We start from the raw sequence: 57,671 nt of genomic DNA, 5'->3' as shown, positions 1-57,671 counted from the left end.
TGATATAAGACCTAAAGATATTAGAATGTTGATATGACTTTGTTTTTACAATAAATTATAGACTATTTTATTTTTCAATTTATCTAAGCAACATAATAAGAAAAAAGTTAAAAATAGATGCAGATTTTTTTGTTATAGTGGATTTAATGAATAAAAAGGAGATTTTTTAGCTTATGAATCAACAACAGACACCACTTTACACCGCACTTATTCAACACAATTCGAAGCAGCCGATTAGTTTTCATGTACCTGGACATAAAAATGGTATGCTGATTCCTTCTTTTGCACAATCAACCTATGAAAAGCTGTTAAAAATGGATACAACCGAAATTACAGGACTTGATGATTTACATGATGCAGAGGGATGTATTGAAGAAGCACAGTCATTACTGCGTGACTTGTACAAAACAGAAGCAAGCTATTTTTTAATAAATGGTTCAACAGTGGGAAACTTAGCGATGATTTTAGCGACATGTCAGCAAGGCGATACCGTTCTTGTTCAGCGTAATTGCCATCAATCGATTTTGAATGGATTAGAACTTGCAGGAGCAGAACCTATCTTTTTAACTCCAGCTTTTTATGAAGATGGACAAATTCCTACCTTATTAACAAAGAAAGTTGTTGAGCGAGCGATTCAACTTTCCCCAGAAGCGAAAGCCATCATTCTGACGTATCCAAATTATTATGGATTTTCGGATGCGATTGAAGATGTAATTCATGTTGCAAAAGAAGCAGGGCTTTTCGTTTTAGTCGATGAGGCGCATGGAGCTCACTTTCAATTAGAAGGTTTTCCAAAAAGTTCACTATCATTCGGCGCAGATATCGTTGTTCATTCAGCGCACAAAACGTTACCTGCGATGACGATGGGGTCATACCTTCACATCGGAACAGAACGTATTAACAAACAATCAGTTGAACACTACCTTCGTATGCTTCAATCAAGTAGCCCCTCTTATCCAATTATGGCTTCACTTGATTTAGCTCGTTATTATTTAGCCAACTTACAAGATGTACAGGCTATTCTAGAAAATATCCAAGGATTCCGTCAGTCTCTACAAAAGATTGAAGGTATTCGTGTTTTAGAAGCGCCTTCACTCGATCCGTTAAAAGTAACGATTCAATCAACAACAGGATTAAGCGGTTATGCACTACAATCTCTTTTTGAACAACAAGGTATTTTTTCTGAACTAGCTGATCCTTTTAATGTATTATTCGTACTTCCATTAGCAGTAACGGATTATACTGATACGTTGCAACGAATGAAAAACTGTTCATTTGAAAAAGGTGAGCCACTTCAAAAAGAAAAAAACATATATATAGAAGAAACTCAAAAATTAGCACAATCTTTTCATGAATTAAAGGGTGAAACAGACTATGTAACATTTCAACATGCTGCCGGAAAAATAAGTGCTGAACTCGTTACTCCATATCCCCCTGGTATTCCACTCATTATGAAAGGTGAATGCATTACACAACAGCACATTGAAACTATTCAGCGTTACCAACAGCTAGGAAGTCGCTTTCATGGCGGTAGTAAATTAGCATCTCAACAACTACTTGTATATCAATAAAAAAGAGGAGCCGCATTTGATTGCGTCTCCTCTTTCTCATCATTAGTTTAAGTTACCAGGTACAGTTTTCATGATACGACCTGATTTTACGTTTTTCACAGGTTTTGTTGCTGGACGTAATACGCGCATTCGTCTCACCTCCTCTCAAATCCATTCGAACAATTATTGCTCTACTGTTTGTAAGCTGTTCTTCCAAACAAGATTCAATACTTTTTTAATGTTCTTTTTCTCTGAAGGACATGGACGTTCGCCTGATACGACACGGTACCATGGGCAGTGATTCCCTTGACATGCCGGACGGAAGAAGCAAGATTGACATACTGTATCTGTTTCTTCACCTGATAGTAACCAAGAAGCAATTTTATCGTAGTCTAAATCCATCGTACCGTCTGCTTGAATTTTACCTACTTTATTTACTTCTTCATCTAAAACCGTTGTACATTTATACAATTGACCATCTGAACCGATAACCATCGCATTCGGTTTTGCTGCATAACATACTGCTGCTGTCGGATTCAATGCACCTTCAACCATGTTACTCATCGCAAGACCTTTATCCATCGCTGTTTCTGTGAACTCCCAGATTTTCTTATTCGCTGTAATATGCGTACAAGTTGGAATTTCTTCATCGTTCGGACCACCCCAACGACCAACAGGACGGAAGAATACGCCAAAGCGTGAATCATTCGCAAAGTGCTCTTTTAAGAAATCAATTAGGTGTTCTGTTTCACGTAAGTTATCTTCATCAAAGTTAATACGGATTGTCATATTGAAGTCGCCTTCTACATCACGTAATGATTGTAAGTTTTCAACGATTTTTTCAAATGTTCCTTGTCCACCAATCATATGACGGCGCGCATCATGTACTGCTTGAACACCATCAATTGTCACCATGTATTGTGATACATTCCATGATAGTAACTTTTCAAATGTTTCACGATTTAAAAAGTAACCGTTCGTTACCACGTCTGCTGAATAATCAATATTATGTTGCTCTGCTTGTGCCATGAATTCTTTCGATAACTCTTCGATAATTCCTAACTCTAATAGCGGCTCTCCACCGAACCAACTAATGTGTAAGTTATCTAGTGTACCCGCGCGCTCTTTTACTAAAGCTTTCACACCTGCTTTTGTTTCGTCTGTCATCTTACCTTTTGCAAATGACTCATAGCAATAACGGCAACGGAAGTTACATTGCTCTGTTGTCATTAAGATTAAGTGCAGCATATCTGTACGGTGCATCGTTTGGTGTAATAAATCAGCACGTTTTAACTCATCTACTGTATCTTTTACGATAAAACCATTGTCGAATAAAGCTTGCTTTACTTCTGTATCAAGCGCTGGTGATCCTTGACGCTTTAGTGCTGTTAATACTTCTTCACGTTCTTTTTCGTCAAAATTAACGATGGCGCCTGTGTAACTGTTGTAGACAATTACGCCGCCGTCTTCTGTTTTTGTTAATGCATTAAATTTCGATGGAATGTATTTTACTTGTTCCATGTCTGTTCCCCCTCAAAAATCAATCTTTGTACATCCGATAGATGTCATCTTCTCAAACCTTTTGAAACAGAAAAAAAGGATTGTCCTTTCTATAAACGCGCAGTATTCGCCTTACTGCGTGTTTATACGAAAGACAGTCCTTTAAGTAGAAATAATCGTCATGCTTTTGAATACGGACTTCTGCCCACAAGCAGACAGACCTGTCCTACCTATTTTGTTCACGACAAAATAGAAGGTAGCAACAGTTGTCTGCTCAATTCTCCCTCATGCGATTATTTCGATCCTGTTGTTGGTGGCTTAGAAGTAACATCTTCTTGTACACGTAATGCGCATTCGACTTCGCCAGAAATACGTGTCATAACAAATGCAATGGTTGTACCGATTGTTTTCGTGTTCGCATTATTTCGCATACAGCTTCCCTCACAACTTTTTTTATCAATCATTCGTCCGTTTAGCTAGCCCATACATGTATGCGCTAGTGATTGAGTTTATTTTACAAGGGATTTCCGCTTTATGTCAATGTTCTATTTTATGTCCATTTCGGAACAAGTCGAATATAAATTAATTCAAAGACTAATTCACAAACCGTTTGCGTCAGAATAATCGTCATTGCTAAACTTTGCATCGCAGGTGGCAAAGCAAATGTTAATGGTAAGACAGCTAATGAATTACGTGTAAAACCACTAAAAATTAATGCCCGCTCGGCTGGCTTTTTCAAACGATATAACCGCGCAATCATGACAGATAAGATTGGCATAATGAGAATGAAGGCAATATAAATTGGAATCACTGCGAAAATTTCTTCCTTCATATTTGCCATGCGCTGTACTTGAGGCGCGACAATCACAAAAATTGTCAAAGCCATCGTTGGCACAGGTAACCATGCAGAAGCTTGCTGAATCTTACGGATGGGTGAATCGAATCGCATACAATATTGGATGGTTACTGCCACAAATAGTGGTAGTACGAAAATCCATAAGAATGATGTGAGGAATGGTTTCCACTGCATGAGCGCAAGAGCTTCACTTCCAACAAAAAACCATAATTCAAACGGCAAAATGATGAGCTGAAGAATAAGTAAAAAAGGTGTCGCAAATAACATCTGTTTAGCATCGCCCTGACCAAGTGCCGTAAATACGATGACATAGTCTACGCATGGCGCAAGCAATACGAGATAAACAGCTAGTCGTAAAGCAGGTTCAGTCGGTAAAAACGTAACGAGCCCGTACACCACAAGCGGTACAACGATAAAATTCACCGCAAAAAGTGCAAAGAAAAAACGTAAATTCACGCGGAAATCATACTTTGTAAAGAATGGAATTTGCGAAAACATACTGTACAGTAAGATAGCTAAAACAAATGGAATCCACTGCTCTAATAAGCTACTACTCGTTTGAAAAAAGTAACCATAGATGAATGCAAATCCTAATACAATAAAATAAAAAGTAGCTTGTCTCTCTTCTAATCTTTCACGCATCGAATTCTCTCCTTTCTTCATGTTATAGTGAACACATACTTATTCATTGTGACGGAGGGATGCAAAGTGCGCAACCGACAATTTGAACTACTGCTTCATCTATTAAAAGTGAAAAAAACAACACATGCTGCGCTAGCCCATCAATTTGAAGTTAGCGTGAAAACGATTCAACGCGATATTGATCAACTAGCAAGATTAGGTGTTCCGATTATTTGCCAACGTGGTAGTAATGGTGGCATTTTTATCGAAGAAAGTTATAAATTGAATACGAGCTTTTTCACACCGAATGACTTACAAACAATCACATTCGCACTCTCTTTATATGACGCGATTTCAGTAAAAAAGCAAAAAGAACAAGTGCTTCAAAAACTAGCACTCATTTCACCCGATTTGATTCAACTATTCGAACAAGATGCACAGGATTATTTCGTCGTCGACTTAATGCCTCAACCAATTGATTTGACTACATCTGTTCATACAGCCATTCAATATTGCTTTGATGAAGAACAATTACTTGAAATTCAATATAATCAAGAACTCTATACAATTGCACCGATTAGTTATGTGTTAAAAGCAGATGGATTATACATCTATACTTTTACGGATGGTTACTATCTATTCAAAACCGAAAACATTCAAACAGCACGTATCCTAACCGAAACGTTTGAACGCGACTTCATTCCTTACGAAAAAAATGCACACATTCTTTTTAAATAAGACATTTTATGTCCTATTTTGCATGATAAGCTGAGTTTTCAGGAGGCTTATTAATCATGCAAACAACAATTTACGAACAATATACCGTACCACAACTGATTCGACTGTTTTCAATTCCAGCGATTCTATCTTTACTCGTTGAACTACTAACATCAATTGTCGATACTGCTTTCGCAGGACATCTACCAAACCAAGCCGATCAAGCACTCGCGGCGATGGGGTTACTGACACCCCTGTTCACCGTATTCGTCGCCATTCAAACGCTATTCGCTGTTTCTACTGCTGTTTTAATCTCCACTAACTTAGCAAAACGTGATTGGCAACGTCCACTTCAACTAGGGGTACACGCTACCATTCTACTCGGTGTCATAACATCACTCATTACTTTTTTATGTATGACACCAATTTTTAATCAGCTTCAACTGACGGGTGAAGTTGCTTCACTCGCTAAAGATTATTTACTCATCTTACTATTCAGTCATGTATTTAGTTCGATTGGCTACACATTAACGAGTGTCATTCGTGCTTTCGAACATCCAAAAGTCGAGATGACTATCATTAGTTTAGCCGTAGTAATCAATATTATGAGTAACGCTTATTTTACCTTTGGACTAAACCTTGGAATCAAAGGAATTGCACTCGGTACATTACTCAGTGAAGTCGTATGTTCTTTGCTTGCATTCATTTATTTAAAACGAAAAAAACAGTGGTATCGTTATACAAACTATACATGGAAAGAACGCTTCCATACGACATACGCTCTTTTAAAAATTGGGATTGCGCAAACGATCATTCAAGCACTCGGCGGCATGACAGCTTGGCTTGTGAATAAACAACTTCAAACATTTGGCACAACACAGACCATTGGTGCTTGGAATATCGCCAACAAAGTATATATCTTTTGTTTGATGCCTATTGTCGGTATTACGCAAGCCATTCAAACGATTTTGGCTTATTTCCATGGTCAACGTAACCTACAGAAAAAACGTTTAGTAATTCGTACTACATTACAATGGACAACGATTTATAGTGTGCTGTTAATTGTAATTTTTTTCTTATTCGGTCAAAACGTACTTCAATTATTAACGAATGACGAACAACTACTTCGAGAGGGACAATCGATTTTAAATATTATTTTCATCACGCTTCCTTTAACAGGATTCGCTTATACCGTCATGACACAACTACAAGTGACGGAACAAGAATTACAAGCCGTTGGGATTGGATTGACGCGTCAAATTTTTGCGATGTTACCGCTGATTTATCTATTACCTTTATTCGTTCATACATTTGCGCTACCTTTTTCGCAAACAGAAGCCATCTTTTTAGCGATTCCTTTCGCAGACTTCCTAACTGCGCTTGTTGCTTATGTCTTCATTCGAAAACAAGGCTTATTTTCTTTTTCCAAACAGATGATTTACAATAAAGAAAAGTAGCTCGGTTTCGGGGGTGGGACGATGTTTTATTTAGATGAGTCAGGCACAATTTCAAAGAACAAGCCACACGCTAGTAATATGCGTGATGTGTATTTCATCATTTGTTTCGTGCATACTCACGACCCCGAACAATTAAAAAAAGTGTATCGTCGCACGATGAAAAAATTACGTCGTACATTTGCTGATTATTTTGCAACGCATGTACGCAATCCACGCGAACCAAAAGGCTCTGAACTCACACCGATTATGAAGCATTATTTTATTTCGGAACTCATTCAAAAAACGGATATTACTGTATCCTATGTTGTGATTGATAATCGTCATATAAAAGATGTCTTCCGAGAAAATGATGCACGCACATTCAATTTTTTCGTGAAATATTTACTTCAATTAAAAGAGTTAGACGCACGCGATCAAGAACACTTACATCTAAATATTGATAACCGAAATGTATCACTCATGAATATGCATCAATTAGAGGAATATCTTGCGACGGAACTTGTTTTAACAGAGAAAGTAAGACATGTGCAAGTCGAGTATTTAGACTCACGTGATAGCTACGGAGTTCGTACAGCCGACCTGTTTGCGAACTTACTCTATCAACGACTACGCTATCGTCGTAATCAGTTTCCAGACTACCACTTACAAGATCGCATACGAAAAAAATCACCCATTCATCCCGATTCACTCGAATGGGTATTCCAACAATTTAAAGCGAGCGGACGACTTCAGAATTATTTTTACATCCCTACGCAAAAAAATTGACGCTTACTTTTCGTGGTGCTACTATAGATTTAGGCGTACAAGTAAATCCTGAATCTACGCAATTGTGTCGAAAGACGACTGTAAGCTGTCTCTGTTTGGCAGCCGTACTCAGGTCAGTATGCCTTGAATTGAATACACGCGACATTTTGTCGTCACATAGAAGAACCCCTGATTTTAAAAAAATCAGGGGTTTTGTTTTATACAAAAAGATAATCTTTATTCTGTTATTTCTTCGAATTCACCCGCATACATCATAATCGTACCGAGTAAATCGTTAAACACTGTCGCATGAACGGTATACAAACCACGTTCATCATCATAACCATCTTCAACAATCGCTTGTCCTTTGAAAAAAGAAGGAAGTGGCACGAGTCCAAATAAGTGTTGGGCATTCGTGCGTGTAATGAGTTTGCCCTCTTTTGAAACATTCAATAATAAATTTGAACGCATCATCGCAGGTTTTCCGAGTAAATCGTAAGCTGTATTCGTATTCAAATCAATACGTGTTGTCGAGTTGAACGCACGTGTTTTCTTTGAAAAATAAAAATTACGCGACCAATTCATATCGACGATACCATTCCCTTGATCTACCGTTTCGTACATCATATCAAATGGCACATTCGATCCCTGCTCTGGAAATAAAAAATCCATCAACGGCGCTGCATAATAAAAAGGCAACAGTAACGGACTCCCATGCTTCACCGTCGACATCACCCCTTTTGCGCGGAATGTTTCACCAGGAGCTGTATGGTAGCGGTGTTGTAACATCGGATGCAAACGTTCAAAATCCTCACCGAGTAATTGCTTATAGACAGACATAGATTAGCCTCCTTTCTATAGTGATTCCCGATTTACTTGAAAACATACTATAAGAGCATGGACCCAACTAAATATCAGGAATGAGATGAATCGCTAAAATATGACGCTGTACAATATGAAGCTTTACACTGTTATTATAATATGAATGGAAGGGGAAATATAGTTTGGTGGGTTGGGGAGGGGATACTTCTTATTTTATAGCATAAAAAGCCTGGATTGAAAAATCTACTACAAAATATAGGGCAATGCTTTACGAGGTATATGGATTTGCATATGGAGATGCTTATGCAAACCAATATATACAATAAGAGTTATCCCTAGACAGAAAGAAACTCACTAAAATTGATAGAAAAACGATTAGACAGTCCATTAATGAACTTCTTGGTGAAAAAGAAATATAAGAAATGAGATTATTCAATGTCTACCGTTATTAGCAAAGAAGAATTAATTGCTGTAGGCTATCCTAAATCCACTGAACAAGGGATTATTCGGGAAGATAAAGCACTAATGATCCAAAAAGGTTATGCTTTCTTCAACAATAAACGATTAGGATGTGTGCCTAAAGAAGCTGTTGAACAGATCACTGGAATTAAATTTTACATATTACTAGGGGACTTTAAATGAGTCCCTTTTCTATACAGAGACATAGGAATGATAAGATGGCAAAATTAACTGATATCTATAAAAATAAAAAATTGAAAAATGATTTTACTCTGTTTCATTGGGCTTTGATGCAATCACTGGAAAACGCATTAGAAAAGTTCTTAGAGAGTCTAATACACAAAAAGAAACGTATGAAGCGAAAACTGCTGAATTAAAAGCAACACAAGACATGGGACAAATTATGAATAGTGGTCTAGATTATACTTCTTATATGGAACAACTTTTTCTCCCCGACTATAAGTAAGGTGTACAAATCACAGCTTATGAAACCCGCTTACCAGTATTCAAGAAAATGATCAATCAATTTGGTAAGAAGAAGATAAACAATATTTCAAATATTGATATTCAAGTTTGGAAAAATAGTTTAACCGAGAACTTTTCACAGAATTACGCTCGGATAGTTTGTGGACTATTTTTACAAACATTAGAAAAAACTATCAACCTAGGAATGATTAAAATGAAGCGAGCGAAACAAGTTGGTGCAATTCCAATAGAAAAAGTGAAAGTTGAATTTTGGACAAAAGAAGAATTCCAAAAAGTATTATCAACTTTCAATATTGATGATTATTATTGTCTGGCTATATTTTATGACAGATCTACGAGTAAATGAAGCAACTACATTACGTTGGAAACAAGATATTGATTTAAAAAATCGCACTTTGACAGTTAGTCATTCGCTATGTTTAAAAAACAGTAATAATTAGACATCAGGGCCAACTAAAACAAAAGCTGATATGCGTACAATCACACTAGATACCGATACACTTGAAATTTTGAAAGTATAGAAAGCTAGACAAGAAGAGTTTGGAGATATTAATTTCGTATTTTCATACGATGGTAGACCTACTTAGAAATCGACTGTTTCGAGAATAATAAAAAGGCATGCTAAACTAGCTGATGTGGAACCTATTCAAGCAAAAGGTTTAATACACTCAAACGCTTCATTTTTAATTAATGAGTATAATGCCCATCCGTTAATTATTAAAGATTGCTTAGGGCATGAAGATATTAAAACGACTCTTAGTACCTATTCACATCTATATCCGAATGTTAACTTTGAAATTGCTAATAGTATGAGTGGAGCTATTCAATATAAAACTTCTAAAATTAAAAAGACAAAATTTAATGGAAATCAATCGTTTAGATATTAGAAATAAAAAACAGCAACCTATATTAAAATAGTTGCTGTTTTTATGTAGTTTAATTGACTATTTATTAAAATTCTCAATTGCTTTATTAATATTTAAAGGAGGTCTTCCAATATCGTCTTGAGAAGTTACATCAATTATAACATTATTGATACGGTTTAAAAATTTAAGAAAATATTCCCTATCTTCTTCAATCTCCTTTTCATCAATATTCGATAATGAAACTTTATCTAATTGATAATTAAATCTAGCTACTATAGTTAAATTACGAGTATCATTCCCATTCTCTTCTTCGCCATTTATATTTAGTTCTAGAAAAAAAGCTCTTGTATAATGATCTTCATTCGCGACCCCGAACTTAGCAGTAATAGTAACAGAAATTTCTTCACTATCTGGGTACTCTTCCAAAACATTATAGACAATTTTATTAATACTTAAATTCATTTTTCCCCTCTATTCTAATGTCCAATCTTTTATTTTGAAATCCACTTTATCCAAGACACTTCTAAAGTCACTAGTATTTTCCAATTTAATATGAATATGATCTTTTTTAAGTATGTTTGTATCATTAATTGCAAATGAATCATAAAATCTTGCATCAGCTTCAATCAAGCTCAATGTCTTTTTTATATTGATTTTATTAGGTAATGAACAATCAAAACGAACTCCTAATTTAGGAATTTTATTTTCAACTTGATCAACACTATATACATACTTTTTAGGGAAAATTTTATTTCCTATTTTCCCCATTCTATACATAACCTCACTTGAAAGCGCATCTTTAATATCCATTTGCCCTTCTAACAACATTTTTATCTTTGAAACAGAAGTACTAACAATCAACAATTCAATTACATCAGCTCTAGCTCCATTGTTCAAAAATGCAGTTCTATTTTGTAAAGTATACGCTAAGTAATATTTATCTAATTCATTTAATACAAACATTAAGGGTTCACTTATATCAAGCAAAGTATGACAATTATAACTATTTAAAATATCCAAATTACTCATATTACCAAAAATATTCTCAACCTTTTTATCTATATTCACTCTACAATACCCCCTTATTAAAAGGATATAAACAAAAACCACCAAACATACCGCTTAAATCTATACCCCTTAATTTCCAAAAGTTAAAATGATAATATAATGGATCATCATTATGCTCATCTTCGTTTCTCTCAATAAGACCCAGCTCTAAATTAATATTACCAACAAAATAATAATCCATACTTTCAATATACTTAACATTTAATTTATATTTAACTTCATTCACTTTTTGTTCTATTTCATCAAAATCTATACATTCTTCATGTTCATCATTTCTAAAAAATTTAAAAAATGATATAGAATAATCCATTCTAGAGTCATAGTTTACAATAAATTCTTTTTGTTCAGTTTTAAATTCTAGGCCTAAAATATCTATAAACCTTTGAGGTACAATCTTCTTAAGTCTATAATCTATTTTTCTCCGTTGATTTCCACATGTTATGTTTTTGATTTTGGTTTCAATATGCGAAGGAAGAAAGTAAAGAGGCATCATTTCTTCTAAATTTTCCTTCACAAAGTCTTCAGAAAACACTTCTATTTCCTCAATCTTATCTATAACATCATCAAAATCTTCAAATTTTAAAAGATCATCTGATATTTGTGGGACAGAAAATTTTATTAAGTCTACTTTAGGATTTAGAAAACGTACTAAATTATTTAACTCTAAATATCTAATTTCACCATAAGTCTTGTCAGCAATATCAATTTCTATTTTTTCGAAGTCTGTTTTTAAATATACTAAATTTTCTTCTTTATGAGGCTCGCATCTTTCTGTATAGAATTGTTGTAATCTCTCCACCATTTCTTCTCCCTAGGTATTTAGTTATTCAAGTGAATCGCCTATTTTAATGTACTTATTAATCATATGATACCATACAAACCCTTAATGACTAATATAATCTAATTGTTATTTTAAAAATAAGAAAAACATAATAATCTCTTGGGTATCAATTCTGGTATCACTAAACAAAAAGCTTGGAAGAAACCTTATAAATATGGCTTTCCAAGCTTTTTCCAGTTGTTATTTATTTACTCCCACTCAATAGTTGCTGGTGGCTTAGATGTAATGTCATACACGCAGCGGTTGATGTGGTCTACTTCGTTTATGATACGTACTGAGATTTTTTCTAATACGTCCCAAGGGATACGTGCCCAGTCAGATGTCATACCGTCGATTGATGTTACAGCGCGGATACCGATTGTGTAATCGTATGTGCGTTGGTCGCCCATTACACCGACAGAGCGGATGTCAGGTAATACAGTGAAGTATTGCCAGATGTCGCGGTCAAGGCCAGCTTTTGCGATTTCTTCACGTAGGATGAAGTCAGATTCGCGAACGATTTCTAATTTTTCTTCTGTTACTTCGCCAAGTACACGGATTCCAAGACCAGGGCCTGGGAATGGTTGACGCCATACTACTTTTTCATCAAGACCTAATTCAAGACCTAATTGACGTACTTCGTCTTTGAATAGTGTGTTTAATGGCTCGATTAATTCGAATTGCATGTCTTCTGGAAGACCACCAACGTTATGGTGTGATTTAATTGTTTGAGCTGTAGCTGTACCAGATTCAATAATGTCTGTGTATAGTGTTCCTTGTGCTAGGAAGTCCATACCTTCTAATTTTGAAGCTTCTTCGTCAAATACGTAAACGAATTCGTTACCGATGATTTTACGTTTTTTCTCTGGGTCAGAAACGCCTTTTAATTTGTTCATGAAGCGTTCGCGTGCATCAATTTTGATCACGTTCATGTCGAAGTCTTCAGTGAAAGTTTTCATTACTTGTTCAACTTCACCTTTACGGTTTAAGTTGTGGTCTACGAACATACAAGTTAATTGGTCGCCGATTGCTTTGTGGATTAATACCGCTACAACTGATGAGTCAACGCCACCTGAAAGTGCGCAAAGTACTTTTTTGTCGCCAACTTGTTCACGAATTTTCTCGATTTCTACTTCGATGAAGTTCGCCATTGACCAGTCGCCTTTTGATTGGCAAATGTCTAATGCGAAGTGACGTAGTAAGTCGTTTCCATAAACAGAGTGACGTACTTCTGGGTGGAACTGTACTGCATAGAATTTGCGGCTTTCGTCTGCCATTGCAGAGATTGGGCAAGATTCGCTTGTTGCGATTGTAGTGAAACCTTCTGGTGTTTCTGTTACAAGGTCACCGTGACTCATCCATACAACTTGTTCTGTTGGAAGGTCTGCAAATAATGCATTCTCTTGTAAAATTTTAATTTCAGCTTTACCGTATTCACTGTTACCTGCTTTTTCAACTTTACCGCCTAGTGTATGTGCCATTAATTGCATACCATAGCAAATACCTAAGATTGGTAAACCTAATTCGAAAATAGCTGGGTCAATGCTGAATGCACCTTCACCATAAACTGAGTTCGGGCCGCCTGAGAAAATAATCCCTGTAGCGTGCATGCCTTTGATGTCTTCAGCTGTAATTGTGTGTGGGTGTAATTCACTGTATACACCGAATTCACGAATACGACGTGTAATTAATTGATTATATTGGCTACCGAAATCAAGAACAACAATCTTCTCTTGATTCATTAAATTTGTACTTGCTGACAAAAGTTCCACCTCTTCATTAATAGTTAAATTGATTACGTACTCATACGGTAGGACGGATGTAGTTCATCTCAATTGATTCGAAAAGAACGCGTATGAAAATATCACTATTTTCCACGCGTCCTCACTTCACATAAAAGATGATTTACTAAGCCTCTATATATACCGTTCATCCACCTTCATAGTCAAGTTATTTACGGCAACTCGGTAGAGACATTCGAACCATATTATCGAACATATATGAGGGTAATTCAATTATTATACTTTGCACTTAGTTTAACTGTAGTAAGGCTTAAAATCAACCTCTTGTTTCATTAATTAAATTTTTCCAACATTCTTTAAATTCATCCCATCTAGCCGAATCAGCATTCGGATCATATAAGCGTCGTTCCATTAAATTTGTCAATTTCGACATATCTTCTGTACGGAGCTGTTGATCCACTCGTTTTGCAAATGTTGCTAGTGTTTCACCGTCTTCTCTCACAAGTAGATTATGACGTGCTAGTCGGCGAAGTAGTACACGATAAGCTTGTTCAATTGGTGGTTTTTTCTGATTGTAATACCAGATGAACAAGTTCACATACCAGCGATGACGTGTAAAGAATAAGACAATCGCTAGTACTATGACACCAATACTGAATGCGATTGGCAACCAATTATTCGTATTCGTTGTTGCTTTTTGTTCTTTTGGTTGTTGTTCTTTTTTCGTTTCTTGCTCTTTCTTTGGTTGTTCCTTCTTTTGCTCTTCTTGCTTTTTCTGTTCTTCCTGCTTCTTTTCTTCTTCTTTTTTCTTAGGTGCTTCGTTTTGTGTCGTTTCTTCTTCGACTTGTTCATCGAATCCTTCAAAACCGATTGTCGGTTCAAATGGCATCCAACCAACTTCTGGAATGTAGACTTCTACCCATGAGTGTGCGTTATTGTTCGTTACACTATATTGGCTCATACCATCCTTTAATACTTCCGTTGAAGCGGTTTTATCGCCTGGTGAGAATCCTTTCACCCAGCGAGTTGGTACACCAATCGAGCGCATCATCATGACCATCGAAGTCGAGAAATTATCACAATACCCTACTTTTGTGGCGAATAAGAAGCGATCAACATAATCTTCATCACCTGTTGGATAACCGACATTTATATTTGAATAGCGATACCCCGATGTTTTAAAGTAATCGACCACTGCGTTTGCTTTATCATATACACTTTTTTCGTCTTTCGTAATATCTGTTGCTAAGTCACGTACTCGTTTTGGCAAGGTTGCAGGAACTTGTAGATTTTCTTTTTTCTCTTTCGGTGTAATACCTGTGTCTTTTGCAATCATTTGCATGCGTGATGCATCTAATTCTTTTTGTTTATAGATTGGTTTCGTATAAACATATTCATAGCTTAATAAATCAACGACTTTACGGTCTTTACCTTTCGTTGCACGAATCTTACCTGAATCTAACTCGATATAAAATTGATTGTTCTTTTCATTACTGCGTAAGATTTCTTTAATTCCATACGGTTGTACAAGGAAACTATATTTCTTATCCATCTTCACTCGCATATCTAATTCATTCTTTTTCTTACCACCTGGAATTGATGTTTTAATCGCTTCACCATAGTCAAATGTAGAGACGAGAATTTCGTCCTGTGCATTCTTCCAACCTCGTCCTGTATAGTAAGACTTCGATTCTACACGCATGTACTGCGGTTCTTTTGCAGTGTATTGAAAGACTGGTGTACTATCGCGTTCAAAGTCTCCCCCTAGTTGGTCGTCATTTTCAACATAACCAATTTTACCAACTGTATTAATATTAGCATTCGTCCACTTTACTAAATTTTCAATTGGCTCTGGTAAGTTTGTTGCTGCTTTTTGTTTTGGCATTGCATAAGCAAATGCCGCACTCACACCAATCAATAAAAATAACGGAACCAGTAGTTTTAAATAGTTCCCAATCGTTTGCTTCATTTTATTTTCACTCATCAGTCGCTCTGTGAATAATAAGCCCGTCAATAAGAAACCTAAAATCATCGTGCGTATAATACTTGCATCCGCATTATATTTTGTAAATGTATCAATGAGTGCTAAAAAAAGTACAGTTAAAATGAAGAAAAATAGAATAGAACGTCGAATCGTCAACCAATGGTGAATTAAATAAATGGTCATCCATAATAAAATTAAGAAGAGCATCGTTTTAAATCCATCTGACATATCTGTCCAGTTACCTGTAACAAGTGCACGCATACTTTCTGTTATACTCTGGATAAATGGTCCGTCTTGTGGCTTTTGTATGTATAACATAAACCAAATAATATAGGCGACTTTAATTCCAACAGAGATACCTGTATGTACGTGCGCAATATTTGTTACTAAGCAAATAACGATAAATAACATTAATAAACCGTAATGACCTGTATTCGTCAATTCCATAACGGGTAGTAACCATTCTCGTAACATAAAGAAAATAAGTACATATAAAAAGAGCAGCTTACTCCACTTCAACAAATCTTTATTCTCCATATCTACCCTCCTGACCCACTAAAGAAAAGCGTCCGCGTTCTACATAGACAACTTGAATACCTGCTTTTTCAGCATGATACTCAACAACTGGATCAGCTTTCCATGTTGTTTTATCATTTGGTTTTACGACATAGATGATTGGTTTACTACCGCGCGTGGCATTCATCTTTAATAAATCAATCCAATCCACATCTAACTGTGATGTAACGAGCATGAGTGCGTTTGAACTACGAACTAATTCATCATGTCCATAGATTTTCTTCGGCTCATAAATTGATGGTTCAATTGTCGCCAAATAATACATCAATTGCTCCAAATCATTCTCTGAACGAAACTCAGCTAATGAGAAGCGGTGTTCTCCTGCTCCTAAAAAACAAACAGGCTCCTTTTGGCGATGTGCCGCTTGCATAAGTGAAGCAACAAACGAAATCTGCCCTTCAAAATTCGCACCTTTTGATGTATCTAACACAACACATACATCATCTGATTGTTGATATTCAAATTCTTTCGTATAGAGCATGCCAGTTTTGGCAAAGCTCGACCAGTGAAGCCATGTCATACGATCTCCTGGGGCATAATCTCGAATACTTGCAACCATTGTCGACTGCTGCGGTTGTTTTTGTGATGTATAACCTAGCATTCCCTGTTCTTGTGAGAATCGTCTAGTGAAGGACATGTTCTCGACTTTCGGATAGACAATCAACGTCTTTTTCGCTTCAATGTATTTCGTCTTTTGAATCCACCCTAATACATCGGCTACTTGTACTTGAATACCTTCTAATTCATGGCGACCACGCGCTAGTTTTGGAACGGTATAGCTCCAACTTACTTGTCGCTTAAAGCCCATCGGTAATAACTTGTGTAAATCACGTGTCTGTAGTTCAGCAAAGGCGCCTTTTGGTTCCATTTCTTGTACAACAATGAACAAGATGGGAAGCCATGATTGTCTTTTTAATGTGACTTGAACTTTTAGTGCGTCACCTTCTACAAAACGCTTATTTAAAACCTTTCGTTCGACTGTCATATGACCAATTGGCGTTAAAAAGACAAGGAAGGAATACAGTGCAAATGGAATGACCATAAAGAACACAAACCATAACACGAATCCTCCTTGAATCGTTGCAAATAATAAACTGCCTAGCACAAGTAATAGGACGAGTAACATACGTGTGACAGACGATGTAATTCGTCTTAACCTCGATTTCATCGTGCTTCCGTCTTTCCAACAGGTACAGGAACACTTGCTAACACGCGTGCTACAATATCCTCTGCTGTTAAGTTTTCATAACGAATCTCTGGTTTTAAAAGAAGACGATGGGAGAATACGAATGGTGCTAAATATTGTACATCGTCTGGTGTCACATAGTTTCTTCCTTTTAAAAGCGCATAAGCTTGTGAAGCTTTCATTAAAGCAATCGAAGCACGAGGGCTTGCTCCTAAATAGATGGCTGTATGTTCACGTGTCGCTTGTGCAATCGATACAATATACTCTTTTAATAAGTCTGATACAGCTACTTCATCCACTTGTTTTTGAAGACCAATCAATTCTTCAATCGTAATCACTGCTTGTAGATTTTTAAGTGGACTTTCTCCCTCTGCTCGTCTTAACACTTCAATCTCATCTACTTTTGTTGGATAACCCATTTTCATTTTTAATAGGAAACGATCGAGTTGTGCTTCTGGTAATGGATACGTCCCTTCATACTCCACAGGATTCTGTGTCGCCATGACAAAGAACGGTTGACCAATATCGACTGTTTCACCATCAATTGTGACAGAAGCTTCTTCCATCGCTTCTAATAAAGCAGATTGTGTTTTAGGTGATGTTCGGTTAATTTCATCGGCAAGTACGATATTCCCCATGATTGGACCAGGACGGAAGTGGAATTCCATCTCTTTCGGATTATAAATTGAAACACCGACAACATCAGAAGGAAGTAAATCGGGTGTAAATTGAATACGCTTAAATTCCGCACTAAGTGACTTCGCTAAAGCACGAACCATGACTGTCTTACCTACCCCTGGCACGTCCTCTAGTAATACATGCCCTTTGGCTAGTAAAGAAACGAGGCTTAATTCGGCAATATGTTTTTTACCAATCATCACTTTCTCGATGTTTTCAATGACTGCTTGTAATTTATGTTGTGCTTCCATCCATATTCCTCCTAATATTACTGATTACTTCTATTTTGAAGTTATTTTCATTTTTCGTCAATCTAAGCGCAAGAAAACGAATTAAAATATACTTTTGATGTCTTTATTCTATAAAAAAGAGAAGATGCGCTCCAAATGTCACATCTTCCCTCTTTCCACCTAGAACATTCATCCTGTGTGAAACAAACTTAGTATTTTTTGTTTTGCGCACGAATAAGACCGATTTTACGCATGAAAAGTTCCTCCAAGTGTTCAGCTTCACCTTGAGCTAATACCTCTTCTAAAGGGCCATTCATTAACACTTCACCATCATGTAGTAGAAGTACATCGTCTGCCAATTCTTCTGCGAATGATAGTAAGTGTGTAGAGAATAAAACCGTCTTACCTAAATCTTTTTGTTCTTGTAAGATTTGTTTTAACTCTGCAATCCATAATAGATCGAGTCCGTTCGTTGGTTCATCTAAGATGAGTAATTTTTCATCACCTAGTAAACTTTGTGCTAAGTTCAGGCGTTGACGCATCCCTTTAGAGAACTGACGCACATGCTGTTTTCTAAATTCCCATAGACCAACGCGCTTTAATACTTGTTCTACATCAGACTTTGGTAATTTTTTCAGATGCGCAAGTAGTTGTAGAATTTCATACGCTGTTAATGTTTGCGGGAAATTTACGTCATCTGGCATGTACTTAATCGATACGCCATCTTCCCATTGTAATTCGCCTGACTCTAAATCTTCTTGACCGATTAATAAGCGAATTAGCGTACTTTTACCCGCACCGTTACCACCTGCTAAAGCAATAATTCTTCCGCTATTTAACTCAAAGTTAATGCCATGTAAACCATTATTAGAGGAATAGACTTTTTTGACATCAATACCTTTTACAATCATTCTGCTTTCCCCTTTCTAGATAGAATCCACTGTGCAAACAGTAGGGGACCTAAAATCCAAGCAACACAAACAACCATATAGATTAGATAACCAAAAACAGAATTATAGAATTCTGTAAAGTCAAAGAAAGCAGGTCCTAAAGCAGTTGTTTGTCCAGAGAATAGGAAATAACCGAAGCGAATCCATTCTGCAGGGTTTAAATGCATCATAATAATCGTTAATGTTAACGTTAATTTACCTGATACGAATGTACCGATTGCCATTAATAAATATGAAATTAATAGCAGTGCAGCTGCCCAGACAACGAGTGAGAGAGACAGTGCGTGTAGTCGGTTTTTTGCAATGACACCGCACAGTACAGCAATTGCTGCAAAAATTAAGACGAGTAGGATTGAGAGTGTAACGAATACTAAAGGTAATTGCACAGAACCTGCAATACCACTCATAATTAATACGACTGCAAACGATAGGATTAAGATTAAGAAGAACGATAAAACAATGGAGATGTATTTACCGAAAATGTAGCTTCCAAGTGACAGAGGATATGTTTTTAGGAGTGAGTACCATCCTGACTCCACATCGCTCGCCACACTCATACTACCGATTGTTAAGATGAATAGTGGTAGTAAGAAAAGTAATAGATTTAAAAAGCTTGCTGTTTGTCTCGTAAAACCATCAACAGGTAATGCGAGTTGTTGAATCAATGCAATTGCTGCAAAGACTAGAATGAACAGAACACCGACAAGTTGCATCCAGCGACTGCGGAGCATCTGCTTCCATTCTAGTTTAATAAAAAGTTGGTTCATGATGGATTACGCTCCCCAATTAAAGCTTTTTAGTTCGTCAAAGCTCATTACTTTTCCAGAGCCATTCTTTTCAACATATTTTTTTGCTGCTGCTTCATCTTTGAATGCAATGACACCATAACTCATTGGTGTTGGTACTTTTTTATCGTAAACGAATGTTGATTTTTCAACGTCTAACCATTCGTCACTGTCATTATCTTTAATGAATGCTTCACCAATATCATCTTTGTTCATTGTTTTATAGTAATCCATTAAACAACCGAGATCATCGAACATTTCATAATCGCCATTTTTCAAAGCGATTTGTCCAGCGTATTTTTCATTCGCTAAACTCATGTTACAGATTTTGCAAATGTCTGTTTGTTTATTAATTTCTTTTGCTTCATATTCTTTATTACCACAAGCAGTTAATAAGAGACTTGTCGCTAAAAGTGCGCCTAACCATTTTTTCTTCATATTTTAACACTCCTTCTCCAGCCATAAAGACTACCAATAAATAAAATACCACCTAAAATAATGAGCCAAATTTTCATTGGGCGATCTGTTTCAAATTCTGTAATGGATTTCATACGTGGTTTTTCATCCACTAATTGACTTGTTTCTGTCTTATTTGTTTGTTGGTCCATCTGATTCAGTAGTACAACACTTGGTGATTCAATGTAGTATTGGTAAGCAGGTTCACGTACCATCCACTGTCCAAAACTTTGAAGTGCTACATATTTTGAGTCGCCAATACCATCATCTTCTATGTCAAAACCAGAATAATCATCATAGTAGTTTCCGACAATATTACTCGCTGTACCATCTGAACGAATGTTCACGATATTCCCCAGGAAATCATTATGCTCTACTTCGTTCTCTTTATAAGACCCTGTGAATTCAACTGCTGTTTGATTCGTTAAAAATGTATTATCAAGAATCGTTGATTTTTTCATATTTTGACTTGAAATCGCTGTTCGATTCCCGATTAATTCATTATTTTTCGTCACGATATTCTCTGCATTATAAAGTGTAAAACCTGAACTATTCCAATCACTTTGATATTGGATTTTGTTCTTTTCTAATAATGCATTTTTTGCAATCATGAGCATAATTCCTGTCACATTATTTTCAAGTGTATTTCCTGTTGCATAAATATCTTTTCCGTACATATAGTGAAGACCATAGCGACTAAATGTAGCAATATTATTAATGATTCGTGATCCTGTTACACGTTCTAAATAATAAGCATCTAGCACTTCTGTAATGTCACTATCGGAGATATTAATGCGCTTACTATCATATGCCGCAATCCCTGTCCCCTTATCTGCATACTGTCCATCAATACCACGCATCTTAAAGTTTTTTACGTGGACATCCGATGAGTTTCGAATGTTTACACCGCTGAACATATAGACCATCTTCAGGTTCTCAATATGTATTTGTGAAGATTTCTTCACATCTATGGCAGACTGAGAACGTGAAAAGTTCAAATTTTTAAGGGTGACATCTTTTGTGTTTTCGATTGTTAATACTGTCTTATCATAGCCAGCTTTCAGCAGTGTTTTTTCACCACCGACAATCGTAATCGGCTTACGAATCGTTGCCTGTTCTCGGTACACACGATCAAATAGTTTTAACGTGCCTCCGCTTGGCGTTTTGTCGATTTGTTTTTGTAGTGATTCAGCATGGGCTTGTGCTGAAAAGCCAATTAGGCTAATGAAAAAAACGAGTAAAAAACGCCATTTCATATTGGTGCCTCCATTAACTACAAAGGGGAATTGCCCAAAAGGACAACTCCACTTCATGTATTATTTACTTAATGACCGCTGTTATCTGAATGTTCTTCGCTGTCTTTATGGTCTTCTTTACTATCACCGTGGTGACCGCCACCATTTGCTGCTTTGTACTTTTCGTGTGCTACATCATCAATGTCACTTACTTTTACGATTTTTGCACCTTTATGTTTGTCTGTGAAAGCTTTTGCACTTGCATCGTCTTTGAAGTAAGCAAAACCATAATGCATTGGTGTTTTAATGTCGCCTTTGACAACAACTGCATCATCAAGTTTCATCCAACTCTTATCATCGTAGTTTCTCACATATTTATCAAGCGTTACGTCGTGCTTTCTTTCATAGTTTAACATACAACCTGCATCATCAAAGAATAAATTCTTCCCGTCTTTGTCGACAGCTTGAGCTGTAAATGCGCCCATTTCATCCGACTTTTGATAAACAGTCATATTACAAAATGCACACACTTCATCTTTCGCTGGCTCTTTTAATGTGATGCCATCCACTACAGTTGTACCATTTGAATCTTTTGTTTGATTTTCAGTTTGTGTTGTTGAAGCAGTTGTCTTTGGTGATTCCTCTTTCTTCGCTTCATCTTCTGTATTTCCGCAAGCCGTTAATAATGACATAGCAATTAATGCACTAATTCCTAAACGATATTTCATATATTTTCCACTCCTTTTTTTCATTCACTTTATACTCTAACGGTCAATTGTGAAATAAGATGAAAGTTCATGTGACTTTTTTTCGTCAAAAATGAAATCTATTAGAAAAAAATCATCGAAACTTTTCACATAAAAAAAAGAACCGTACTTAATTTTGTACGGTCTCTTTCATTCTACACGAACATACTATTTCCAAAAATCATCGTACACGGTAATTGGTAGATGACGTTTATGTTGTGAGCGTAAATAATGCTTTTCAAGTGTTTCTTGTGCTGCTTTTGGAATTTCCTTACCTTCCAAGTAATCATCAATTTCATCATATGTGATGCCAAGCGCTACCTCATCTGGCAGAGAAGGACGATTTTCCTCAAGATCGGCAGTTGGTGTTTTTTCATATAGATGTTTTGGACATCCGAGTTCCGCTAACATCGCGCGACCTTGACGCTTATTCAAACGCCATAAAGGTGTTAAATCTGCACCACCGTCACCGTACTTTGTATAGAAACCTGTTACTGCCTCTGCCGCATGGTCTGTGCCAATGACAACTGCTTGTTTCGCAGCCGCAATCGCAAACTGGACTTTCATGCGTTCACGTGCTTTTTCATTTCCTTTGATAAAGTCAGATAATGTAATACCTGCGTCTGCTAAAGCTTGAACACCTGCATCTACTGCTGGTTTTACATTCACTGTATAAACCTGTGTTGGATTCATAAAAGCAAGCGCATCATTACAATCTGATTCATCTGCTTGTACACCGTAAGGAAGGCGTACTGCATAAAACGTATAGCGCTGTTCACCTGCTTCATCATTCAATTCATCCACAGCCATTTGTGTTAGTTTGCCTGCCAATGTTGAATCTTGTCCACCTGAAATACCTAATACGAAGCCTTTTACGAACGCGTGCTTGTATGCATATTCCTTTAAAAAATCAATTGTACGACGAATTTCTTCATGTACATTAATCGTTGGTTGTACATGTAATTCTTTTATAATCTGTTGTTGAAGTGTCATTTTTCAAAGCCCCCAATTCGATCATTTACCACCTTAATCATTTCTTGTACTTCTGCGATATTACGCATTTTGTTATCCCAACATTTTTGGCTTAAATCAACAGGATATTCTTCTGGATTCAGTGAACGCTTATATTCATCCCATAGTAATTGTAAGTTGTCTTTTGCATATTGCTTCATCTCATGCACTGTTGGGCTTGTGTAGATGACTTCCCCTTGTTCAATCACTTTTGTGTGTAAGTTCTTCGCTTCAAAGTTTGTGACAAATTTTGAGATGAATGTGTGAACAGGATGGAACATCTTAATTTTCTCTTCTGATTGTGGGTCTTCATCATACATCGTAATGTAATCACCCTCAGCCTTACCATTTTCACGATCGATAATGCGATATAGCTTTTTGCGTCCTGGTGTCGTTACTTTTTCTGCGTTTGCAGAAATCTTAATTGTATCGACCATCTCACCATGTTCGTCCTCAATTGATACAATTTTATAGACTGCGCCTAATGCTGGTTGGTCATAGGCTGTAATAATCTTTGTACCGATTCCCCACATATCCACTTTTGCATCTTGTGCTTTTAAGTTCAACATCGTGTATTCATCTAAATCATTTGAAACAACGATTTTTGCGTCTTTGAATCCTGCTTCGTCTAACATTTTTCGAGCAGCTTTTGATAGAAAAGCAATATCACCGCTATCTAAACGAATACCAATAAAGTTAATTTTGTCACCTAATTCTTTTGCAACTTGAATCGCTGAAGGAACACCGGATTTTAACGTATCGAATGTATCAACTAAGAATACGCAGTCTCGGTGACGACGTGCGTATGCATGGAACGCTTCATAATCACTACGATAAGATTGAACAAGTGAATGTGCATGTGTTCCAGCGACAGGGAGGTCAAATAGTTTTCCTGCGCGCACATTACTTGTTGATTCAAATCCACCAATAATGGCAGCACGTGTACCCCAAATCGCTGCATCCATCTCTTGCGCGCGACGTGTACCGAACTCCATTACAATCTCATTTTCTGCTACATGTTTAATACGACTTGCTTTTGTTGCGATTAATGTTTGGTAGTTCACAATATTTAAGAGAGCTGTTTCGATTAATTGCGCTTCTACAAGAGGCGCTTCAATGCGTACAATTGGTTCATTGCCAAAGACAATCTCACCTTCTACCATTGAATAAACATCACCTGTAAAACGTAGATCTTTCAAATACTCAATAAAATCTTCTTGATAACCTACTTCATCACGTAAATAGGCAATATCAGATTCACTGAATTTAAAATCTCGTAAATACTCAAGCATACGTTCCAAACCGGCAAATATAGCGTATCCATTGCCAAATGGAAGTTTTCTAAAATAAAGTTCAAACACTGATTTTCGATTATGAATCCCATCCGCCCAATAAGATTCTGCCATATTAATTTGATATAAGTCTGTGTGTAACGCTAAGCTGTCGTCAGGGTAAGTTGCTTTCATCTTTATACTCCTTCTTCCACTGTTTCATTTAGTCATTTAATACTTCATTTAGCGAATTACTCCGTATACTACCCGAATGGCTCCATTTCAAGTCATTTCTCATATATTTCAACGCTAAAATAAATATGTATGTCTATTATCATAGCAAAAAATAAGAGGTAAGTCGTCTATCTTGTCATAACTTTGACACATACACATTTTGTAAGTGCTATTATACCATGTAAAAAGTAAACCACTTACAAAAATCATTTGAAGTATTCGACTATAGCGATTAAACTAAATAGGCACCATATTTTCCTATTCCTTACATATGCTTTTTTGACGTTGTGTTTGGAATTTAAAAGAGGAGAGGAAGAAGTTCACATGAAGACCTATACGGTTCAAATTGCTGGATTTACACGTCATTTACCCATCGTTCAAATCGAAGAAAACTTATCAATTGCAAGTTTTGATTTACTTGGGGATGTAGAACTTGTTGAAGTAGCTGCACAAAAACTGGCTGAAAAATTACCACATGTTGATGTACTTATCACAGCAGAAGCAAAAGGTATACCACTTGTTTATGAACTATCGAAGAAGTTACAGTTACCACGCTATGTTGTCGCACGCAAACAAATAAAAAGTTATATGAACCAACCCATGATTCATGAAGTAAACTCAATTACAACGTCGACACCTCAGATTTTAGCAATTGGCTATGAGGATGCTGCTTTTTTAAATTATAAACGTGTTGCCATTGTTGATGATGTTATTAGCTCAGGTTCTTCTCTTGAAGCATTAGAAGCTCTTGTACAAAAAGCTGGCGGTGAAATTGTTGCAAAAGCTTGTATCTTAGTAGAAGGCGACTCCATTGGTCGTTGCGATGTGATTCATTTAGACAAGCTACCACTTTTCACTAATCACATACCAAATCCATCACATACATAACAAAAGGAGGACAGAATGATTTTATAATCATCTGTCCTCCTTCATCATTATATTTGAATTTTTTCATGTTGTAGCAAACGCTCTTTCAGTGGTAAACCGCTACGAAATCCTGTTAGTTTACCATTCTTTCCAATAACACGATGACATGGAATGACGATGAGTAAAGGATTTTTTCCAATTGCAGATGCTACAGCACGTGTCGCAGTTGGCTTACCAATCGCTTCTGCTATTTGTGCATAATAACGGGTCTCACCATACGGAATGTTTAAGAGCTCTTGCCAAACTTTTTTTTGAAAATCTGTTCCCTGTAAATCCATTGTTATCTGATCCAATTTGAATACTTGCTCTTTTGCATATGCTTCAAAATGGTTTATGAATGGCGCTAACTTCAAGTCATCTCGAATCAGATGATCTGCGTATTCATTCAATTCATCCCAATCATTCGTTACAAAAGACAGCCCTTCTTCTGTACAAGCAACATAAAATTTCGTTTCTAGCGCTTGCCATTCCGTATAGTACATAACATCACACTCAACTTTCTAACGTTTTTTTATATTGTTTAGGTGTTGTACCAACCAAATTTTTAAATAATGTTATAAAATAAGACGTGTTATGTAATCCCACTTGATGTCCAATTTCTTCAACTGATAAATACGTGTGTTTTAATAACTCCACTGCACGCTGAATGCGTACTTTTTGTAAGTATTCTGTTGGTGTATAACCCTTTACACTTTTATATACACGTTGTAAATGATAGGGGCTACTATGAAATTCATCTGCTAAGACACGTAATGTAATATGTTCTTGATAATATTGATCCATATAAGCATTCATCTGATTCGTCCAGTCTTGATTACTTAGTTTTAAGCCACCTGGTTTACAACGTTTACATGGATAATAACCTGATTCCATTGCTAAGTCACTATTTTTATAGATGCGTACATGTTCTACATCTGGCTTACAAGATGGACATGACGGCTTACAAAAAATCTTTGTTGTCGTAATTGCGTAAACAAATTCACGGTCTACACTTGAAGTTCTCATTTGAATTGCTTGCCATTCAAATTCTGTTGGCGTACGTCCTAACATATAATCATCACCTAATTTCTTTTTTCTTTCTAATTAAACATCTATTTTATCGAACTGATTTTAAAGGAGTGGTTTTTTTGAATTCAATTTATCAACCTGCTATACATTTTCAAGATGTTCATCTAACAATTGACGGACAAACGATTTTAAATGGCATTACAGGATCTATTCCAGATGGGAAAATCACCACATTCGTTGGTCCTTCTGGTGCTGGTAAAACAACTTTACTCAAGATGTGTAATCGTCTCATCTCCCCAACAAGCGGAGAGATTCAAATCTATAATAAAAATGCACAGGATTATAACCCTGTTGATTTACGCAGAGAAGTCGGAATTGCCCTTCAATCTGCTCCTATGATTAAAGGAACAGTCTATGATAACTTGAACCTTCCACGTACACTTCAAAACCAACAATTATCACGAGAAGATGCCATCTCTATCTTACAGGACGTCGGACTAGACGAAACGTTTCTTAAAAAGGATGCATTGGACTTATCTGGCGGGCAAAAACAACGTGTATCCATTGCACGTACACTCGTCAATCGCAATAAAATTTTATTATTAGACGAGATTACTTCTGCACTCGATCGTATTTCTGTACGTGAAGTTGAGGAGCTTATTCAAAAGATTAATAAAAAATACCATGTAACAATTATTTGGATTACACATAATTTAGAGCAAGCGATTCATTTAGGTGATTATGTATGGGTATTGATGGATGGCCAATTGATAGAAGCAGGCGAGAGTTCCATTCTAAAGTCACCGAAGAATGAGCGAGTTAAACAATTTATTGAGGGGGTAGATGCATGAGTTATACAGCACTTGCGATTACTTTATTATTCGTTTTAATTCCTTTAATTCTTTCAAAAACGCTACACTTACAATTAGAAAAAGACACAATCATCGCAACGATTCGTTCGATTGTTCAACTACTCATTGTCGGGTATATTCTAAAATTTGTTTTTACAAGTGATGGTTATCTTTATACAGGACTGATGATTGGTTTAATGGTTTTAGCCGCTACATTAAATGCGCGAAAAAAAGGTTCACATATTGATGGGATCACGTGGAAACTTGTCGTCACATTTTTAACAGTTGAAGTGATTACAATGTCTATTTTAATTGGTCTAAACGTAGTACCAGCTACACCTCAATATATGATTCCCCTAAGTGGTATGGCAATTGGAAATGCGATGGTTCTCTCTATTCTATTTTTAAATCGCTTCTCTTCTGAAATTGAAGCCTATGAAGACCAGATTGAATTAATCTTGTCATTAGGTGGTACACCAAAACAAGCGATTCATAGACAGTTGATCTCTTCGATTAAAGCGAGTATGATTCCAACGATTGAAAGCCAAAAAACAATCGGATTGGTTCAACTCCCTGGTATGATGAGTGGTCAAATTATTGCAGGAGCTGATCCTATTCAAGCGGTACAATTCCAGTTACTCGTTCTTTTCATGCTACTATCTACAGCTGCATTATCGAGTGTTATTTTAGGATTTTTATCGTATCCAACACTGTTCAATAAACAAATGCAAATGATTCATGAAAAATTTTCTGGTGAATGAAAAAATCGTCTTCCCATTCCATGTGAGAAGACGACTTTTTTGTCATAATATTAATTTTGTACCTAGTAACAAGTTACAGATTTTGAGACTCAATTGCAACTCGTTTGTCATAAAACAGTGTAAATTCTGTAACAAAATAGTCCAAAAAGGTTTAAAATCATTAGTTTTCAGCTACAAGTCTATCTTATAATGGATAGAATTCGTTCTCAATTTTTATGCTCACATTTGCTTTTATATAAAATATAAATTCTTTCTATTCAAAAGATTCTCTACATCTACCATAAAATTTATGTTTTTCTAAGAATTTTATGTTTTAATTAAAGAACGGTAAACTTTTAAATTCATTAGCGAAGGGGTCTGCTATATGGCACTTAAAGATTTTTTCATCGCATTATCTGAAAATCAATTTTTAAATGACAACGCAAAAAAATATGGTTTAAAGCTTGGCGCACAAACTGTTGTTGCAGGAACAAATTTAGATGAAGTCATTATAAGTATTCAGAAACTAAACGCACAGGGGATTTCTTGTACAGTCGACCATTTAGGGGAATTTGTTCAAAATGAAGCAGAAGCGATCGCTGCAAAAGAAGAAATTCTACGCATGATTGAAGTGATACATGAGCATCAACTCGATGCGCACATCTCACTTAAGCCTTCACAGCTTGGTCTCGACTTAAATGTTGATTTTTGCTATCAAAACATTGAGGAAATCGTAAGTTGTGCGCAACAATACAAACTATTCGTGAATTTCGATATGGAGAACTATGAACGTTTACAAGTGACACTTGATTTCGTTTTACAACTTTCAAAAACGTATGACAATGTGGGAACTGTTATTCAATCCTATCTTCATCGCGCTATGGATGATTTAGAAACATTGAAGAACACGCGTGTCAGAATTGTAAAGGGTGCTTATAAAGAGCCTGAAACGGTTGCTTTTCAAACAAAAGGTGAAATTGATGCCAACTTTATCCGTTTAGCTGAATACCATCTATTAAACGGAAAATTCACATCGATTGCAACACATGATCATCGTATCATCGCGCATCTTCAAACTTTTATTCGAGAACAAGCGATTGCAAAAGAAAAATATGAATTCCAAATGCTCTATGGTTTCCGAACAGATTTACAAAAGTCACTTGCAGATGAGGGTTATCCATTCTGCACGTATATTCCATATGGCGAAGATTGGTATGGATACTTTATGCGTCGTTTAGCAGAACGCCCGCAAAATATAAATCTTGTTGCTAAACAAGTGTTCAATAAAAAAACAAATACATTGATTGGCATTGGTGCAGCCGCATTTTTATTGGGCCGCCTCACCAAGAAAAAATAGTCGATACAAAAAAGAGAGGTAGGGTTCTTATTCCCATCCTCTCTTTACTATTTGTTCCAACCTTTTTCTTTAAAACGCGCAATCGCCTCAATGCGATTACTTACATCTAACTTATCCAGAATTGTTGAGATATAATTTCTTACTGTTCCTGGCGATAAAAACAATTCTTTTGCAATTTCTTTCGTTGTTTTTCCTTCGGCAACAAGACCAAGTACTTCAGATTCACGCTCTGTTAAAGGGTTCGAATCATCTTCATATACGATGTCAATTAATTCAGGCGCGTAAATACGACGACCATCCACAATCACGCGAATTGAGTTGACAAGTTCCTCAATTGGACTGTCTTTTAATAAATACCCACGTACTCCTGCTTTTTTCGCTCGTTCAAAGTATCCTGGGCGTGCAAATGTCGTTAAAATAATAATTTTATATTCTTGATCTTTTAATTGCTCTGCTACATCTAGCCCTGTTTTACCCGGCATTTCAATATCCATGATGATGATGTCTGGTTGATGTTCTGCAATTTTCTCAAGTGCCTCTTCACCGTTTTGAGCGATTGCCACAACGTCCATATCATCTTCCATATTAATTAATGCCTTCATAGCGCCTAGTAACATGCCCTGATCTTCTGCAATGACAATTTTAATCATGCTGCTCACACCTCTCGTCTCATTCTCCATATTATAACAAAAAGCGAGGAATATAAAAGCATTCATCCTCGCCCCCGTACTATACAATTTTTTTAATTGGTAAAATTGGTTTTACTGATGTTTTACGGATATGTTGTGGCAACTGCTTAAATGTAATAAATTGATATGTCTCTGGATCATATAATTTGAACTTAAGTGATGCCAAACTTAATTTTAATGTAATCGTCGTTGCATAGTGTAATGGTGGTGTTTTTTCATGCGCTTCTTCTAGTGCATAGTTTGGAATACGTGGCGCTAAATGATGTACATGGTGGAAACCGATATTTCCTGTTAACCATTGTAAAACAGCTGGTAATTTATAATATGAACTACCTTCTACTGCTGCTTTCACATAACTCCATTCACTCTTCTCTTCGAAGTATGAATCTTCAAATGTATGTTGAATGTAGAATAACCATACACCTAGCATCGCTGCGATATACATTGATAATCCGGTTACAAGCAAGAATGGTACAAGACCTAAGAAATAAATGACTGCACCATATAGCACGACTAATACGATATTTGTAAAATACGTATTCATACGTTCTGGCATACGCGCACCACGACGATTTTTACGGTTTACTACTAATAGTAAGAATAGTGGCCCTAGCCCAAACATAACAAGTGGGTTTCGGTATAAACGATAGCCGATTTTCTTCATTTTTGATGCTTGTTGATATTCTTCTACTGTCATCATCCAAATATCGCCTACACCGCGTGCATCTAAATTTGAGCTTGATGCATGGTGTAAAAGATGTTCATGACGCCATTGTGAATAGCCAAACATCGTTAAAATCCCTGTAATTGTTCCCCATACTGCGTTTGCTTTTTTGTTTTTAAAGAACGACCCATGTGTACAATCATGGAAAATAATAAAGGTACGAATTGCGAAGAATGCTGCACCAATACTCAGTGCAATCGCTCCTACAACTGTCTGGTCAATAATCATATATGCAATTACCCACATAGCTACTAGTGGAATAATAGTGTTCATCAATTGGAAAATACTTTTGGTGCGATCTGATTTTGCAAACGGTTGAACCGCTTTGTGTAACTCTTTTGTTCTTTCACGTTCCATTCTTTTGCCCCCATCCCTATTTCCTTAATCTTAAAGGGGTATGGACTATTCACATAGGGGTGATTGTCATAGATGTCATATGACAAATGTCACTTAAAATGACCCATTGGAAAAAGCGTTCAATATCTCATATCGAACGCTTTTCATTTTATACGTTAAAGTAACGAGCATCTGGGTGGTTAAATACCATCGCAGAAACAGATGCTTCTGGTTGCATCATAAAGCCTTCTGTTAACTCTACCCCAATATCCTCTGGTCGTAACAATTTAAATAACTTTTCTTGATCTTCTAAATTCGGACATGCTGGATAGCCGAATGAGAAGCGCTGACCTTGATACTTCGCTGCAAAACGGTCGCGCATTGTAAAGTCTGTCGCATCTGGATAACCTGCATGGTCACGCATTTCTTGGTGAATACGCTCTGCAAATCCTTCCGCAAGTTCAAGCGCTGTTGCTTGGAACGCATGACTTTCTAAAAACTTCCCTTGCTCTTTTAATCGTTGTGCATATTCTCTTACACCATGCCCTGCTGTCACTTGCATAAAACCTACATAATCCATCTCTCCACTATCTTTAGACTTTAAGAAGTCTGCTAAACATAGGAATGGTGCTTTTTCTTGACGTGGGAATGTAAAACGCTCAATCTCTGTTTTCTCATCTTGTGGATCATAAATGACAACATCATCTCCATCAGATTGCGCTGGGAAGAATTGATACATACCTGAAGCCGATAATAAATCTGACTGTAAGTATTCTGTCACTAAATCATATAACTCATTCGCACGTTTGTCGCCGCTAAGACGTAAGTCCTCACTATAACCTCTCAGTCCTAAATGGTGACCGATTAGTGTACGCATATTCACATATGGATATAAGTGCTTTACAGAATAGTCACGAATAACACGACGTTCTGTATCATGCGGTTTATATACTTTAAAGTCACTGCTTACTGTTTTAACAGGACGTGTTGCTACGGCTACAGCTGTACCTCCTGCTGGTTTATTCGCTTCTTTTTCAGCACGTTTTTGTTGTGCTGTAGCGATTTCAGCGAGTAATTCTTCTCGTTCCTCACCTTGTAATCGGTTGATAATTTCAAGCCCTGCCATTGCATCTTTTGCATACATCACAGGTCCATCATAGTTTGCTGCAATTTTCGTATCAGTGAAGCGACGCGATAATGCTGCTCCTCCAACGATAATCGGTGTATCGATTCCGGCTTCTTTGAAGTCCTGTGCTGTTATAACCATTTGTTGTGCTGATTTTACAAGTAGTCCTGATAACCCGACAATATCTGGCTTCTCTTTACGTACGGCTTCAATTAATGTTTGCGGTGCAACTTTAATACCTAAATCTACAACCGTATAACCATTATTACTCATAATAATCTCTACTAAGTTTTTACCGATATCATGTACATCACCTTTTACGGTTGCAAGTAACATCTTACCCTTACCGACATCATCTACTTGTTTCTCCATGAACTGTTCTAGATGGGCAACCGCTGCTTTCATTACGCCGGCTGATTGTAATACTTCTGCTACAATCAATTGGTTTTCATTGAATAGCTTGCCGACTTTCGCCATCCCTTCCATTAACGGTCCATTAATAATATCAAGTGGTGTATCGTACATCTCACGCGCTAATTCTAAATCTTCAATTAGCCCCTCTTTTGTACCTTCTAAAATATAGTAAGCTAAACGTTCTGGTACAGTTTTCGGAATATCATCTTCTGATTTTTCTTTTTTCTTATCTCGGTAAAAATCAGTGAATACAGCTAATGTTTCGTCTGTTGTGTTGAATAATAAATCATTCGCTAAATTGATTTCTTCTTCTGGAATCGATGCATAACGCTCTAATTTTTCAGTATTCACAATCGCATAATCAAGACCAGCTTGTGTACAGTTATATAAATATACTGCATTTAACACTTCACGTCCTACAGGTGGTAAACCGAACGATACATTCGATACACCTAGAATCGTTAAAGCACGTGGCAGCTCCTGCTTAATTAAGCGAATTCCTTCGATTGTTTCAACAGCTGAACCAATATACTGTTCATCACCTGTTCCAACAGGGAATACAAGTGGATCAAAAATAATATCTTCTGGTTCAATGCCCCATTTATTCACAAGTAAGTCGTATTCACGCTTGGCAATCTCAAGTTTGCGATGACGGTCAACAGCCATCCCCTTCTCATCAATTGTTCCAACAACAATTGACGCACCATATTTTTTCACGATTGGAATAACAGCATCAAAGCGTTCTTCGCCGTCTTCTAAGTTAATGGAGTTAATAATCGCTTTACCTTGTGAATACTTTAAAGCTTCCTCAATTACTTTTTCATCTGTTGAGTCAATAACGAATGGTACTTTTACTTTTTGTCCGACTTCTTTCATGAAGTTAACCATATCTTCTAATTCTTCTCGGTCAGGATTCGCTAAACAGATATCAATAACATGCGCACCGTTTTTCACTTGAGCACGTGCAATTTCAGCTGCTTCTTCAAACTTCCCTTCGATAATTAGACGCTTAAATTTACGTGAACCGATTACGTTTGTACGTTCTCCTACAAATAGTGGTCGCATAGAGTCATCATATACAAGTGCTTCAATTCCTGAAACTGTATGATGCGGTTCTTTTTCTTCTAATGGTCGTGGCGGTGCATTTTCTACCACTTTACGAATCGCACGAATATGGTCCGGTGTCGTTCCACAACAACCACCTACGACATTTAACCAACCTTTTTCAACGAAACCAGCAAGCTTTTTCGATAAGCTGTCAGGTGTTTCGTGGTAATGCCCTTCTTCATCTGGTAAACCCGCATTCGGATAACAACTAACATAACTTGTTGCTAGTTCAGATAATGAACGTAAGTAGTCAGTCATAAACTCTGGACCCGTCGCACAGTTCAAACCAACTGATAGTGGTTTAATATGTTCAATTGAAATATAGAAGGCTTCAATACTTTGACCAGCAAGTGTTGTTCCCATCGGTTCAATCGTACCTGAAATCATAATTGGAATTTCTTTACCGAGTTCTTCAAAAGCTTGCTTAACACCAAGTGTACCTGCTTTTACATTCAACATATCTTGTGATGTTTCAAGGAGTAGTACATCTGCGCCGCCTTCAATCAAAGCTTTCGCCTGTACATAGAAGTCATGCTTTAACGCGTCAAATGTAATACCACCTGTTACAGATAATGTCTTCGTCGTTGGGCCCATCGCACCTGCAACAAAACGTGGCCACTCAGGTGTCGATAATTCCTCTGCTACTTCTTTGGCAATTTCGACAGCACGTTTATTAATTTCAACTGCTTGATGACCTAAATCATATTCATTTAATACGAGTGGTGTACCACCAAATGTATTCGTTGAGACAATATCCGCTCCTGCTTCAAAATAAGCACGATGAATTCCTGCAATAACATCCGGTCGTGTTAAATTCAAGTTCTCGTTACAACCATCATATTCATCGCCCCCAAAGTCATCTGGCGTTAAATTCGCATTTTGTAACATGGTACCCATCGCACCATCTAATACGAGAATATGATCTTTAATTCTTTCTTCAATGAGATGTTTCGACAACGTGACTTCCTCCCTTAACCTTTTCATCTAATTCCTTAATGTAGTGAATTAATTCAACAGACATATCGTAGCGCATGAACGGTGTAATCAGATAAATACCGTTAAAGAGTGATGCAGCTGTGTCAATTAATTCTTTCGCAATTTGGACACCCTCTGCCTGTGCGCGTTCTTTATCGCCATCTGCTGCTTTCATACGTTCAAGTACTTCACCTGACAACTTAATGCCTGGCACTTCATGGTGTAAAAACTCAGAATTTCGTAAACTTGTTAGTGGCATGATTCCGATGTAAATCGGTGTATCTAAATGTTTTGTTGCTTCATAAATTTCAATAATTTTCTCTTTTGAGTAAACAGGCTGTGTAATGAAATAATCCGCACCTGCTTCAATCTTTTTCTCTAAACGTGGAATGGCACGTTCGACGACACGTACATTCGGATTGAATGCTGCCGCTACAGAGAAGTTTGCCTTTTTACGTAGTGGTTTTCCCGAGAAAGAAATACCTTCGTTTAATTTTTTAATTAATTGTAGTAATTCAATGCTCGATACATCATAGACGCTTGTAGCACCTGGGAAATCCCCTACCTTTGTTGGATCACCTGTCACAGCTAAAATATCGTGAATACCTAATGCATCTAAGCCCATCAAATGAGATTGTAGCCCGATTAAATTACGGTCACGACATGTAATATGTGCTAATGCTCGTACATTCTTTTCATATTTTAAAATCGATCCCATCGCCACATTCGATACACGCGGTGAAGCAAGTGAATTATCTGCCATTGTGACAATATCGGCGCCCGCTTTTTGTAAAATCGCTGCTCCCTCTAAAAACTTTTCCGTTTCTAAATGGCGCGGTGTATCAAGTTCAACGATAATGGAACGCCCTTTTTTTACTTTCTCGTGAAGTGGTTCAAATTTAGACACATTAGCTTCACGAATCACTTCTTCTTTAGTTGTGATAACTTCTTTATTTTCCATTGGTAAAACATCTGATAAATGTTTCTTCACTTCGTGAATATGTTCAGGTGTTGTTCCACAGCATCCACCAATTAAGCGAACCCCTTCATCACGTAATTCAACTGCAGCGCGCCCAAAATATTCTGCTTCTGATTCATATACCACTTTTCCTTCTTCTACATCGAGTAGACTTGCATTCGGATACGCAGATAAGAACGAGTTCTTTGGTAGCTCAACATTTTCAAGCGCCTTCACTGTATGGTACGGGCCTAACCGACAGTTCACACCGACAACATCAGCTCCAGCTCTTTCTAAATGTTGCAGTGCATCATTCAACTTCATTCCATTTAATAAAACCCCTGGGTCATGCATCGAAACTTGCGCTACAATCGGTCCATCTGAGAATATGCGAATTGTTTTCACTAATGTTTCAAGCTCTTCTAAGTCGTAAAATGTTTCGAGTAGTAAACCATCTACACCTGCATCAAGTAATACTTTTGCTTGTAAAACAAGTGATTCAATAATCTCATCTAGTGAATGTTCATCCTTACGAATACCTCGAATTCCACCAATTGTTCCAAGTACGTACTCGCCATTCTTTGCAGCTCTTTTCGCTACCTCTACACCCGCACGATTCAGTGCTTCATATTCATCTTGAATACCGTAGCGAGCTAACTTAATCGTATTCGCTGTGTACGTATTCGTCTGAATGACATCAGCGCCCGCTTCAATATATAGTTTATGAATATTCTCAATTACTTCCGGCTTTCGAACATTCAGTTCTTCATAACAAAAATCAATCCCATATGAATAGAGCAGTGTCCCCATTGCGCCATCTGCTGTTAATACCTTTGTCTTTAAATCTTCTAGTAACCCCATACACTCCCCATCCTTCCTTCATTTCAAAAAAGCTATAAAAAAACCTTCTTACATTGCATAAGAAGGTTTGAACTGACACTTGAAAATTAGCCTTCTTATCTTTTAAGAACCATAAGTCCTTCTGGAATTAGCACCTGACCATCTAAATGGCTGGTTGCTGAAGCGTCGTCGGGCCAGTCCCTCGGCTTCTCTTGATAAGAAATTATTGAATTTTTAAAATATTAAAAGAATCATACCTCTTAAATAGAGTACCGTCAATAGCTTCTACCACTTTCAGCTAAATATTGTACGAAAAAGCGCTTACTTTATCACAATATTTCGTAAATTCAGTAATAGGTATTAAAAAAAGCGTATGAGATTTTTTCACATCTCATACGCTTCATATTTTATTTTTTTATCGTAAATGCATCGCCAGCATTTGAATCAAAATCACGCGCATTGACATACTCACCTTGTACAATTAATCGTTTCGAACCATCATAATTACATGTAACGAGCGTAAGTAGTCTTTTTTTAGCTTGATTTTCGATAACTTGAACGTCAGTTGCTTCTGTAATAAAGATTTTTGTAATTTTATACGTATACACGCGCTTATAGTCCGTTGTGTACATAAGCATTCCTTTTTTTGCTTTCGTTAAAGGGCTAAATAATGTTTTATCATTATTCATATTATGACCTGCTAATGCATAATTACCTTGCCCCATTTTCATATCCTTCTTTAATGTACCTGCGCCAATTGCTAGATTTGTATTTGAAATTCCGTATAAAATAGGCAATTGTAAAGATACATCGGGAACACTTAATGCACCAATTGAATGTACATCACCTTGATTCATTTGTGCCTTTAATACATCTTGTAAGCTAATATTTTCCACATTACCAAAATCAAAGCTTACGTCATCCGCATTTTGTGCTTTTTGTTCATCAAACTGCTCAATTGCTTGATTACTCATATGTGACACGATGAACCCCATAATTTGTTTATTGAAAATTAGTGCAACACCTAAAACAAACAAAACAATGCCAATCGTTAAACTTAATTTCCTGTTCATTATGGAATCCTCCTTTCACACTTTATACGAATTCTCGTTGTCTTTGAATAAATTGATTCATAACTCGCGTAGCAACTTCTTCACCATTTTGAATACATAAACCAATCCCCACACCATAATACGAACAACCAGCTAAATGTACATGTGGATGATATTTCACCATTTGTTTTTCAATACGTTCAACTGCTTGTTTATGTTGTAAATTATAAATTGGCATCGCATCAAACCATTTTTTTACATCAATCCATGTTGGTTCATCTATTATTTTTAAGCTTTTTTCGATGTCTTGACGTGCTATTTGTGCTAATTCATCATTTGTCATCTGACAAAATTCTTCAAAACGAGGATTATTCTTTTTATAAAACATACGGATAAGTAACTTATCCTCTTTAGAAGTATGACGCCATTTGCGACTTGTCCATGTACATGCATTACAATCTACATCATTACCTGATGATACAATATATCCTGTACCATCTGCTGGTAGCACATCATTCGGTAAATCATAAGCCAAGTAAACTGTAATAATAGAACCCGTTTGTAGTTCTTCAAAATCACGTTGGAAAGGCTCTTCCTTCAATAGTTTTTGTGCGACTTGGTGCGGTACAGCTAATACGACTTCATCTGCATCTAACCATTCACCCGTATCTATTTGAATCTTATACCCATTCGTGTCTTGTTTTAACAATTCCACCGACGTATTTTTTAAAATCGTCGCGTTCTCTAGTGTTTCTTCGATTCGTTCAAATAATTCTACTAGGCCATTTTTAAACGAGATGAATTTCTTTTTGGCATTCTCTTGGTAGAACGCTTTATTTGCTTCAAATCCACGCATGATACTTCCAAATTCATTTTTATATTCAAATAAATAGGGTAAAGTAGAAGCAATTGTTAATTTATTCAAATCACCTGAATAGACACCAGATAAAACAGGTGCGACTTGTTTTTGAACAATTTCTTCACCTAAATAATATGTTAAAAATTCTCCGACCGAATGATTTGTTGTAAAAGGAAGTTCGGTTTTTTCTAAGTCTTGTAAAACAGCTTTTTTTCCTTCTTCTGAAATAAGCGTACTTTTATTTAATGCTTGTTCATTCATAGGAATTCCAAACACGCTATCTTCTGGAATTGCATGTAACTGATTTTCAGTTAAAATATATGAAACGCCTGTGTCATTATAAACAACTCGATCTTCTAATTGTAATTCTTCGATTAATTTTCGAACACTCGCATGGCGCGACACGATGGAATCTGCACCAACTTCCATTAAGTAACCATCACGTTGTTTTGTGACCATCTTACCACCGATTTGTGCGTCTTTTTCAATCAATGTCAAAGCGAGGTCCAACCCTTGTTCTTTGGCTTGTTTTTGCAAGTAATGCATCGTACTCATTCCGGTAATACCGCCACCAATTACGACTACTTTTCTCAACGTCTGTCATCTCCGTTCATTCATGTTCTTCCTTAGTATAAATCAAATTGACTCGGAACCACATTGTTTTATCTTACAAACTCTTGAACACTTTTCAAATACGCAAGCGTTTAATTTAGCTTTTTGTTCCATTTACGGTAACCTTAAATTAATCCTATTTTGAAAGGGTCTTGCTATGAATTTATTAATGATTACACTCTTTTTATTAATCGGTTTACTAGCGTCTAATATTATTAGCCACTATGTAAAATTTTTACCGACTGCTTTAATTCAAATTGGTCTCGGTGTTATTTTAGCACTTTTCGTTCCAAGCTTAGACTTAGAACTCGATACCGAATGGTTTTTATTACTTTTTGTTGCGCCGTTATTATACAATGATGGACGCTATTTTCCACGCAAAGAATTATGGAGTATGAGACTACCTATTTTAGGGAATGCCATCGTACTGGTACTCATCACAACGATCGGCGGTGGGTATTTTATTCACTGGCTTGTGCCAACAATTCCACTCCCTGCTGCCTTTGCACTTGCTGCCATCCTATCTCCTACTGATCCTGTTGCAGTAAATGGCATTGCAAAACGTATTCGAATACCTGAAAAGATTTTAAGTGTTGTACGCGGGGAATCACTTATCAATGACGCTTCAGGGTTAGTAGCTTTTAAATATGCAGTTGCTGCAGCTGTATCAGGGTATTTTTCATTCCAAAGTGCCATTTTAAATTTCTCTTATACGTTTTTAGCAGGAGGGATTTTAGGTTTAGTTCTTGGATTTGTTCTAATTGAATTACGATTTGCTTTTAGACGTGCTGGCATACGAGATGCTGTTTTCCACACACTTTATCAAATTTTAACGCCCTTTATCATTTATCTCATTGTGGAAAATATTTTTCATGCTTCTGGCGTTATCGCCGTTGTCATTGCAGGGATTATTCAAGCTATTTTTAAAGAACAAACCGAAACTGTCCTTGCAGAAGAACAAGTACTAACAGAGAGTGCTTGGGAAATCGTTTTATTCGTTTTAAATGGCGTTGTTTTCTTATTACTTGGTTTAAATATTCCATTATCTATGAAGCAATCGATTTTAGATACACAAATCGATAATTGGATTTTAATTCTTTATGCATCTGCAATTGGTGCAATCATTCTTCTTATACGCTTCGTTTGGTCACATTTATTTGCACTGTGGCAATTCAAGCGAAAAAGAGATGAAAAACCAACGCTGAAAATGAGTCTAATTAGTAGTTTGGTTGGTGTACGTGGTGCTGTCACAATGGCGGGGATTTTATCATTACCATTCTTCCTCGATACAGGAGAACCATTTCCAGAACGATCTTTAATCTTATTTTTAGCTTCTGGTGTTATTCTTTTCACACTGATTATTGCTACAGCCTTCTTACCGTTACTAACGGATAAAGAAGAAATGACGGTTGTAAAAGAAGGTCAGCTGTCATTCCATGAGGCGAAAAGTTTTGTGTTAGTGCAAACTGTAAAAAAGATGCAATCAAAAATTAACGAGGAAAATCGTTATATTATTTATGATTTAATTGATAATTTACAACATCTATTCAGACAGACACAATTAGAAGCCAATGCAGATGATTCAGGTAGTTCAAAACATGCACCAAAATTAGAACGTATTCGCTTGAATGTATTACAAGTTGAACGTGACTATATCAATGGATTGTATAAAGATCATAAACTTGATGAACATATGTACCAGTCATTACTACATTCTATATCTGATCGCGAAAAAATGCTGTCGATTAGCACTTGGAAACGTGGATTGTTTACATTACGAAAAGTTTTACGCGAGTTATCTATTGCTAAAAAGCATTATAATAACGAAAAAGAAAAATATCTATCGTATGTTCTCATGCGTCAAGATGTTCGTCGACACGCTTATAAAAAAGCAATCGATTATTTAAAAGAAAAACGAAAAAAATCAGATCATCCTGAGCTATACACCGTTATTCTTTTTGAATATCAAAAAGCATACGAACGCCTACGAAAAAAAGTCACAATGGACTCTGTACGCGAAGAAGAACTAAAAGAAGAATTAAATTTAGTGATGCTCGAAACAGAACGTCAAGAAATTCACTTATTATATGAAGAAGGCAAAATTACACGCGATCAAGAAAAAGACTTACGTCGCCTTGTAAACTACATGGAAAATATCGCATTATACGAACATGTGGAATAAATAGCAAAAGAGCTTCAGCATATGAAAATGCCGAAGCTCTTTTGCTTTTAGCTAGAATTTTGTTCTAGTCTCTTGTATTATTTTTTCTTTTTGTACTTTGCAATTTCATGAACTACTAAATTCGAATAGAATTTACCACCTTCAGGGTTCGGGTGGATATGGTCATTATAAAAGATTTGTGGTTTATTTTTAGATGCTTCATACCAATCAATCTCATGTACATTATCATATTCTTTCGCTGCATTTCGAATCGTCTTATTCACACTATCTTGCCAACTACGACTCACGCGCACATTCATTAAGAATATTTGACGTTTTGATCCAAGTAATTCATAAATCTCTTCCCACTGCGTTTTTGTAAATGTACCATTCGAGCCTAAACCAATTAGTACCGTATTCGATACCTGTCCTTGATTCACCTTTGTACGCAATTTATCAATCGCTGCATCAACTTGTAATGCCACTGTCGCATCGACATCAATACGCGGTAAATCTGCTTGTAAAGCACTAGCAGCACTCAGCATAACAGAGTCACCCAATGCAGTAATCGGTGTGTTAGCTAATGCAATCTTACCATTGGCGACATCTTTTTTATATTGCGCTTCTTTTTTCGCCTTTTCATCAGCTTTTGCTTTTTTCTCAGCTACAGCTGCTTCTTTTGCTTCTTTTTTAGCTTTTGCAATGGCTTCTTCTTTTGCTTTTTTACGTTCTTCAGCGGTTTGCTCTTTTTTCGCTTTTTGCTGTTCTTCTTTTAACTTCTGCTCTTCTTTTAGATGTTGCTCCAGTTCATTCTCTTTAGAAGCTTGTGGAGCAGGTTCGACAATCATACCGTACGTGAAAACAATCGCAATCGCTGAAATAGCAAGCATTGTAAAGCGCTGTTTCATGTTTTGCTGTTTCCACTTCCACGACCATGTACCGTTTCTAAAGACAGCCAACCAATTACGCCATTCCCCACGACGAATTGGATTTTCCACAAAACGATACGACAATGCTGATAAAATAAATGTTAAAACCAATGCTAATAGAATTTTCATACCGCTAATCTCATCTGTTTTAACTGCAATTCCTAATAATACAATGATTGGGAAGTGCCAAATATAAATACCATAAGAGCGTTCACCAATCCATAGTAACGGCTTAATACTAAAAATCTTCGCAATGGAATTAGCTGGATGTACAATAACAGCGATTAATACTGCCGTTACTGCCGAAGCCAAGTACATACCACCATAATATAAGAAGCTACCGTCTTCTTGTGTGAAAATCATTAAAATGATTAAAATCCCTAAACTGACCAAACCTGCGATATTCAATACTTTTTTCAAATCAGGTGTTACATTCGGACTCAATTTTGCACTTGGCCATACGAATGCCAATGCCGCACCTAGTAAAATTGAAAAGGCACGTGTGTCCGTCCCGAAATAAACACGACTTGGATCCGCATCAGGACTATACATGAATGCCATTGCCTCTGCTGAAATAAACGACAGTAGGACAATAAATATTGCAAGCTTTCCTTTTGAACGAATAAATGTTAACGCTAGTAACATTAAAATCGGCCATATAATATAGAATTGTTCTTCTACCGCAAGTGACCACATATGTTGCAGTGGTGAAGGCGGCGCAAACTTTGTAAAATATGAGTGATCTTGAAGTATGTAATACCAGTTACTCACATAGAAAAAAGCCGCAGCAACTTCTTCACGTAATCCTTCTAAGAAAGAACGCTGGAATAATGTAATCCACGTCACTAATGCAACTAACATTAATACAAGTGCTGGAATGAGTCTTCTAAATCGCTTAATCCAGAAACTCTTAAAATCTATTCTTCCATTCTTTTCGAATTCATTAATTAATAAATCTGTAATAAGATAACCTGACAATACGAAAAATACGGTTACACCAAGAAATCCACCATCAATTCCATCAATATGTAGATGATATAAAATAACAGCTAATACTGAAATAGCTCGTAATCCGTCCAATCCGCTAATATATCTGCGTTTTTGCTTTCCAGGACGCGGCATTGAAATACCTCCTAAATAATTGTTTCATCTCTCTCTATTTAATAAGACGTTTTATTTCTACATTAAGTTTTCTTTTTCATGTTTTTATTGTAATTTCTATTCTAATAATAGCTTAAATTTATACATGCGTTAAGTTTTTTCATTCTTTGAATTAGCTATAAGATACGTTTTTTCAAAAATTAAAATCAATTATGCATCATCCGACTATTTCATATATGTTACAAATAATACAACTTTATCACAATTCCCTTTTTTATACTATTTTATACATCATTAATATTATGATTAAGGAAATAGGAGGGAAATTATGCAATTTAAAAAGAAACACACCATGTCATTCTTGCTCAGTATTTGTTTAGTCTTTACGATGTTCTTCTTACCTACTGAACAAGCTTCAGCAGCATCTATTCAATTAAAAGTCGCAAATACAAATTCATTAAATCTTCGTACAGGTCCTAGTACAAAATATAAAGTTATAAAAGTACTTAAAAAAAATACAGTTGTCACACAAACTGCAAAAAAAGGTACGTGGTCGAAAGTAAAAGTAGGTAAGACAACTGGTTATGTATCTTCCAAGTACTTAACAAAAATTATACTCTCTACTAGTAGCACAAAGGTTGGCAAGTACTACTCCATCACTGCCGCTACACTTAATGTCAGAAAGACAAGTAGTGTTACGTCAAAAAAATTGGCTACTGTTCGCTTTGGCGATCAATTTAAAATTAAAGCCCAAGCTAAAAACGGTTGGTTTAAAATCGAATACGCAAAAGGCAAAACAGGTTATGTCTCACATAAGTACGGTATTATTTCTACTTCCAAAGAGAACGCATATCCAGAAGGCACAATTTTTGGTCCATTAAGTGGTCGAACATTCGTCGTAGATGCAGGACATGGTGGCGCGCAAAAAGGTGCTTATTATTATGGTATCGCTGAAAAAGATTTAAACTTAAAAGCTGCTAAAACTTTGCAACAACAACTTAAAAAAGATGGTGCGAAAGTCATTATGACACGCACAACGGATAAAACATTATCACTCGAAAAACGCGTACAAATTTCAAAATCTGCTAAACCAGATGCCTTTATTAGTGTTCATCACAATGTATATAACAAAAAAAGTGAGGAAGGCTATCTAGCTCTTTATACAAAAAAAGCTGAAAAGACATTTACGAAATACTTATTTAACGCATTAGATCGACCAGTTTCAGCTGTTTCAGACGTACCTGCAGAAGAATATCGCTATCAAAACTTACACGTTCTACGCGAAAACCCATACATCGGTACACTGTTAGAATACGGTTATATGAACCGAAAATCTGAACTAAAAAAGATTAATACAGATAGTTATCGTAAAGCAATGGCACAAGGTATTTCAACTGGTCTAATTAACTACTTTAAAAAATATTAATAGTTAAAAAGACTTTAATTGTTTTCAAATACAAAAAAGGAATCGCACATATTTTGGCGATTCCTTTTATTTGTGTAGTAATCGATTAAATTCCGATTACATCATTCCTGGCATGCCACCCATATCTGGCATTGCTGGTGCTGATGAGTTATCTGGAAGGTCTGCTACTACTGCTTCTGTTGTTAGGAATAATGAAGCTACAGATGCAGCATTTTGAAGTGCTGAACGTGTAACTTTTGCTGGGTCTACGATACCTGCTTCAATCATGTTCACCCATTCACCATTCGCTGCGTTGAAGCCTGTTCCAACTTCTTCACGTTTTAGACGATCTACGATGACAGACCCTTCTAAACCTGCGTTATTTGCAATTTGACGTACTGGTTCTTCTAATGCACGTAATACGATGCGCGCGCCTGTTGCTACGTCGCCTTCTGTACTATTCGCTACGGCTTCTACTGCTGCATGAATACTTACTAATGCAACACCACCACCAGCTACAATACCTTCTTCTACTGCTGCGCGTGTAGAATTAAGAGCATCTTCAATACGTAGTTTACGTTCTTTTAGTTCGATTTCAGTTGCTGCACCGACACGAATTACGGCAACACCGCCAGCTAATTTTGCTAAGCGTTCTTGTAATTTTTCTTTATCGAATTCAGAAGTTGCATCTTCGTATTGGTTACGAATGTTGGCAATGCGATATTCGATTGCTTCTTGTTGACCAGCACCTTCAACAATTGTTGTATTGTCTTTTGTTACAACTACTTTTGCTGTGCGTCCAAGTTGGTCTACAGTTGTCTCTTTTAAATCTAAACCAATTTCTTCTGTAATCACTTGTGCGCCTGTTAAGATCGCAATATCTTCTAACATCGCTTTACGACGATCACCGAATCCTGGTGCTTTTACAGCAACTACGTTGAATGTACCGCGTAATTTGTTTAATACAAGTGTCGCAAGTGCTTCACCTTCAACATCTTCTGCGATGATTAACATTGGACGACCTTGTTGTACAACTTGTTCAAGCACAGGTAAGATTTCTTGGATGTTTGAGATTTTTTTATCTGTAATTAAGATATATGGATTATCTAATACTGCTTCCATTTTATCTGTATCTGTTACCATGTAGTGAGATAGGTAACCGCGGTCAAATTGCATACCTTCCACAACTTCTAGTTCTGTATTAAAACCTTTTGATTCTTCTAATGTAATAACACCATCATTACCTACGCGTTCCATTGCTTCTGCGATTAATGAACCTACTTCGTCATCTGCAGCTGAGATAGAAGCTACTTGTGCAATTGCTTCTTTGTTTTCAACTGGTTTTGAAATCGATTTTAGTTCTTTGATTGCTGCTTCAACTGCTAAGTCAATCCCTTTACGGATACCGACAGGGTTTGCACCAGCTGTTACGTTTTTTAAACCTTCTGTAATCATTGATTGTGCTAGTACTGTTGCAGTTGTTGTACCGTCACCAGCGATTTCATTTGTTTTTGAAGCTACTTCAGAAACTAATTTTGCGCCCATGTTTTCATATGGATCTTCTAGTTCGATTTCTTTTGCAATTGTAACACCGTCATTTGTAATAAGTGGCGCACCGAATGCTTTTTGTAATACAACATTACGGCCTTTTGGTCCTAATGTTACTTTTACTGTATTCGCTAATTTATCCACACCTGCTAACATTAAACTACGTGCATCTTCGCTAAATTTAATTTCTTTTGCCATTGTATAATTCCCTCCTAGAAAATCAATCCGTTCGTTTATTTGTATATATTAGATTACTCTACGATTGCTAAAACATCGCTCTCACGTAGAATTAAATAGTCTTTACCTTCGTATTTTACTTCCGTACCTGCGTATTGAGCATAAATTACTTGGTCGCCTGCTTTTACGCTTAACGGCACCACTGTACCACTATTTGTTACGATTCCAGAACCCACTGCTACAACTTTACCTTGCTGTGGTTTTTCTTTTGCAGAGTCGGGTAGTACGATACCGAATGCTGTTTTTTCTTCTACTTCTACTACCTCAATAATAATACGGTCACCTAATGGCTTTAACATGTTCTAATAACCTCCTAATTTCTATGCGTCAATATTATTTGTTGGCACTCTTATACAATGAGTGCTAACTTATAGTCTTAATAATAAGCACTCTCGATTTTTTTTGCAAGTCATAACATTTATTTTTTTATAAAAAGATGACCGATTTACATTTTCTTTTTGCTTCAACTTATTGGTAGAATAGAGATACGAATATTTCCGGAAAGGATTTGCTTATGAAAACTAAAAAAACACCACTATATATATTAATTACATATATACTCATGCAACTATCACCTATCATCTTTTTAAAGCCGATTGCTTCTATTATCCAATGGCTAGAACCAGGTATCACTAATGATGAACTGTCCGCACAAGCACGCGGTTGGACCATCTTCTTCACGTTCTTTCTCGGTACACTTGTAACGATTTTCTTCATCTTACGTGACAAAAACTTTTTCAAAAATGCTTTTGTCGGTGGCAAGCGCTATTCTACTATGGGAGCGATTGGCTGGGGCGTTTTAGGATTCTTCATGATTTTAATTGGCCAATCACTTGCTGGTTTAATCGAAACGTCACTTGGTATTACACCTGGTTCTGAAAATACAGCACAACTTTCTGCAATGGCTAAAGCAGCCCCTATTGCAATCATCAGTATTGTATTCTTTGGACCATTCCTTGAAGAAGTCGTATTCCGTCGCGTCATCTTCGCATCGTTAAACCAAACAACGAACTTTTTCATCGCAGCGAGTGTCAGCGCCGTTGTATTCGCAATCGTGCATATGGATTTTTCTCATATCATCATCTACGCAACTGTTGGGTTCATCACTGCTTTTCTGTATAACAAAACAAAACGACTGCTCACAACGATTATTGCACATACGATGTTGAATGGTTTTGTTATCATCATGAATCTCAATTTAGACAAAATACAAAAATACCTCGAAACGCTACAATCCATGCAATAAAAAGAGTTTCTTTTTTAGTGTTCGCAACAAAAAACTGGAATCGCACAACAGTACGATTCCAGTTTTTCTTTTATATTATGCAGCTAGCTCCATTTCTCGCTGCTGCTCTGCTTTCAAATAACTTCTATAACCTATACGCGAAATCATGATACTGATTTCGTATAAAATGCATAATGGTAATGTGACAATCATGTGTGACACGATATCTGGAGGTGCGATGACTGCTGCTACACAGAGTAGTGCAAAGTATGCGTACTTCCTTACTTTTGACATTCCCATTGGCGTAATGATTCCGAGACGCGTCAAAAATAACATAATAATTGGCAACTGAAAAATCAATCCAAATGGCAATGTAATTTGCATTAAAAATTGGAAATATTCATAGATTCCAATGGTCTGTTCAACATCCATTTCTCCTGCTAACCCCATCATCCACTTCAACATATACGGACGTAACACTAAATACGAAAATACAACCCCTACAATGAACAATAGGAATGCGTACGGAATATAGCGTAATGTCGCTTTGCGCTCTTTTTCATAAAGTCCTGGGCTCACAAAACCCCATAACTGAAATAGAATAATCGGTGATGTCATAACAAGCGATAAAATAAAGATAACTTGTATGTAAACCTTCACTGGATCGGTAACACGAAAAGCATGCAATTGAAGCGATTTTGCTTCTTCAGTATGTTGTAAAAATTGTATGAGTGGTTGTGCTAAAAAGAAACTTCCAATAATCGCTAAAACAAAGAATCCTGCAACAATTAATAGCCTCTTTCGAAGTTCCTCTATATGTTCAACGACTGTTAGTTCTTCTTGTTCCATCAGATGAACACCCTACTTCGTCTCTTCGATTTTTTCGACAGCTTTTACTTCATTTGCGCTGTTTGTTTCAACTGTTTTTTGTTTTGTACTTTCAAAATCTTCGTCTGTTAAACCTTTTGTTGCAGATTTAAACTCACGGAGTGTAGAACCCATCGCTCTTCCTAGTTCAGGAAGTTTTTTGGGACCAAAAATAATGACAGCAACACCTGCAATAATCGCAATACTAGCTGGACCTACCATTACACGCACCTCCTCAATTTGATAACTACATTCTACTCCACACTTCGTCATTTGTATATTATTCTTTCGGTCTACAAAACTGAATATTTAAGACTATTCTTCCACATTTCGAATAAAGTAACTAAGCGTTTGCAATTCAATCGATAAATCAATTGTATGAACGCGGAATGTCTCCGGTACTTGCAGACGAACCGGTGTAAAATTCAACACACCTTTCGCACCCATCTGAATTAATCGGTCTGTCATAAACTGTGCTGAACGTGCTGGTACAGTTAAAATAGGTAGTTCTGCTTTGAATTCTTCAAACTTCTCTTCCATCACATCTGGATGGAAAACAGGTACACCATTTACAAGCTGCCCTTCCATTGGATAGTTCGTATCGAATGCTACAACAATTTTCATATTATGGTTCTTTTGAAAATTATACTTCAGTAAGGCATGACCTAAGTTACCAATACCGATTACTGCTACATTCATACGTTGATCTTGATCAAGGACGCCTCTAAAGAACACAAGTAATTTTTGTACATCATATCCGTACCCTTTTTTACCGAGTGGTCCGAAATATGAAAAGTCACGACGAATCGTCGCTGAATCAATTTGCATGGCCTCACTTAACTCTTTTGATGAAATTCTATTCTTTCCTGCATCCGCAAAATTTTGGATGAAGCGATAATACAGCGGAAGTCTTTTCGTTGTGGCCTGCGGTATCCTATAATTCTCTTTCAAACATGTTTCCTCCTACGAATCTGGTTATACAATTTAGATAGATGACCATTGCACCAATGACAGCATTTCGTTACACTTAAGATTGAACTGAGGTGTCGAAAGTGATTGTATTACAAGTCAATCAATTATATAAATCATATATTGCAGATGAAATTTTAAGTGGCGTTAAACTCGAAGTTCAACATCGGGATCGCGTCGCACTTGTTGGCCGAAACGGCGCAGGTAAATCTACTCTTTTAAAAATTATAGCAGGTCAACTCTCATATGACTCTGGTGAGATTATTATGCCAAAAGGAATTAAACTTGGCTACTTAGACCAACATGCTGGTCTAGAATCTGATTTATCCATTTGGGATGAGATGATGACCGTATTTGAACCATTAAAACAACTTGAACAACAAATTCGTTCACTTGAGTTGCAGATGGCTGAACCTACGATTTATGAAAATGCAGAACGTTATCAAAAAATCACAGCTGAATATGACCAGCTACAACATGATTTTAAAGAACGCGGCGGCTTCCAATATGAAGCGGATACACGCTCTGTTCTACATGGTATGCAGTTTTATCCTGATTCCTATGAACAGTCTATATCTTCATTATCTGGTGGTCAACGTACAAGACTGGCTCTAGCAAAATTACTTTTAACAAAACCTGAATTACTCATTCTGGATGAGCCGACCAACCACCTGGATATCGAGACATTAAACTGGCTTGAAAACTACCTGAAAAACTACGACGGCGCTATCCTTATCGTATCACATGACCGCTATTTCTTGGACCAAGTTGTGTCTATTGTTTATGAAGTTTCTCGTCATCATGTCACAAAGTTCACAGGTAACTATTCAAGTTACTTAGATCAAAAAGCAAAGAACTATGAACGCGACCTAAAACTTTATGAAAAACAAATGGACGAAAAGGCAAAACTCGAAACATTCGTCCAAAAGAACTTAGCGCGTGCATCGACTACGAAGATGGCACAATCTCGTCGAAAAGTTTTAGAGAAAACCGAGTGGATGGATTCTCCTGATGGCGATGAAAAATCAGCTACTTTTACATTCGATATCGAAAAGCAAAGTGGTAATGACGTGTTATCCGTTGATGACCTCACAATCGGTTATGGACAAACGCCAATTTCTGAACATATTAACATGCGTGCCTATCGAAAAGACCGTATCGCCCTTGTTGGTCCAAACGGTGTCGGAAAATCTACGTTATTAAAAACGATTATAAAAGATTTACCTGCTCTGTCAGGTGATATTCGTTATGGTACGAATGTGCAACTCGGTTATTACGATCAGGATTTAGCAAAACTTTCTACGAATCGTACCGTACTACGTGAGATTTGGGATGAGTGGCCACTAATGAATGAAAAAGATGTTCGTACTGTTCTTGGTCGTTTCCTTTTCTCAGGAGAAGACGTCGATAAAATCGTACACGATCTATCAGGTGGCGAAAAAGCACGTTTAACGCTCGCGAAACTCATGCTTGAGAAAAATAATGTACTGATTTTAGATGAGCCGACCAACCATCTTGATTTAGATAGTAAAGAGGTGTTGGAAAATGCACTAATTGATTTCCCGGGTACGCTCATCTTCGTATCACATGACCGTTACTTCATCAATCGCATTGCAACAAAAGTTGTCGAGCTATCGAATGAGGGTTCTTTTGAATACTTAGGTGATTATGATTACTATGTAGAGAAAAAAGAAGAGTTAGCTGAAATCGCAGCTGAAAAAGAAGCTGCTCTTATAAAAACAAAGCCAATCGTTCAAAAGGAAGTACCTACATCGAATCAAGCCATCGACAAAGAGACGAAGAAAAAAGAACGTAAAATTCAACGTCAAATTGAAGATATTGAACAGATTATGAGCGACCTTGAAACAACCATTGCAAAACTAGAAGAAGAACTATGTGATCCTGATGTATTTTCAAATCACGAAAAAGCATTAATCATTCAAACACAATTAGATGAAGAAAAAGTAAAGCATGAAGAATATGAATTACAGTGGCTCGCTTTACAAGAAGAATTAGAGCAATTATAAATAAAAAGAAGGTGTCTTTTCCAAATGGAAACTTGATACCTTCTTTATTTTTTATTACAATAATATCTTGTGACGAATCTAGATTTTTGCGATGATTGCTTTTCTAACAAAGCAACTACATACTACCTACAATTTCCATTTATCCACTGAAATTGTGTATAACTTGTAAAAATCTCCACAAAGTTATACACAGGTAAGGTGCTTATATAATCGGAATTCACAGCACTTGTCCACATTACCCACAGAATTTTCTGAATTTATCCACAAATAACTGTGTAAAACTCAAGTGATTTACAAATTCTTCTTCTCACATTTACACACCATTAAAAAAGCGATTTTCCCATTTTTCATGAGAAAACCGCTACTATTTCATCATTATTTACGATTCCACGATACTAATTCCATACCTGGACGACCATTTAGACTCCAGTCACTACGGACACCGCTTTTAAACATTTCTGTACCTGCTGCTGCAATCATTGCGGCGTTATCTGTGCATAATGGTAATGGCGGCACATAGAACGGAATTCCTTCTTCTTTAAATACTTTTTCTAAAGAAGCACGTAAGCCTTTATTCGCTGCAACACCACCTGCTGCAATGACTTGTTTGACTTGATATTCTTTTGCAGCACGCAACGTTTTAGCTGTTAATACCTCTACCACACTATCTTGGAAGCCTTTCGCCACATGATGTGGATTAACTTCTTCGCCACGCTGAATTGCATTATGTTGATAGTTAATCACTGCTGATTTTAAACCACTAAAACTAAAATCATATGAGTCTGCTTCTAACCATACGCGCGGGAAGTTGACTGCGCCATCACTTTCATGCGCCATCTGATCAATTTTCGGTCCACCTGGATATGAAATATTCAATACACGCGCTACCTTATCATAAGCTTCACCTGCTGCATCATCACGTGTTTCACCGATTAATTCGAATGAGCCATGTTCTTTCATCAAAACAAGCTCTGTATGACCACCTGATACGACTAAAGCTAGTAATGGAAATTCCATCGGTTGTACAAGATGATTCGCATAGATGTGACCTGCAATATGATGTGTACCGATTAATGGCAACTGATGTGCAAATGCAAAAGCTTTCGCTGCATTAATGCCAATGAGTAATGCGCCTACAAGTCCTGGACCTTCTGTTACACATACCGCATCTAAGTCTGATGGCTGTACACCTGCTTTAGTTAAAGCTTCTTCAATAACGAGCGTCACATTTTCGACGTGATGACGTGAAGCAATCTCTGGTACGACACCGCCAAAACGTTTATGACTTTCAATTTGAGATGCCACAACATTCGAAACAATCTCTGTTCCGTTCTTAATAATGGCTGCGGCTGTTTCATCACAACTACTTTCAATACCTAATACATAAAGATCTTTTTCCATTATAAATTCACCCACATGACAAGAGCATCCTCTTGATTATCTGTATAGTATCCTTTACGAATACCACCTTCTTGAAAACCTAATTTACGATATAAATTTTGCGCGACTTCGTTTGTCACACGTACTTCTAAACTCATGACAACAACATTTAAAGATTTTGCATAGGCAATGGCTTCACGCATCAATGCTTCCCCAATGCCTTTTCCTCGTCCTTCTGGTAATACAGCGACATTTGTAATCTGGCTCTCATCTAATACGACCCACATGCCACAAAAACCAATAACCTTTTCTTCCTCATTTACAGCAACAAAATAATGTGCTTGTGGATTCTTCTCCATCTCATAATAAAAGGAATCTAATGTCCATGGAGTCGGAAATGCAATTTGTTCAATATGATGAACAGCAGGTACATCTTCTACGGTCATTAAACGATATTTAATCATGCTGTTTTGCCTTCTGTTCTTTAATCCAGTTAGCTTCAGCTTCTGCAATTCGTTTATATGTTGGTACAAATGCATGAACGGTTTCAGCAGCTGGTAGTGGCTGTTGCTCTGCTAAATAGATTAATTGACTAGCACTTGGTAGATTAAAAGGATAAGGGGCACGTAAAGCACGTTCTCCTAAGCATTCAACGATTTTTTCGTAAAAGACTTCAACATCATGACCAACAAATAAGATGGGCTGATTTAATGCGTCTAATTGATTTAATAATTGTTCTAATTCATAGTGTCCATCTTCAATAATAACTTCCAATGAATCCTTACTACTATATGCACCTGCATAGACATTTTGTCTTCTAGCATCTACAAGCGAGCAAATCACATGCGGAAAGTATGGTACATTTGCAGCCAATACCTTTAAACTCGATACACCTACGATTGGGATATTTAATGTCCACGCCAATGTTTTGGCAATCGTAACGCCAATTCGTACACCTGTATAAGAGCCTGGCCCCTCACTCACTGCAATGGCATCTAAATCAGCAGGTTTCATTTTTGTATGTGCAAATAAACGATCAATTGCTGGCATCGCACCACCAGAATGATTCAATTTTATATTTGCGACTTCTTCCGCAATTACTTGACCGTCTTTTACAAGTGCAATCGCAAGCGGTGTATTTGCTGTATCAATTCCTAACCAGATCATCTCATAATCTCCTCACATAATAGCGTATAACGCTCGCCAATTGGCGTTAATATAAATAAACGTTGATTCTCATCGATTCGCTTAATCGTAATGTCTAAACGCTCTGCTGGTAAGTCTGGCTCGATTAATTGTGCCCATTCTACAACTGTCGCCGCATCACCATAAAAAATCTCATCCCAACCTAAGTCTTCATCGCTATCTGCTAAGCGATATACATCTAAATGGTTGAAAGGGATACGTCCTTCATATTGCTTCATAATTGTAAATGTCGGACTATTAACGTGGCGTTTCACACCTAATCCTTTAGCTAAAAATTGTGTAAAAGTTGTTTTTCCAGCCCCTAGATCTCCTTCAAGCGTTAAAACATCTTGAGGTTGTAATCGTGTCGCTATTTTTTCTGCTAATTGCTGTGTTTCTTCAAGTGATTGAATCGGTATTTCAATTGTCATGTATTTCGTCCTCTCACAACATACTTATCTATCTATTCTATCGAAAATTCTATATTTCTTCAAAGTGAATGTATTCGTTTTTAAACAAAAAAAATAACACAGCACCATCTGCTGTGTTTACATAAATATAAATGGCGGTCCGGACGGGACTCGAACCCGCGACCTCCTGCGTGACAGGCAGGCATTCTAACCAGCTGAACTACCGGACCATTTCTTCTATGATATTATTCTAACATATCTTCTATGTCGTTGCAAGCTTTTTTAAAATCTTTTTAAAGCTCACTTTGTGTCGTTTTCTCTCTTCTCGACTTCTTTATTCTAATATAAGTATGAGGGGTTTGCAATAGTTTTTTTCTAAAAAACCTTAATTATTTTTTAACCTTTATTTTATTATATTTATAAAATGAAAAAAGAATTGGATTAGATAATTAGAGCGAGTGATCCATTTCGATGACCCAATGTTCCGTTTACTCAGGTGAATGTTCCAAACTACAGTGCGAGTGGCCCGTTTCGAAGAACCAAAGTTCGATTTCACATTAGAATAGTCAACTCAAGTCTCTTTTACTAATTAAAAGTCTTGCAGAAAGTAAAATTATGCTCAAAATCGATATTCTGCGCTGCTAAATACCACAGCATTTCCTTCAATTTTTTCAAAGGCTTCCCTCTTTTGAAACATAAAAAAAGTAACCACTCAGATGAGTGATTACTTTAGCTTGCATAGCAACGTCCTACTCTCACAGGGGGAAACCCCCAACTACCATCGGCGCTAAAGAGCTTAACTTCCGTGTTCGGCATGGGAACGGGTGTGACCTCTTTGCCATCGTCACTACACGATGAAAGATTGTTCTTTCAAAACTGGATAAACGGTTCATTGAAACACAATTGTTTTGGTTAAGTCCTCGATCGATTAGTATTCGTCAGCTCCATATGTCACCATACTTCCACCTCGAACCTATCTACCTTGTCGTCTTCAAGGGATCTTACTTACTTGCGTAATGGGAAATCTCATCTTGAGGGGGGCTTCATGCTTAGATGCTTTCAGCACTTATCCCGTCCATACATAGCTACCCAGCGATGCCTTTGGCAAGACAACTGGTACACCAGTGGTATGTCCATCCCGGTCCTCTCGTACTAAGGACAGCTCCTCTCAAATTTCCTACGCCCACGACGGATAGGGACCGAACTGTCTCACGACGTTCTGAACCCAGCTCGCGTACCGCTTTAATGGGCGAACAGCCCAACCCTTGGGACCGACTACAGCCCCAGGATGCGATGAGCCGACATCGAGGTGCCAAACCTCCCCGTCGATGTGGACTCTTGGGGGAGATAAGCCTGTTATCCCCGGGGTAGCTTTTATCCGTTGAGCGATGGCCCTTCCATGCGGAACCACCGGATCACTAAGCCCGTCTTTCGACCCTGCTCGACTTGTAGGTCTCGCAGTCAAGCTCCCTTGTGCCTTTACACTCTGCGAATGATTTCCAACCATTCTGAGGGAACCTTTGGGCGCCTCCGTTACCTTTTAGGAGGCGACCGCCCCAGTCAAACTGTCCACCTGACACTGTCTCCTACCCCGATGAGGGGTAAGGGTTAGAAGTTCAATACATTTAGGGTAGTATCCCAACAACGCCTCCTCCGAAGCTGGCGCTCCGGTCTCTCTGGCTCCTACCTATCCTGTACAAAATGTACCAAAATTCAATATCAAGTTACAGTAAAGCTCCACGGGGTCTTTCCGTCCTGTCGCGGGTAACCTGCATCTTCACAGGTACTATAATTTCACCGAGTCTCTCGTTGAGACAGTGCCCAGATCGTTACGCCTTTCGTGCGGGTCGGAACTTACCCGACAAGGAATTTCGCTACCTTAGGACCGTTATAGTTACGGCCGCCGTTTACTGGGGCTTCAATTCTCAGCTTCGCTTGTGCTAACCAATCCTCTTAACCTTCCAGCACCGGGCAGGCGTCAGCCCCTATACGTCATCTTACGATTTTGCAGAGACCTGTGTTTTTGCTAAACAGTCGCCTGGGCCTATTCACTGCGGCTCTCTCGGGCTTGCACCCTACTAGAGCACCCCTTCTCCCGAAGTTACGGGGTCATTTTGCCGAGTTCCTTAACGAGAGTTCTCTCGCTCACCTTAGGATTCTCTCCTCGACTACCTGTGTCGGTTTGCGGTACGGGCACCTATCTACCTCGCTAGAGGCTTTTCTTGGCAGTGTGAAATCAGGAACTTCGTCATAATTGACTCGCCATCACAGCTCAATGTTACAGGAAGCGGATTTGCCTACTTCCACACCTTACTGCTTGGACGTGCATAACCAACAGCACGCTTACCCTATCCTACTGCGTCCCCCCATCACTCAAATGGTAGATTGGTGGTACAGGAATATCAACCTGTTGTCCATCGCCTACGCCTATCGGCCTCGGCTTAGGTCCCGACTAACCCTGAGCGGACGAGCCTTCCTCAGGAAACCTTAGTCATTCGGTGGACAGGATTCTCACCTGTCTTTCGCTACTCATACCGGCATTCTCACTTCTAAGCGCTCCACCAGTCCTTACGATCTGACTTCACAGCACTTAGAACGCTCT

At 37.2% G+C, this 57,671-nt stretch carries 50 protein-coding genes, 1 tRNA gene, 2 rRNA genes and 2 riboswitches (1 of these 55 running past the window's edge); of the genes, 14 read left to right on the top strand and 39 right to left on the bottom strand.

The window, feature by feature from the left end; genetic code table 11:
* Positions 1 to 173: 173 nt before the first annotated feature.
* Complete coding sequence (locus tag ASO14_RS01870; protein ID WP_068450719.1) at positions 174 to 1,571, top strand: aminotransferase class I/II-fold pyridoxal phosphate-dependent enzyme; 1,398 nt, start codon at positions 174 to 176, stop codon at positions 1,569 to 1,571.
* A gap of 162 nt (positions 1,572 to 1,733) precedes the next feature.
* On the opposite strand, the gene ASO14_RS01865 is transcribed toward ASO14_RS01870, so the two are convergent.
* The 3 genes from ASO14_RS01865 to ASO14_RS01860 form a co-directional block, all read right to left on the bottom strand.
* Positions 1,734 to 3,071: a radical SAM/SPASM domain-containing protein gene (locus tag ASO14_RS01865; protein WP_068450716.1), complete on the bottom strand. Its 1,338-nt coding sequence runs from the start codon at positions 3,069 to 3,071 to the stop codon at positions 1,734 to 1,736.
* A gap of 272 nt (positions 3,072 to 3,343) precedes the next feature.
* A complete protein-coding gene (locus ASO14_RS14930) occupies positions 3,344 to 3,481 on the bottom strand; it encodes a hypothetical protein (protein ID WP_156422324.1) in 138 nt (45 codons plus the stop codon).
* 119 nt (positions 3,482 to 3,600) lie between these two features.
* Positions 3,601 to 4,548, bottom strand: coding sequence for an arsenic resistance protein (locus ASO14_RS01860; protein ID WP_068450714.1), 948 nt, complete (start codon positions 4,546 to 4,548; stop codon positions 3,601 to 3,603).
* A 66-nt stretch (positions 4,549 to 4,614) separates the two neighbouring features.
* On the opposite strand from ASO14_RS01860, the gene ASO14_RS01855 reads away from it, so the two are divergent.
* The 3 genes from ASO14_RS01855 to ASO14_RS01845 are packed head-to-tail and all read left to right on the top strand — an operon-like array spanning position 4,615 to position 7,466.
* Positions 4,615 to 5,265, top strand: coding sequence for a helix-turn-helix transcriptional regulator (locus ASO14_RS01855; protein WP_068450711.1), 651 nt, complete (start codon positions 4,615 to 4,617; stop codon positions 5,263 to 5,265).
* Positions 5,266 to 5,321: 56 nt separating this feature from the next.
* Positions 5,322 to 6,701, top strand: a complete 1,380-nt coding sequence (locus ASO14_RS01850) for an MATE family efflux transporter (protein ID WP_068450708.1) — start codon at positions 5,322 to 5,324, stop codon at positions 6,699 to 6,701.
* 21 nt (positions 6,702 to 6,722) lie between these two features.
* Positions 6,723 to 7,466 carry a DUF3800 domain-containing protein gene (locus ASO14_RS01845; protein ID WP_068450706.1) on the top strand — a complete coding sequence of 248 codons (744 nt, stop codon included), beginning with the start codon at positions 6,723 to 6,725 and terminating at the stop codon, positions 7,464 to 7,466.
* 216 nt (positions 7,467 to 7,682) lie between these two features.
* Here ASO14_RS01845 and ASO14_RS01840 read toward each other — a convergent pair whose 3' ends face one another.
* Positions 7,683 to 8,285 carry a DUF4166 domain-containing protein gene (locus tag ASO14_RS01840; RefSeq protein ID WP_068450704.1) on the bottom strand — a complete coding sequence of 201 codons (603 nt, stop codon included), beginning with the start codon at positions 8,283 to 8,285 and terminating at the stop codon, positions 7,683 to 7,685.
* Positions 8,286 to 8,702: 417 nt separating this feature from the next.
* Between ASO14_RS01840 and ASO14_RS01835 the strand changes: the two genes are divergently transcribed.
* Positions 8,703 to 8,909, top strand: a complete 207-nt coding sequence (locus ASO14_RS01835; RefSeq protein WP_068450702.1) for a DUF3173 family protein — start codon at positions 8,703 to 8,705, stop codon at positions 8,907 to 8,909.
* Between the two features lie 331 nt (positions 8,910 to 9,240).
* The gene (locus ASO14_RS01825) at positions 9,241 to 9,558 is read left to right on the top strand and encodes a hypothetical protein (protein ID WP_068450697.1); all 318 of its coding nucleotides are present in this window, start codon (positions 9,241 to 9,243) and stop codon (positions 9,556 to 9,558) included.
* A 598-nt stretch (positions 9,559 to 10,156) separates the two neighbouring features.
* Here the strand turns inward: ASO14_RS01825 and ASO14_RS01820 are convergent.
* The 14 genes from ASO14_RS01820 to ASO14_RS01755 form a co-directional block, all read right to left on the bottom strand.
* A complete protein-coding gene (locus tag ASO14_RS01820) occupies positions 10,157 to 10,540 on the bottom strand; it encodes a hypothetical protein (protein WP_068450695.1) in 384 nt (127 codons plus the stop codon).
* Positions 10,541 to 10,549: 9 nt separating this feature from the next.
* Positions 10,550 to 11,146, bottom strand: coding sequence for a hypothetical protein (locus ASO14_RS01815; RefSeq protein WP_068450693.1), 597 nt, complete (start codon positions 11,144 to 11,146; stop codon positions 10,550 to 10,552).
* A gap of 1 nt (position 11,147) precedes the next feature.
* Entirely contained in the window at positions 11,148 to 11,945 is a 798-nt protein-coding gene (locus ASO14_RS01810) for a hypothetical protein (protein ID WP_068450691.1), read from the bottom strand.
* Between the two features lie 230 nt (positions 11,946 to 12,175).
* Positions 12,176 to 13,708 carry a glutamine-hydrolyzing GMP synthase gene (gene guaA, locus ASO14_RS01805; RefSeq protein WP_121178177.1) on the bottom strand — a complete coding sequence of 511 codons (1,533 nt, stop codon included), beginning with the start codon at positions 13,706 to 13,708 and terminating at the stop codon, positions 12,176 to 12,178.
* A 180-nt stretch (positions 13,709 to 13,888) separates the two neighbouring features.
* Positions 13,889 to 13,990, bottom strand: a riboswitch (purine riboswitch).
* Positions 13,991 to 14,024: 34 nt separating this feature from the next.
* Positions 14,025 to 16,229, bottom strand: coding sequence for a DUF4129 domain-containing transglutaminase family protein (locus tag ASO14_RS01800; RefSeq protein WP_068450687.1), 2,205 nt, complete (start codon positions 16,227 to 16,229; stop codon positions 14,025 to 14,027).
* A complete protein-coding gene (locus ASO14_RS01795) occupies positions 16,219 to 17,436 on the bottom strand; it encodes a DUF58 domain-containing protein (RefSeq protein ID WP_082701341.1) in 1,218 nt (405 codons plus the stop codon). The genes ASO14_RS01800 and ASO14_RS01795 overlap by 11 nt, the downstream gene beginning before the upstream one ends.
* The gene (locus tag ASO14_RS01790) at positions 17,433 to 18,383 is read right to left on the bottom strand and encodes an AAA family ATPase (RefSeq protein ID WP_068450683.1); all 951 of its coding nucleotides are present in this window, start codon (positions 18,381 to 18,383) and stop codon (positions 17,433 to 17,435) included. The genes ASO14_RS01795 and ASO14_RS01790 overlap by 4 nt, the downstream gene beginning before the upstream one ends.
* Before the next feature lie 188 nt (positions 18,384 to 18,571).
* Positions 18,572 to 19,273 carry an ABC transporter ATP-binding protein gene (locus ASO14_RS01785; RefSeq protein WP_068450681.1) on the bottom strand — a complete coding sequence of 234 codons (702 nt, stop codon included), beginning with the start codon at positions 19,271 to 19,273 and terminating at the stop codon, positions 18,572 to 18,574.
* A complete protein-coding gene (locus tag ASO14_RS01780) occupies positions 19,270 to 20,079 on the bottom strand; it encodes an ABC transporter permease (protein ID WP_068450679.1) in 810 nt (269 codons plus the stop codon). The genes ASO14_RS01785 and ASO14_RS01780 overlap by 4 nt, the downstream gene beginning before the upstream one ends.
* Positions 20,080 to 20,085: 6 nt before the next feature.
* A complete protein-coding gene (locus ASO14_RS01775) occupies positions 20,086 to 20,535 on the bottom strand; it encodes a nitrous oxide reductase accessory protein NosL (protein WP_068450678.1) in 450 nt (149 codons plus the stop codon).
* Entirely contained in the window at positions 20,532 to 21,809 is a 1,278-nt protein-coding gene (locus tag ASO14_RS01770) for a right-handed parallel beta-helix repeat-containing protein (protein ID WP_068450677.1), read from the bottom strand. Before ASO14_RS01770 ends, ASO14_RS01775 begins: the two co-directional genes overlap by 4 nt.
* A 68-nt stretch (positions 21,810 to 21,877) precedes the next feature.
* On the bottom strand, positions 21,878 to 22,516 hold the full coding sequence (locus tag ASO14_RS01765) for a nitrous oxide reductase accessory protein NosL (RefSeq protein ID WP_082701339.1): 639 nt from the start codon (positions 22,514 to 22,516) through the stop codon (positions 21,878 to 21,880).
* Between the two features lie 186 nt (positions 22,517 to 22,702).
* The gene (gene nadE / locus ASO14_RS01760) at positions 22,703 to 23,527 is read right to left on the bottom strand and encodes an NAD(+) synthase (protein WP_068450676.1); all 825 of its coding nucleotides are present in this window, start codon (positions 23,525 to 23,527) and stop codon (positions 22,703 to 22,705) included.
* On the bottom strand, positions 23,524 to 25,011 hold the full coding sequence (locus ASO14_RS01755) for a nicotinate phosphoribosyltransferase (protein ID WP_068450674.1): 1,488 nt from the start codon (positions 25,009 to 25,011) through the stop codon (positions 23,524 to 23,526). The genes nadE and ASO14_RS01755 overlap by 4 nt, the downstream gene beginning before the upstream one ends.
* Before the next feature lie 363 nt (positions 25,012 to 25,374).
* Between ASO14_RS01755 and ASO14_RS01750 the strand changes: the two genes are divergently transcribed.
* On the top strand, positions 25,375 to 25,938 hold the full coding sequence (locus tag ASO14_RS01750; RefSeq protein WP_068450672.1) for a phosphoribosyltransferase family protein: 564 nt from the start codon (positions 25,375 to 25,377) through the stop codon (positions 25,936 to 25,938).
* Between the two features lie 47 nt (positions 25,939 to 25,985).
* On the opposite strand, the gene ASO14_RS01745 is transcribed toward ASO14_RS01750, so the two are convergent.
* Positions 25,986 to 26,459 (bottom strand): methylated-DNA--[protein]-cysteine S-methyltransferase, encoded by a 474-nt coding sequence (locus ASO14_RS01745; RefSeq protein WP_068450670.1) that lies wholly within the window; start codon positions 26,457 to 26,459, stop codon positions 25,986 to 25,988.
* 10 nt (positions 26,460 to 26,469) lie between these two features.
* Positions 26,470 to 27,027, bottom strand: coding sequence for an Ada metal-binding domain-containing protein (locus ASO14_RS01740; RefSeq protein WP_068450667.1), 558 nt, complete (start codon positions 27,025 to 27,027; stop codon positions 26,470 to 26,472).
* 77 nt (positions 27,028 to 27,104) lie between these two features.
* Here ASO14_RS01740 and ASO14_RS01735 point away from each other — a divergent pair, with 77 nt between their 5' ends.
* The 3 genes from ASO14_RS01735 to ASO14_RS01725 all read left to right on the top strand — a co-directional run bounded on the left by ASO14_RS01735 (position 27,105) and on the right by ASO14_RS01725 (position 29,933).
* Positions 27,105 to 27,836 carry an ABC transporter ATP-binding protein gene (locus ASO14_RS01735; RefSeq protein WP_068450665.1) on the top strand — a complete coding sequence of 244 codons (732 nt, stop codon included), beginning with the start codon at positions 27,105 to 27,107 and terminating at the stop codon, positions 27,834 to 27,836.
* A complete protein-coding gene (locus ASO14_RS01730) occupies positions 27,833 to 28,597 on the top strand; it encodes an ABC transporter permease (protein WP_068450663.1) in 765 nt (254 codons plus the stop codon). Before ASO14_RS01735 ends, ASO14_RS01730 begins: the two co-directional genes overlap by 4 nt.
* 364 nt (positions 28,598 to 28,961) lie before the next feature.
* Positions 28,962 to 29,933: a proline dehydrogenase family protein gene (locus ASO14_RS01725; protein ID WP_068450661.1), complete on the top strand. Its 972-nt coding sequence runs from the start codon at positions 28,962 to 28,964 to the stop codon at positions 29,931 to 29,933.
* A 47-nt stretch (positions 29,934 to 29,980) separates the two neighbouring features.
* Here ASO14_RS01725 and ASO14_RS01720 read toward each other — a convergent pair whose 3' ends face one another.
* The 6 genes from ASO14_RS01720 to hemG all read right to left on the bottom strand — a co-directional run bounded on the left by ASO14_RS01720 (position 29,981) and on the right by hemG (position 39,607).
* A complete protein-coding gene (locus ASO14_RS01720) occupies positions 29,981 to 30,583 on the bottom strand; it encodes a response regulator transcription factor (protein WP_068450659.1) in 603 nt (200 codons plus the stop codon).
* Positions 30,584 to 30,662: 79 nt separating this feature from the next.
* Positions 30,663 to 31,703: a Delta(5) desaturase DesA gene (locus ASO14_RS01715; RefSeq protein WP_068450657.1), complete on the bottom strand. Its 1,041-nt coding sequence runs from the start codon at positions 31,701 to 31,703 to the stop codon at positions 30,663 to 30,665.
* A gap of 148 nt (positions 31,704 to 31,851) precedes the next feature.
* Complete coding sequence (gene metH, locus ASO14_RS01710) at positions 31,852 to 35,286, bottom strand: methionine synthase (protein WP_156422322.1); 3,435 nt, start codon at positions 35,284 to 35,286, stop codon at positions 31,852 to 31,854.
* Positions 35,267 to 37,123, bottom strand: coding sequence for a bifunctional homocysteine S-methyltransferase/methylenetetrahydrofolate reductase (locus ASO14_RS01705; RefSeq protein WP_068450655.1), 1,857 nt, complete (start codon positions 37,121 to 37,123; stop codon positions 35,267 to 35,269). Before ASO14_RS01705 ends, metH begins: the two co-directional genes overlap by 20 nt.
* 92 nt (positions 37,124 to 37,215) lie before the next feature.
* Positions 37,216 to 37,324: riboswitch (SAM riboswitch) on the bottom strand.
* Between the two features lie 185 nt (positions 37,325 to 37,509).
* A complete protein-coding gene (locus tag ASO14_RS01700) occupies positions 37,510 to 38,175 on the bottom strand; it encodes a class A sortase (protein WP_068450654.1) in 666 nt (221 codons plus the stop codon).
* 22 nt (positions 38,176 to 38,197) lie between these two features.
* Positions 38,198 to 39,607 (bottom strand): protoporphyrinogen oxidase, encoded by a 1,410-nt coding sequence (hemG, locus tag ASO14_RS01695; RefSeq protein ID WP_068450652.1) that lies wholly within the window; start codon positions 39,605 to 39,607, stop codon positions 38,198 to 38,200.
* A 175-nt stretch (positions 39,608 to 39,782) separates the two neighbouring features.
* Here hemG and ASO14_RS01690 point away from each other — a divergent pair, with 175 nt between their 5' ends.
* Positions 39,783 to 41,807 carry a Na+/H+ antiporter gene (locus ASO14_RS01690; protein WP_068450650.1) on the top strand — a complete coding sequence of 675 codons (2,025 nt, stop codon included), beginning with the start codon at positions 39,783 to 39,785 and terminating at the stop codon, positions 41,805 to 41,807.
* Between the two features lie 77 nt (positions 41,808 to 41,884).
* Here ASO14_RS01690 and ASO14_RS01685 read toward each other — a convergent pair whose 3' ends face one another.
* A complete protein-coding gene (locus tag ASO14_RS01685; protein ID WP_068450646.1) occupies positions 41,885 to 43,837 on the bottom strand; it encodes an acyltransferase family protein in 1,953 nt (650 codons plus the stop codon).
* A gap of 307 nt (positions 43,838 to 44,144) precedes the next feature.
* Between ASO14_RS01685 and ASO14_RS01680 the strand changes: the two genes are divergently transcribed.
* Positions 44,145 to 45,242: an N-acetylmuramoyl-L-alanine amidase family protein gene (locus ASO14_RS01680; protein ID WP_068450644.1), complete on the top strand. Its 1,098-nt coding sequence runs from the start codon at positions 44,145 to 44,147 to the stop codon at positions 45,240 to 45,242.
* 96 nt (positions 45,243 to 45,338) lie between these two features.
* On the opposite strand, the gene groL is transcribed toward ASO14_RS01680, so the two are convergent.
* Together groL and groES are read right to left on the bottom strand one after the other, a co-directional pair.
* Positions 45,339 to 46,967 carry a chaperonin GroEL gene (gene groL, locus ASO14_RS01675; protein ID WP_068450641.1) on the bottom strand — a complete coding sequence of 543 codons (1,629 nt, stop codon included), beginning with the start codon at positions 46,965 to 46,967 and terminating at the stop codon, positions 45,339 to 45,341.
* Positions 46,968 to 47,020: 53 nt separating this feature from the next.
* Positions 47,021 to 47,305 (bottom strand): co-chaperone GroES, encoded by a 285-nt coding sequence (gene groES, locus ASO14_RS01670; RefSeq protein ID WP_068450638.1) that lies wholly within the window; start codon positions 47,303 to 47,305, stop codon positions 47,021 to 47,023.
* A 215-nt stretch (positions 47,306 to 47,520) separates the two neighbouring features.
* On the opposite strand from groES, the gene ASO14_RS01665 reads away from it, so the two are divergent.
* Positions 47,521 to 48,252 (top strand): CPBP family intramembrane glutamic endopeptidase, encoded by a 732-nt coding sequence (locus ASO14_RS01665; RefSeq protein ID WP_068450636.1) that lies wholly within the window; start codon positions 47,521 to 47,523, stop codon positions 48,250 to 48,252.
* A 75-nt stretch (positions 48,253 to 48,327) separates the two neighbouring features.
* On the opposite strand, the gene tatC is transcribed toward ASO14_RS01665, so the two are convergent.
* The 3 genes from tatC to ASO14_RS01650 form a co-directional block, all read right to left on the bottom strand.
* Positions 48,328 to 49,080, bottom strand: coding sequence for a twin-arginine translocase subunit TatC (gene tatC / locus ASO14_RS01660; protein ID WP_068450634.1), 753 nt, complete (start codon positions 49,078 to 49,080; stop codon positions 48,328 to 48,330).
* 12 nt (positions 49,081 to 49,092) lie between these two features.
* Positions 49,093 to 49,320 carry a twin-arginine translocase TatA/TatE family subunit gene (locus tag ASO14_RS01655; protein WP_068450632.1) on the bottom strand — a complete coding sequence of 76 codons (228 nt, stop codon included), beginning with the start codon at positions 49,318 to 49,320 and terminating at the stop codon, positions 49,093 to 49,095.
* A 93-nt stretch (positions 49,321 to 49,413) separates the two neighbouring features.
* On the bottom strand, positions 49,414 to 50,049 hold the full coding sequence (locus ASO14_RS01650) for a redox-sensing transcriptional repressor Rex (RefSeq protein ID WP_068450630.1): 636 nt from the start codon (positions 50,047 to 50,049) through the stop codon (positions 49,414 to 49,416).
* A gap of 101 nt (positions 50,050 to 50,150) precedes the next feature.
* Here ASO14_RS01650 and ASO14_RS01645 point away from each other — a divergent pair, with 101 nt between their 5' ends.
* Positions 50,151 to 52,094 (top strand): ABC-F family ATP-binding cassette domain-containing protein, encoded by a 1,944-nt coding sequence (locus ASO14_RS01645; protein WP_068450627.1) that lies wholly within the window; start codon positions 50,151 to 50,153, stop codon positions 52,092 to 52,094.
* A 375-nt stretch (positions 52,095 to 52,469) separates the two neighbouring features.
* On the opposite strand, the gene tsaD is transcribed toward ASO14_RS01645, so the two are convergent.
* From tsaD to ASO14_RS01610, 7 genes are all read right to left on the bottom strand, one after another.
* Entirely contained in the window at positions 52,470 to 53,495 is a 1,026-nt protein-coding gene (gene tsaD, locus ASO14_RS01640; RefSeq protein WP_068450625.1) for a tRNA (adenosine(37)-N6)-threonylcarbamoyltransferase complex transferase subunit TsaD, read from the bottom strand.
* The gene (rimI, locus tag ASO14_RS01635; protein WP_068450623.1) at positions 53,495 to 53,938 is read right to left on the bottom strand and encodes a ribosomal protein S18-alanine N-acetyltransferase; all 444 of its coding nucleotides are present in this window, start codon (positions 53,936 to 53,938) and stop codon (positions 53,495 to 53,497) included. The genes tsaD and rimI overlap by 1 nt, the downstream gene beginning before the upstream one ends.
* A complete protein-coding gene (tsaB, locus tag ASO14_RS01630; RefSeq protein ID WP_068450621.1) occupies positions 53,931 to 54,641 on the bottom strand; it encodes a tRNA (adenosine(37)-N6)-threonylcarbamoyltransferase complex dimerization subunit type 1 TsaB in 711 nt (236 codons plus the stop codon). Before tsaB ends, rimI begins: the two co-directional genes overlap by 8 nt.
* Positions 54,638 to 55,090 carry a tRNA (adenosine(37)-N6)-threonylcarbamoyltransferase complex ATPase subunit type 1 TsaE gene (gene tsaE, locus ASO14_RS01625; RefSeq protein WP_068450619.1) on the bottom strand — a complete coding sequence of 151 codons (453 nt, stop codon included), beginning with the start codon at positions 55,088 to 55,090 and terminating at the stop codon, positions 54,638 to 54,640. Before tsaE ends, tsaB begins: the two co-directional genes overlap by 4 nt.
* Before the next feature lie 132 nt (positions 55,091 to 55,222).
* Positions 55,223 to 55,299, bottom strand: a tRNA-Asp gene (locus tag ASO14_RS01620).
* A 506-nt stretch (positions 55,300 to 55,805) separates the two neighbouring features.
* A 5S ribosomal RNA gene (rrf, locus tag ASO14_RS01615) occupies positions 55,806 to 55,921 on the bottom strand.
* 56 nt (positions 55,922 to 55,977) lie between these two features.
* Positions 55,978 to 57,671 (bottom strand): 23S ribosomal RNA (locus ASO14_RS01610) (it continues 1,236 nt past the right edge of the window).

The sequence above is a fragment of the Kurthia sp. 11kri321 genome, from assembly GCF_001534765.1.
GTDB lineage: Bacteria > Bacillota > Bacilli > Bacillales_A > Planococcaceae > Kurthia > Kurthia gibsonii.
This window is presented reverse-complemented; position numbering and strand designations above follow the sequence as displayed.

Excerpts from the sequence above, each read along its gene's own strand:
- ASO14_RS01870 (WP_068450719.1), top strand. The coding sequence starts at position 174 with ATGAATCAACAACAGACACCACTTTACACCGCACTTATTCAACACAAT.
- ASO14_RS01865 (WP_068450716.1), bottom strand. The coding sequence starts at position 3,071 with ATGGAACAAGTAAAATACATTCCATCGAAATTTAATGCATTAACAAAA.
- ASO14_RS14930 (WP_156422324.1), bottom strand. The coding sequence starts at position 3,481 with ATGCGAAATAATGCGAACACGAAAACAATCGGTACAACCATTGCATTT.
- ASO14_RS01860 (WP_068450714.1), bottom strand. The coding sequence starts at position 4,548 with ATGCGTGAAAGATTAGAAGAGAGACAAGCTACTTTTTATTTTATTGTA.
- ASO14_RS01850 (WP_068450708.1), top strand. The coding sequence starts at position 5,322 with ATGCAAACAACAATTTACGAACAATATACCGTACCACAACTGATTCGA.
- ASO14_RS01845 (WP_068450706.1), top strand. The coding sequence starts at position 6,723 with ATGTTTTATTTAGATGAGTCAGGCACAATTTCAAAGAACAAGCCACAC.
- ASO14_RS01840 (WP_068450704.1), bottom strand. The coding sequence starts at position 8,285 with ATGTCTGTCTATAAGCAATTACTCGGTGAGGATTTTGAACGTTTGCAT.
- ASO14_RS01835 (WP_068450702.1), top strand. The coding sequence starts at position 8,703 with ATGTCTACCGTTATTAGCAAAGAAGAATTAATTGCTGTAGGCTATCCT.
- ASO14_RS01825 (WP_068450697.1), top strand. The coding sequence starts at position 9,241 with ATGATCAATCAATTTGGTAAGAAGAAGATAAACAATATTTCAAATATT.
- ASO14_RS01820 (WP_068450695.1), bottom strand. The coding sequence starts at position 10,540 with ATGAATTTAAGTATTAATAAAATTGTCTATAATGTTTTGGAAGAGTAC.
- guaA (WP_121178177.1), bottom strand. The coding sequence starts at position 13,708 with ATGAATCAAGAGAAGATTGTTGTTCTTGATTTCGGTAGCCAATATAAT.
- ASO14_RS01800 (WP_068450687.1), bottom strand. The coding sequence starts at position 16,229 with ATGGAGAATAAAGATTTGTTGAAGTGGAGTAAGCTGCTCTTTTTATAT.
- ASO14_RS01795 (WP_082701341.1), bottom strand. The coding sequence starts at position 17,436 with ATGAAATCGAGGTTAAGACGAATTACATCGTCTGTCACACGTATGTTA.
- ASO14_RS01790 (WP_068450683.1), bottom strand. The coding sequence starts at position 18,383 with ATGGAAGCACAACATAAATTACAAGCAGTCATTGAAAACATCGAGAAA.
- ASO14_RS01785 (WP_068450681.1), bottom strand. The coding sequence starts at position 19,273 with ATGATTGTAAAAGGTATTGATGTCAAAAAAGTCTATTCCTCTAATAAT.
- ASO14_RS01780 (WP_068450679.1), bottom strand. The coding sequence starts at position 20,079 with ATGAACCAACTTTTTATTAAACTAGAATGGAAGCAGATGCTCCGCAGT.
- ASO14_RS01775 (WP_068450678.1), bottom strand. The coding sequence starts at position 20,535 with ATGAAGAAAAAATGGTTAGGCGCACTTTTAGCGACAAGTCTCTTATTA.
- ASO14_RS01770 (WP_068450677.1), bottom strand. The coding sequence starts at position 21,809 with ATGAAATGGCGTTTTTTACTCGTTTTTTTCATTAGCCTAATTGGCTTT.
- ASO14_RS01765 (WP_082701339.1), bottom strand. The coding sequence starts at position 22,516 with ATGAAATATCGTTTAGGAATTAGTGCATTAATTGCTATGTCATTATTA.
- nadE (WP_068450676.1), bottom strand. The coding sequence starts at position 23,527 with ATGACACTTCAACAACAGATTATAAAAGAATTACATGTACAACCAACG.
- ASO14_RS01755 (WP_068450674.1), bottom strand. The coding sequence starts at position 25,011 with ATGAAAGCAACTTACCCTGACGACAGCTTAGCGTTACACACAGACTTA.
- ASO14_RS01750 (WP_068450672.1), top strand. The coding sequence starts at position 25,375 with ATGAAGACCTATACGGTTCAAATTGCTGGATTTACACGTCATTTACCC.
- ASO14_RS01745 (WP_068450670.1), bottom strand. The coding sequence starts at position 26,459 with ATGTACTATACGGAATGGCAAGCGCTAGAAACGAAATTTTATGTTGCT.
- ASO14_RS01740 (WP_068450667.1), bottom strand. The coding sequence starts at position 27,027 with ATGTTAGGACGTACGCCAACAGAATTTGAATGGCAAGCAATTCAAATG.
- ASO14_RS01730 (WP_068450663.1), top strand. The coding sequence starts at position 27,833 with ATGAGTTATACAGCACTTGCGATTACTTTATTATTCGTTTTAATTCCT.
- ASO14_RS01725 (WP_068450661.1), top strand. The coding sequence starts at position 28,962 with ATGGCACTTAAAGATTTTTTCATCGCATTATCTGAAAATCAATTTTTA.
- ASO14_RS01720 (WP_068450659.1), bottom strand. The coding sequence starts at position 30,583 with ATGATTAAAATTGTCATTGCAGAAGATCAGGGCATGTTACTAGGCGCT.
- ASO14_RS01715 (WP_068450657.1), bottom strand. The coding sequence starts at position 31,703 with ATGGAACGTGAAAGAACAAAAGAGTTACACAAAGCGGTTCAACCGTTT.
- ASO14_RS01705 (WP_068450655.1), bottom strand. The coding sequence starts at position 37,123 with ATGGGGTTACTAGAAGATTTAAAGACAAAGGTATTAACAGCAGATGGC.
- ASO14_RS01700 (WP_068450654.1), bottom strand. The coding sequence starts at position 38,175 with ATGAACAGGAAATTAAGTTTAACGATTGGCATTGTTTTGTTTGTTTTA.
- ASO14_RS01690 (WP_068450650.1), top strand. The coding sequence starts at position 39,783 with ATGAATTTATTAATGATTACACTCTTTTTATTAATCGGTTTACTAGCG.
- ASO14_RS01685 (WP_068450646.1), bottom strand. The coding sequence starts at position 43,837 with ATGCCGCGTCCTGGAAAGCAAAAACGCAGATATATTAGCGGATTGGAC.
- ASO14_RS01680 (WP_068450644.1), top strand. The coding sequence starts at position 44,145 with ATGCAATTTAAAAAGAAACACACCATGTCATTCTTGCTCAGTATTTGT.
- groL (WP_068450641.1), bottom strand. The coding sequence starts at position 46,967 with ATGGCAAAAGAAATTAAATTTAGCGAAGATGCACGTAGTTTAATGTTA.
- groES (WP_068450638.1), bottom strand. The coding sequence starts at position 47,305 with ATGTTAAAGCCATTAGGTGACCGTATTATTATTGAGGTAGTAGAAGTA.
- ASO14_RS01665 (WP_068450636.1), top strand. The coding sequence starts at position 47,521 with ATGAAAACTAAAAAAACACCACTATATATATTAATTACATATATACTC.
- tatC (WP_068450634.1), bottom strand. The coding sequence starts at position 49,080 with ATGGAACAAGAAGAACTAACAGTCGTTGAACATATAGAGGAACTTCGA.
- ASO14_RS01655 (WP_068450632.1), bottom strand. The coding sequence starts at position 49,320 with ATGGTAGGTCCAGCTAGTATTGCGATTATTGCAGGTGTTGCTGTCATT.
- tsaD (WP_068450625.1), bottom strand. The coding sequence starts at position 53,495 with ATGGAAAAAGATCTTTATGTATTAGGTATTGAAAGTAGTTGTGATGAA.
- rimI (WP_068450623.1), bottom strand. The coding sequence starts at position 53,938 with ATGATTAAATATCGTTTAATGACCGTAGAAGATGTACCTGCTGTTCAT.
- tsaB (WP_068450621.1), bottom strand. The coding sequence starts at position 54,641 with ATGATCTGGTTAGGAATTGATACAGCAAATACACCGCTTGCGATTGCA.
- tsaE (WP_068450619.1), bottom strand. The coding sequence starts at position 55,090 with ATGACAATTGAAATACCGATTCAATCACTTGAAGAAACACAGCAATTA.